General features: G+C 73.0%; 50 protein-coding genes and 1 pseudogene (2 of these 51 only partly in view). 30 read left to right on the forward strand and 21 right to left on the reverse strand.

The annotated features are described in order from the left end of the window. Together ML340_RS09465 and ML340_RS09470 are read left to right on the forward strand one after the other, a co-directional pair. Nucleotides 1-143: the final stretch of a MerC domain-containing protein gene (locus ML340_RS09465; RefSeq protein ID WP_240099013.1), read on the forward strand. It extends 265 nt beyond the left edge of the window; only the last 143 of its 408 coding nucleotides appear in the window; its start codon lies off the left edge, out of view; its stop codon occupies nt 141-143. A 98-nt stretch (nt 144-241) separates the two neighbouring features. Next, nucleotides 242-442, forward strand: coding sequence for a 30S ribosomal protein THX (locus tag ML340_RS09470; protein WP_240099015.1), 201 nt, complete (start codon nt 242-244; stop codon nt 440-442). Between the two features lie 69 nt (nt 443-511). Here ML340_RS09470 and hutI read toward each other — a convergent pair whose 3' ends face one another. Further along, the gene (hutI, locus tag ML340_RS09475; protein ID WP_240099017.1) at nt 512-1747 is read right to left on the reverse strand and encodes an imidazolonepropionase; all 1236 of its coding nucleotides are present in this window, start codon (nt 1745-1747) and stop codon (nt 512-514) included. 106 nt (nt 1748-1853) lie between these two features. Between hutI and hutG the strand changes: the two genes are divergently transcribed. Beyond that, the gene (gene hutG / locus ML340_RS09480; RefSeq protein WP_240099019.1) at nt 1854-2792 is read left to right on the forward strand and encodes a formimidoylglutamase; all 939 of its coding nucleotides are present in this window, start codon (nt 1854-1856) and stop codon (nt 2790-2792) included. 12 nt (nt 2793-2804) lie between these two features. On the opposite strand, the gene ML340_RS09485 is transcribed toward hutG, so the two are convergent. After that, on the reverse strand, nt 2805-4067 hold the full coding sequence (locus ML340_RS09485; protein WP_240099021.1) for an alkaline phosphatase family protein: 1263 nt from the start codon (nt 4065-4067) through the stop codon (nt 2805-2807). 84 nt (nt 4068-4151) lie between these two features. On the opposite strand from ML340_RS09485, the gene hutU reads away from it, so the two are divergent. The 3 genes from hutU to ML340_RS09500 all read left to right on the forward strand — a co-directional run bounded on the left by hutU (nt 4152) and on the right by ML340_RS09500 (nt 7988). Next, entirely contained in the window at nt 4152-5822 is a 1671-nt protein-coding gene (hutU, locus tag ML340_RS09490; protein ID WP_240099023.1) for a urocanate hydratase, read from the forward strand. Beyond that, a complete protein-coding gene (locus ML340_RS11940; RefSeq protein ID WP_275672696.1) occupies nt 5819-6712 on the forward strand; it encodes an ATP-grasp domain-containing protein in 894 nt (297 codons plus the stop codon). Before hutU ends, ML340_RS11940 begins: the two co-directional genes overlap by 4 nt. A 64-nt stretch (nt 6713-6776) precedes the next feature. Beyond that, nucleotides 6777-7988: a hypothetical protein gene (locus tag ML340_RS09500; protein WP_240099025.1), complete on the forward strand. Its 1212-nt coding sequence runs from the start codon at nt 6777-6779 to the stop codon at nt 7986-7988. Between the two features lie 83 nt (nt 7989-8071). Here ML340_RS09500 and ML340_RS09505 read toward each other — a convergent pair whose 3' ends face one another. Genes ML340_RS09505 through ML340_RS09520 form a run of 4 tightly spaced genes read right to left on the reverse strand, consistent with a single transcriptional unit; the run spans nt 8072 to nt 11582 of the window. After that, a complete protein-coding gene (locus ML340_RS09505; RefSeq protein ID WP_240099027.1) occupies nt 8072-8302 on the reverse strand; it encodes an RNA-binding S4 domain-containing protein in 231 nt (76 codons plus the stop codon). Between the two features lie 5 nt (nt 8303-8307). Beyond that, nucleotides 8308-8952: a general secretion pathway protein GspB gene (locus ML340_RS09510; protein WP_240099029.1), complete on the reverse strand. Its 645-nt coding sequence runs from the start codon at nt 8950-8952 to the stop codon at nt 8308-8310. After that, entirely contained in the window at nt 8952-10583 is a 1632-nt protein-coding gene (locus tag ML340_RS09515; RefSeq protein ID WP_240099031.1) for an ExeA family protein, read from the reverse strand. The genes ML340_RS09510 and ML340_RS09515 overlap by 1 nt, the downstream gene beginning before the upstream one ends. 39 nt (nt 10584-10622) lie before the next feature. Beyond that, the gene (locus tag ML340_RS09520) at nt 10623-11582 is read right to left on the reverse strand and encodes a DMT family transporter (protein ID WP_240099033.1); all 960 of its coding nucleotides are present in this window, start codon (nt 11580-11582) and stop codon (nt 10623-10625) included. A gap of 109 nt (nt 11583-11691) precedes the next feature. On the opposite strand from ML340_RS09520, the gene ML340_RS09525 reads away from it, so the two are divergent. Continuing rightward, nucleotides 11692-13377: a serine hydrolase gene (locus ML340_RS09525; RefSeq protein ID WP_240099035.1), complete on the forward strand. Its 1686-nt coding sequence runs from the start codon at nt 11692-11694 to the stop codon at nt 13375-13377. A gap of 9 nt (nt 13378-13386) precedes the next feature. Here the strand turns inward: ML340_RS09525 and ML340_RS09530 are convergent, their stop codons facing one another. The 3 genes from ML340_RS09530 to ML340_RS09540 are packed head-to-tail and all read right to left on the reverse strand — an operon-like array spanning nt 13387 to nt 17129. Further along, nucleotides 13387-14004, reverse strand: coding sequence for a response regulator (locus ML340_RS09530; RefSeq protein ID WP_240099037.1), 618 nt, complete (start codon nt 14002-14004; stop codon nt 13387-13389). Between the two features lie 54 nt (nt 14005-14058). Beyond that, nucleotides 14059-14949, reverse strand: coding sequence for a hypothetical protein (locus ML340_RS09535; RefSeq protein ID WP_240099039.1), 891 nt, complete (start codon nt 14947-14949; stop codon nt 14059-14061). 8 nt (nt 14950-14957) lie between these two features. Then, the gene (locus ML340_RS09540; RefSeq protein WP_240099041.1) at nt 14958-17129 is read right to left on the reverse strand and encodes a M1 family metallopeptidase; all 2172 of its coding nucleotides are present in this window, start codon (nt 17127-17129) and stop codon (nt 14958-14960) included. A 109-nt stretch (nt 17130-17238) separates the two neighbouring features. Between ML340_RS09540 and ML340_RS09545 the strand changes: the two genes are divergently transcribed. Then, nucleotides 17239-19269, forward strand: coding sequence for a tetratricopeptide repeat-containing sulfotransferase family protein (locus tag ML340_RS09545; RefSeq protein WP_240099043.1), 2031 nt, complete (start codon nt 17239-17241; stop codon nt 19267-19269). Between the two features lie 46 nt (nt 19270-19315). Further along, nucleotides 19316-21796 carry a TonB-dependent receptor gene (locus ML340_RS09550; RefSeq protein ID WP_240099045.1) on the forward strand — a complete coding sequence of 827 codons (2481 nt, stop codon included), beginning with the start codon at nt 19316-19318 and terminating at the stop codon, nt 21794-21796. A gap of 113 nt (nt 21797-21909) precedes the next feature. On the opposite strand, the gene ML340_RS09555 is transcribed toward ML340_RS09550, so the two are convergent. From ML340_RS09555 to ML340_RS09565, 3 genes and pseudogenes are all read right to left on the reverse strand, one after another. Next, the gene (locus ML340_RS09555) at nt 21910-22827 is read right to left on the reverse strand and encodes a peptidylprolyl isomerase (protein WP_338064429.1); all 918 of its coding nucleotides are present in this window, start codon (nt 22825-22827) and stop codon (nt 21910-21912) included. Nucleotides 22828-23091: 264 nt separating this feature from the next. Beyond that, nucleotides 23092-24432 (reverse strand): annotated as a pseudogene (locus ML340_RS09560) (polyhydroxyalkanoate depolymerase); the annotation flags it as partial. Nucleotides 24433-24493: 61 nt separating this feature from the next. After that, nucleotides 24494-25087, reverse strand: coding sequence for a class I SAM-dependent DNA methyltransferase (locus ML340_RS09565; RefSeq protein ID WP_240099047.1), 594 nt, complete (start codon nt 25085-25087; stop codon nt 24494-24496). 39 nt (nt 25088-25126) lie between these two features. On the opposite strand from ML340_RS09565, the gene ML340_RS09570 reads away from it, so the two are divergent. Next, nucleotides 25127-25546: a HemJ family protein gene (locus tag ML340_RS09570; RefSeq protein WP_240099049.1), complete on the forward strand. Its 420-nt coding sequence runs from the start codon at nt 25127-25129 to the stop codon at nt 25544-25546. 49 nt (nt 25547-25595) lie between these two features. Here ML340_RS09570 and ML340_RS09575 read toward each other — a convergent pair whose 3' ends face one another. Beyond that, entirely contained in the window at nt 25596-27302 is a 1707-nt protein-coding gene (locus ML340_RS09575; RefSeq protein ID WP_240099051.1) for an alkaline phosphatase, read from the reverse strand. A 116-nt stretch (nt 27303-27418) separates the two neighbouring features. On the opposite strand from ML340_RS09575, the gene ML340_RS09580 reads away from it, so the two are divergent. Together ML340_RS09580 and ML340_RS09585 are read left to right on the forward strand one after the other, a co-directional pair. Then, nucleotides 27419-28741, forward strand: a complete 1323-nt coding sequence (locus ML340_RS09580; protein ID WP_240099053.1) for a dicarboxylate/amino acid:cation symporter — start codon at nt 27419-27421, stop codon at nt 28739-28741. A gap of 27 nt (nt 28742-28768) precedes the next feature. Continuing rightward, nucleotides 28769-29269: an acyl-CoA thioesterase gene (locus ML340_RS09585; RefSeq protein ID WP_240099055.1), complete on the forward strand. Its 501-nt coding sequence runs from the start codon at nt 28769-28771 to the stop codon at nt 29267-29269. A 75-nt stretch (nt 29270-29344) separates the two neighbouring features. On the opposite strand, the gene ML340_RS11975 is transcribed toward ML340_RS09585, so the two are convergent. Next, the gene (locus ML340_RS11975) at nt 29345-30058 is read right to left on the reverse strand and encodes a C40 family peptidase (RefSeq protein WP_338064430.1); all 714 of its coding nucleotides are present in this window, start codon (nt 30056-30058) and stop codon (nt 29345-29347) included. Nucleotides 30059-30214: 156 nt separating this feature from the next. Further along, complete coding sequence (locus ML340_RS09595; protein ID WP_338064431.1) at nt 30215-30757, reverse strand: C40 family peptidase; 543 nt, start codon at nt 30755-30757, stop codon at nt 30215-30217. 63 nt (nt 30758-30820) lie between these two features. Here ML340_RS09595 and ML340_RS09600 point away from each other — a divergent pair, with 63 nt between their 5' ends. Both ML340_RS09600 and ML340_RS09605 read left to right on the forward strand, forming a co-directional pair. Continuing rightward, nucleotides 30821-31303 carry an FKBP-type peptidyl-prolyl cis-trans isomerase gene (locus ML340_RS09600; protein WP_240099057.1) on the forward strand — a complete coding sequence of 161 codons (483 nt, stop codon included), beginning with the start codon at nt 30821-30823 and terminating at the stop codon, nt 31301-31303. 112 nt (nt 31304-31415) lie between these two features. Next, nucleotides 31416-32672 (forward strand): NAD(P)/FAD-dependent oxidoreductase, encoded by a 1257-nt coding sequence (locus tag ML340_RS09605; protein WP_240099154.1) that lies wholly within the window; start codon nt 31416-31418, stop codon nt 32670-32672. Between the two features lie 34 nt (nt 32673-32706). Here ML340_RS09605 and parE read toward each other — a convergent pair whose 3' ends face one another. Continuing rightward, on the reverse strand, nt 32707-34596 hold the full coding sequence (gene parE / locus ML340_RS09610) for a DNA topoisomerase IV subunit B (RefSeq protein ID WP_240099059.1): 1890 nt from the start codon (nt 34594-34596) through the stop codon (nt 32707-32709). 198 nt (nt 34597-34794) lie between these two features. Between parE and ML340_RS09615 the strand changes: the two genes are divergently transcribed. The 6 genes from ML340_RS09615 (at nt 34795) to ispD (ending at nt 40122) form a co-directional block, all read left to right on the forward strand. Further along, on the forward strand, nt 34795-35106 hold the full coding sequence (locus tag ML340_RS09615; RefSeq protein WP_240099061.1) for a hypothetical protein: 312 nt from the start codon (nt 34795-34797) through the stop codon (nt 35104-35106). Between the two features lie 120 nt (nt 35107-35226). Further along, nucleotides 35227-36894 (forward strand): CTP synthase, encoded by a 1668-nt coding sequence (gene pyrG, locus ML340_RS09620; RefSeq protein WP_240099063.1) that lies wholly within the window; start codon nt 35227-35229, stop codon nt 36892-36894. Nucleotides 36895-36928: 34 nt separating this feature from the next. Beyond that, the gene (gene kdsA / locus ML340_RS09625; RefSeq protein WP_240099065.1) at nt 36929-37762 is read left to right on the forward strand and encodes a 3-deoxy-8-phosphooctulonate synthase; all 834 of its coding nucleotides are present in this window, start codon (nt 36929-36931) and stop codon (nt 37760-37762) included. Between the two features lie 22 nt (nt 37763-37784). Beyond that, nucleotides 37785-39080: a phosphopyruvate hydratase gene (gene eno / locus ML340_RS09630; RefSeq protein ID WP_240099067.1), complete on the forward strand. Its 1296-nt coding sequence runs from the start codon at nt 37785-37787 to the stop codon at nt 39078-39080. Nucleotides 39081-39100: 20 nt separating this feature from the next. Further along, on the forward strand, nt 39101-39439 hold the full coding sequence (gene ftsB / locus ML340_RS09635; protein WP_240099069.1) for a cell division protein FtsB: 339 nt from the start codon (nt 39101-39103) through the stop codon (nt 39437-39439). Next, the gene (ispD, locus tag ML340_RS09640) at nt 39427-40122 is read left to right on the forward strand and encodes a 2-C-methyl-D-erythritol 4-phosphate cytidylyltransferase (RefSeq protein WP_240099156.1); all 696 of its coding nucleotides are present in this window, start codon (nt 39427-39429) and stop codon (nt 40120-40122) included. The genes ftsB and ispD overlap by 13 nt, the downstream gene beginning before the upstream one ends. 13 nt (nt 40123-40135) lie before the next feature. On the opposite strand, the gene ML340_RS09645 is transcribed toward ispD, so the two are convergent. After that, nucleotides 40136-41704, reverse strand: coding sequence for an InlB B-repeat-containing protein (locus ML340_RS09645; RefSeq protein WP_240099079.1), 1569 nt, complete (start codon nt 41702-41704; stop codon nt 40136-40138). A 67-nt stretch (nt 41705-41771) separates the two neighbouring features. Next, the gene (locus ML340_RS09650) at nt 41772-44372 is read right to left on the reverse strand and encodes an InlB B-repeat-containing protein (protein WP_240099081.1); all 2601 of its coding nucleotides are present in this window, start codon (nt 44370-44372) and stop codon (nt 41772-41774) included. Nucleotides 44373-44498: 126 nt separating this feature from the next. Here ML340_RS09650 and ispF point away from each other — a divergent pair, with 126 nt between their 5' ends. After that, nucleotides 44499-44981, forward strand: a complete 483-nt coding sequence (ispF, locus tag ML340_RS09655) for a 2-C-methyl-D-erythritol 2,4-cyclodiphosphate synthase (RefSeq protein WP_240099083.1) — start codon at nt 44499-44501, stop codon at nt 44979-44981. Then, nucleotides 44978-46054, forward strand: coding sequence for a tRNA pseudouridine(13) synthase TruD (truD, locus tag ML340_RS09660; RefSeq protein ID WP_338064432.1), 1077 nt, complete (start codon nt 44978-44980; stop codon nt 46052-46054). The genes ispF and truD overlap by 4 nt, the downstream gene beginning before the upstream one ends. Before the next feature lie 84 nt (nt 46055-46138). Here the strand turns inward: truD and ML340_RS09665 are convergent, their stop codons facing one another. Then, on the reverse strand, nt 46139-46705 hold the full coding sequence (locus tag ML340_RS09665) for a Smr/MutS family protein (protein WP_240099085.1): 567 nt from the start codon (nt 46703-46705) through the stop codon (nt 46139-46141). Between the two features lie 67 nt (nt 46706-46772). Between ML340_RS09665 and surE the strand changes: the two genes are divergently transcribed. The 6 genes from surE to ML340_RS09695 all read left to right on the forward strand — a co-directional run bounded on the left by surE (nt 46773) and on the right by ML340_RS09695 (nt 52609). Beyond that, nucleotides 46773-47561, forward strand: a complete 789-nt coding sequence (gene surE / locus ML340_RS09670) for a 5'/3'-nucleotidase SurE (RefSeq protein ID WP_240099087.1) — start codon at nt 46773-46775, stop codon at nt 47559-47561. After that, entirely contained in the window at nt 47558-48238 is a 681-nt protein-coding gene (locus ML340_RS09675; RefSeq protein WP_240099089.1) for a protein-L-isoaspartate(D-aspartate) O-methyltransferase, read from the forward strand. The genes surE and ML340_RS09675 overlap by 4 nt, the downstream gene beginning before the upstream one ends. Next, nucleotides 48235-48849, forward strand: coding sequence for a YqaA family protein (locus tag ML340_RS09680; RefSeq protein ID WP_240099091.1), 615 nt, complete (start codon nt 48235-48237; stop codon nt 48847-48849). The genes ML340_RS09675 and ML340_RS09680 overlap by 4 nt, the downstream gene beginning before the upstream one ends. Further along, nucleotides 48846-49640, forward strand: coding sequence for a peptidoglycan DD-metalloendopeptidase family protein (locus ML340_RS09685; RefSeq protein WP_240099093.1), 795 nt, complete (start codon nt 48846-48848; stop codon nt 49638-49640). The genes ML340_RS09680 and ML340_RS09685 overlap by 4 nt, the downstream gene beginning before the upstream one ends. 94 nt (nt 49641-49734) lie before the next feature. Then, the gene (locus ML340_RS09690; protein ID WP_240099095.1) at nt 49735-50148 is read left to right on the forward strand and encodes a DUF2946 family protein; all 414 of its coding nucleotides are present in this window, start codon (nt 49735-49737) and stop codon (nt 50146-50148) included. Nucleotides 50149-50278: 130 nt separating this feature from the next. Next, nucleotides 50279-52609 carry a TonB-dependent receptor gene (locus tag ML340_RS09695; RefSeq protein ID WP_240099097.1) on the forward strand — a complete coding sequence of 777 codons (2331 nt, stop codon included), beginning with the start codon at nt 50279-50281 and terminating at the stop codon, nt 52607-52609. A gap of 35 nt (nt 52610-52644) precedes the next feature. On the opposite strand, the gene ML340_RS09700 is transcribed toward ML340_RS09695, so the two are convergent. Beyond that, the gene (locus ML340_RS09700) at nt 52645-53019 is read right to left on the reverse strand and encodes an Mth938-like domain-containing protein (protein ID WP_240099099.1); all 375 of its coding nucleotides are present in this window, start codon (nt 53017-53019) and stop codon (nt 52645-52647) included. Nucleotides 53020-53023: 4 nt separating this feature from the next. Next, nucleotides 53024-53329 carry a ribosome assembly RNA-binding protein YhbY gene (gene yhbY / locus ML340_RS09705; RefSeq protein WP_240099101.1) on the reverse strand — a complete coding sequence of 102 codons (306 nt, stop codon included), beginning with the start codon at nt 53327-53329 and terminating at the stop codon, nt 53024-53026. A gap of 87 nt (nt 53330-53416) precedes the next feature. On the opposite strand from yhbY, the gene rlmE reads away from it, so the two are divergent. Both rlmE and ftsH read left to right on the forward strand, forming a co-directional pair. Beyond that, nucleotides 53417-54088 carry a 23S rRNA (uridine(2552)-2'-O)-methyltransferase RlmE gene (gene rlmE, locus ML340_RS09710; protein ID WP_240099103.1) on the forward strand — a complete coding sequence of 224 codons (672 nt, stop codon included), beginning with the start codon at nt 53417-53419 and terminating at the stop codon, nt 54086-54088. Nucleotides 54089-54141: 53 nt separating this feature from the next. After that, nucleotides 54142-55261, forward strand: the 5' portion of a protein-coding gene (gene ftsH, locus ML340_RS09715) for an ATP-dependent zinc metalloprotease FtsH (protein ID WP_338064433.1). 794 nt of this gene lie beyond the right edge of the window; 1120 of the gene's 1914 nt are visible here — the first part of the coding sequence; its start codon is at nt 54142-54144; its stop codon lies beyond the right edge, outside the window.

The following is a 55261-nucleotide window of genomic DNA, read 5'->3' on the forward strand; positions in this document are numbered from 1 at the left end:
GCGTGCTCAACCCGATGCTGCACCAGGCGCCCTGGCTGCATGCGGTGGTGATGACCGTGGGCGGCACCCTGGTGGGCTTGGCGCACCTGGCCAACCTGCGGCTGTCGGCGGCGCACGTGCACGGGCCGGCCTGCCGCCGCTGAGCCCGGCGCATCGCCGCAGCGGGCACCGGCGGTGCTAGAATCCGCGCCCTCGCGCGTGGCGCGATCCACTTCCACTTTGACGATCCAGGAGCAGCACCATGGGCAAGGGCGACCGCAAGACCGCCAAGGGCAAGCGCTACAACGCCAGCTACGGCAATGCGCGGCCCAAGGCCGGCGCCGTGAAGAAGGCGGCCGGCACCGCCGCCGCGCCGGTGGCCAAGAAGGCCACCAAGACCGTGGCCAAGGCCGCGCCCGCGGCCAAGAAGGCGGTCGCCAAGAAGGCCGCCGCCAAGGAGTGAAGCCCGCCGCGGCGTCGTCCGGCGCCGCTGGCCGTGGATCGCGCCCCGCCCGTGCGGGGCGCGCGCGTATCAGGCAGCCACACGGGCGTCTGCATCGACCCGCCGCCCGCCGGCGTAGGCCGCCTGCAGCAGATTCCCGCCGATCCAGTAGCTGAGCTCGGCGGGGTGGCGCACCTGCCAGAGCGCGAGATCCGCCCGCAGGCCGACCCGCAGCAGGCCGCGATCCTCCAGCCCCAGCGCGCGCGCGGCATGCCAGGTGGCGCCGCGCAGGGCTTCCTCCGGGGTCAGGCGGAAATGGGCGCAGGCCAGCTGCATCGCCTGCCGCAGCGACAGCAGCGGCGAGGTGCCGGGGTTGCAGTCGCTGGCCACCGCCATCGGCACGCCGTGCTCGCGCAGGCGCGCGACCGGCGGCAGCCGGGTCTCGCGCAGCACGTGGAAGGCGCCCGGCAGCAGCACGGCGACCGTGCCGGCCGCGGCCATGGCCGCGACCCCGGCGGCGTCGGTGTATTCGAGGTGATCGGCCGACAGGCCGCCGAACGCGGCCGCCAGCGCGGCGCCGCCGAGGTCGCTGAGCTGGTCGGCGTGCAGCTTGACCGGCAGCCCCAGTGCCCGCGCGGCGGCGAACACGCGCCGGGTCTGCGCGGGCGAGAAGCCGATGCCCTCGCAGAACGCATCCACCGCATCCACCAGCCCCTCCGCCTGCAGGCGCGGCAGCCACGCGCAGACCGCGTCGATGTAGCCGTCGGGGTCGCCGGCATGCTCGGGCGGCAGGGCGTGCGCGCCGAGGAAGGTGGTGCGCACGTCGATGCCGAGCGCCGCGCCGATCCGGCGCGCGACGCGCAGCAGCTTGCGCTCGTTGTCGAAGTCCAGGCCGTAGCCGGACTTGATCTCGAGGGTGGTGGCGCCGTCCTGCAGCAGCGCCCGCGCGCGCGGCAGCGATTGCCGCAGCAGGTCGTCCTCGCTGGCGGCGCGCACCGCGCGCACGCTGGCGAGGATGCCGCCGCCGGCGCGCGCGATCGCCTCGTAGCTGGCGCCGTTGAGGCGCAGGTCGAACTCGTGCGCGCGGTCGCCGGCGAACACCAGGTGGGTGTGGCAATCGACCAGGGCCGGCGTGAGCAGGGCGCCGCCGGCCTCGACCAGCGTCTGCGCGCGGCCCGGCGGCAGCGCGGTGCGCGGCCCGAGCCAGGCGATGCGGCCGTCGGCGACCGCCAATGCGCCGTCCTCGACCAGGCCATAGCCCGCGCCGGGCTCCAGCGTGGCGAGGGTGGCCTCCACGAACAGCAGGTCCCAGTCTGCGGCGGGCATCGCGCGTTCCTTGGTAGACGAATGCAGATTATCGCGGTCCTGGTGCGGGCCCGGCGGCGCCGGCGCGCTCGCTAGAATGCACGCGGAGCCAAACGGGAGGCGCAGGATGGAAGGCTGGAGCGGGCGCATCGACCTGCCGGAGGACGCCTCCACCCGCCGCTGGCACCAGTGGGTGCGCGCGCCGGCGCCGGGGGCGCCGCCCGGCACCGCCGTGCTCGGGTTCGCCTGCGACGAGGGCGTGCGCCGCAACCACGGCCGCGTCGGCGCGGCGGAGGGGCCGGCCGCGCTGCGGGCGCTGCTGTCCAACCTGCCGGTGCTGGATGCGGTGCCGCTGTACGACGCCGGCACCATCGCCTGCACCGACGGCGACCTCGAGGCTGCGCAGCGGCGCTATGCCGAGGCACTGGCGGCGCTGTTGGACGCCGGGCACCTGGCCGTGGGCCTCGGCGGCGGCCACGAGATCGCGTATGCCAGCTACCTCGGGCTGGTGCGCCATCTCGGCGCGCGCCGTCCACGGGTGGCGATCGTCAACCTGGACGCCCACTTCGACCTGCGTCGGCAGCCGCAGCCCAGTTCCGGCACGCCGTTCCTGCAGGCGCTCGAGCATGCGCGCGCGCACGCGCTGCCGGTGCAGTACTGGGTGTACGGCGTCAGCGCCTCGGCCAACACGCGCGCGCTGTTCGACACCGCCGATGCGCTCGGCGTGCACTACGTGCGCGACGACGAACTCGGCCTGCTGGCGCTGCCGCAGCGGCTGGTGGAACTTCAGGCCAGGCTGGCCGAGGTCGATCGGGTCTACCTCAGCCTCGACATCGACGCCCTGCCGCAGGCGGTGGCGCCGGGGGTCAGCGCGCCGGCCGCGCGCGGGGTGCCGCTGGAAGTGGCCGAGCCGCTGCTGGAGGCGGTCGCCGCCAGCGGCAAGCTGGCGCTGGTCGACGTGGCCGAGGTGTGCCCGCCGCTGGACCGCGACCACGCCACCGCGCGGGTGGCGGCGCGGCTGCTGCACCGGGTCACCCGCGCCGCCTGGCGCGCGCGCGCGGGCTGAGCCGCGGCGCCCTCAGCGCGCATCGCGCAGCGCCGGCCGCAGCGGGGCGAGGTCGCCGTCGTTCGCCGCCGCCGGGATGCCGAGCAGGTCGGCCAGCAGCGGATACACGTCCACGTTGTCGAACGGCGGCAGCACGGTGCCGGGGCGGAACGCCGGGCCGTGCGCGACGAAGGTGGCATGCATCGACGGCAGCGCCGGATCGAAGCCATGCGAGCCGCGCGTGCCCGGCTCGCGCCGCGCGATCCAGGCCCGCGGCAGGGCATCCCAGCCTTCGTCCATCTGGCACACGATCGGCGGGATGCGCGGATGCGTGCCGTAGTGCCAGCGCGCCGGCAGTTCGCCCTTGCGCCAGCACTGGTAGTGCGCATGGCGGCCGAGCAGGCGCGCCTCGGCCGCCGCCGTGCGCCCCGGCCGCGGCGCGAAGCCCAGCACCTGGCCGGTGGTCACCGCCTCGGCCAGGTCCGGCGGGGCGATGTCCTCGATCGCGAGCACATGGCCGTCCGCCACCTGCGCCATGCCGTGGTCGGACACCACCACGATGTTGGTGGCCTCCAGCACCCCGCGCCGGCGCAGGCCGTCCACCAGGCGCGCCAGCGCGGCGTCGACCTCGGCGATCGCGGCGCGCACCGCCGGCGCGTCCGGGCCGTCGTCGTGCCCGGCATGGTCGACCTGGTCGAAGTACAGCGTCATCAGCGCCGGTCGCTGCGCGGGCGGCCGATCGAACCAGCCCAGCACCCGGTCCACCCGCTGGGTCGGCGTGATGGTGGCATCGAAGGCGTGCCATTCGTCCGGGCGCACCCCGGCGATCTCGGCCTCGCTGCCGGGCCAGAACATGGTCGCGGTGCGCAGCCCGGCCTTGTGCGCGCCGACCCAGATCGGCTCGCCGCCCCACCAGCGCCCGTCCGCCACCGCGGCGCGGTTGGTCAGCGAGAAGCCGCCGAGCGCCGGGTCGCGCATGGTATTGTTGACGATGCCGTGGTGGTCCGGGCGCAGCCCGGTGACGATGGTGTAGTGGTTGGGGAAGGTCAGGGACGGATAGGAGGGGTTCATCCACTGCGCGCGCACGCCGGTGTCGGCCAGCCAGCGCAGGGTCGGGGCATGGGCGAGGTCGGCCGGGCGCAGGCCGTCGATCGAGATCAGCAGCAGCGGCGGACGCGCGGCCGGCGCAGCGGTGGCTGCGACCGGTGCCGGAACCGGAGGGGGCGCGGGGGCGGTGGCGCAGCCGCTCAGGGCGGCCAGCGCGGCGAGCAGCAGCGGGCGGAGGAAGGCGGGCATCCTGCCATCTTAGCGGGCGCGGATGACCGGTCGGTGTAGCCCGCGATGCGATAATCCGCCAGTCGCATCCTCCGGAAGCCCGCCATGTCCCTGCGCCACGACCCCACGCGCCGGATCCGCGCCCCGCGCGGCAGCGCCCTCACCTGCCGTTCCTGGCTGACCGAGGCGCCGTTCCGGATGCTGCAGAACAACCTCGACCCGGACGTGGCCGAGCGCCCGGAGGACCTGGTGGTGTACGGCGGCATCGGCCGCGCCGCGCGCGACTGGGCGTGCTTCGACAAGATCCTCGAGACGCTGAAGACCTTGGGCGACGACGAGACCCTGCTGGTGCAGTCGGGCAAGCCGGTCGGCGTGTTCCCCACCCATCCCGACGCGCCGCGGGTGCTGATCGCCAATTCCAACCTGGTGCCGCACTGGGCCACCTGGGAGCACTTCAACGAGTTGGACAGGAAGGGGCTGATGATGTACGGCCAGATGACGGCCGGCTCGTGGATCTACATCGGCAGCCAGGGCATCGTGCAGGGCACCTACGAGACCTTCGTGGAGATGGGCCGCCAGCACTACGGCGGCTCGCTCAAGGGCAAGTGGATCCTCACCGCCGGCCTGGGCGGCATGGGCGGCGCGCAGCCGCTGGCGGCCTCGTTGGCCGGCGCGTGCAGCCTCACCATCGAATGCCGGCAGTCGAGCATCGACTTCCGCCTGCGCACCCGCTACGTGGACGAGCAGGCCCGCGACCTCGACGACGCGCTGGCCCGCATCGAGAACTACACCCGGGCGGGCGAGGCCAAGTCCATCGCGCTGCTCGGCAACGCGGCGGAGATCCTGCCGGAGCTGGTGCGCCGCGGCGTACGTCCCGATTGCGTCACCGACCAGACCTCCGCGCACGATCCGGTGCACGGCTACCTGCCGATCGGCTGGAGCGTGGAGCAGTGGCTGGACGAACAGAAGTCCAACCCGGACAAGGTGCGCGACGCGGCCAAGCAGTCGATGCGCGTGCACGTCGAGGCCATGCTGGCCTTCCACGCGCAGGGCATCCCCACCGTCGATTACGGCAACAACCTCCGCCAGATGGCGTTCGACGAAGGCTGCAAGAACGCCTTCGACTTCCCCGGTTTCGTGCCGGCCTACGTGCGCCCGCTGTTCTGCCGCGGCATCGGCCCGTTCCGCTGGGTGGCGCTCTCCGGCGATCCGGAGGACATCTACAAGACCGACGCCAAGGTGAAGGAGCTGATCCCCGACGATCCGCACCTGCACCGCTGGCTGGACATGGCGCGCGAGCGCATCAGTTTCCAGGGCCTGCCGGCGCGCATCTGCTGGGTGGGCCTAGGTCAGCGCCACAGGCTGGGCTTGGCGTTCAACGAAATGGTGCGCAACGGCGAGTTGAAGGCGCCCATCGTGATCGGCCGCGACCATCTGGATTCCGGCAGCGTGGCCTCGCCGAACCGCGAGACCGAAGCCATGCAGGACGGCAGCGATGCGGTGTCCGACTGGCCGCTGCTCAACGCCATGCTCAACGTCGCCGGCGGCGCGACCTGGGTGTCGCTGCACCACGGCGGCGGCGTCGGCATGGGCTATTCGCAGCATGCCGGCGTGGTGATCGTCTGCGACGGGTCCGAGGCCGCCGACAAGCGCATCGCCCGCGTGCTGTGGAACGACCCCGGCACCGGCGTGATGCGCCATGCCGACGCGGGCTACGCGATCGCGCAGGCGTGCGCGCGGGAGCAGGGCCTCAAGCTGCCGATGCTGGGCGGATGAGGCCGGTCGCCCTCCTCACCCCGGATCCGGCATACGCCGGGGACGATCCGCTGTGGCAGACCGTGCTGGCACGGCTGCAGCGCGCGCTGGAGGCAGTCGGCATCGGCAGCGCGCCGATGCCGTGGACCGCGCACGCGGACGATGCCGCGGCGTTGCGGGACTATGCCTGCGTGCTGCCGCTGCTGGCCTGGGGCTACCACCGCGACGGCGCGCGCTGGCAGCGGGCGTGTGCGACCTGGCAGCGCGCCGGGCTGCCGGTGGCCAATCCTGCGCCGGTGCTGGCCTGGAACAGCGACAAGCGCTACCTGCGTGAACTGGCGGAACGCGGGGTGGCGATCCCGCCGACCGTGTTCGCGGAAGCGCTGACGCCGGCGGCGGTCGCGCAGGCCTTCGCCGCCACCGGCGCGAGCGAACTGATCGTCAAGCCCGCGGTGTCCGGCGGCGCATGGAACACCCGGCGCCTGCGGCGCGGCGATCCGCTGCCGCCGGACGACGGCGGTGCGGTGCTGCTGCAGGCGTACCTGCCGAGCATCGAAACCGACGGCGAAACCTCGCTGCTGTTCTTCGGCGGGCATTTCAGCCATGCGGTCTGCAAGCGCCCGGCGCCCGGCGACTTCCGGGTCCAGGAGGAATTCGGCGGCCGCTACCGGCCGCTGGCACGGCCCGCGCCCGAGGCGCTGGCACTGGCCGGGCAGGTGCTGGAGGCGGTCGCGGCGCCCCTGCTGTATGCCCGCATCGACCTGGTGCCGGATGCGGATGGCCGCTGGCGGCTGATGGAGGCCGAGCTGATCGAGCCGGACTTCTACCTCGACCAGGATCCGGCGCAGGGTGCGGGCTTTGCGCGCGCGCTGCGGGCGTACCTGGCGGCCGCCGATGCAGCGCAGGCGTGAGCGGCGCGGATTCATCGCCGGTTGTAGGCGCGGCCGCGGGCGCCGCCTAGACTGGGTCATCCCGTTGCCGAAGCCCGCGATGCGCCTGCGCTGGTCGTCCATCCTGCTCTGCCTGCTGGCCGCGGCCTGCAGCCGCCCGGCGCCGGTCGAGACCAGCTCCGGCCTGCAGCAGCCGGCGAGCGCGGCGCCGACGGTGCAGCGCATGCCGCAGCCGGAGATCGACTGGTCGCCGGTGCAGCTGGAGGCCGGCAATGCCTGGGTCTCGTGCAGCCCCGACTACCACCAGGGCGAGGGCGCGCCGATCCTGTCGCTGGCTTACCTCGACCTGCGCCGCGTGCTGCAGGATTGCCGCGCCAGCGGCCTGCTGCGCCTGCGCTATGTCGGCAAGGTCACCCCCAGCTTCGCCGCGCTGGCCGAGCGAATGGGCAAAGTCGCCTCCGACCTGCGGATCGGCAAGCGCATCCTCGACATCGACTCCACCGGCGGCACGGTCGAGGCGGCGCTGCGCGCCGGCGATGCGATCGGCGAGAACGACTGGACGATCTGGGTGCGCAACGACTCGCACTGCTACAGCGCCTGCGTGCTGCTGCTGCCGGCCGGCGACATGCGGGTGCTGGCCGGCCCGGTCGGCATCCACCGCATGATCCGGGTGCAGTCCACCGCCAGCTCGCGGCGCGAGTTGGGCGAGGAGCTGCGCAAGGTCAGCGAGGACCTGCGCAACTACCTCGAGCGCAACGGCGCTTCGCTCGAGCTGTACGACATGATGAGCACCGTCCCCAACCGCAGCCTGCGCATCCTCACCGACGCCGAGTTGGAGCGGCTCGGGCTGACCGGCGAGAACGCGGTCGAGGACGACCTCAACCGGATCCGGCTGGCGCGCCGCTGCGGCAGCGACTTCCTGCGCCGCAAGGACGCCTTCCGCCAGGCCTACGAGGCGCAGTGCCTGCGCCCGGCGCAGGCCGGGGATGCCGACGTGGATGCGATCAACGCCTGCGGCCTGGCCCTGCGCGCGCGCTTCGGCTTCCCGGACCCGCGCTGTCCCGACGTCGGCCCGATGTCCGAGCTGGACGGTGCCCTGCTGGCGATCCCGGAGGCACCGCCGCCGCCGGAGATCCACGACGCCCCGGCCCCGGTCGAAGTGCGCGCGCCCGCCGCGCGGCACGTTCCGGCGCCCTCCGTGGCCCCGGCCGCGCAGGCGGCACCGCCGGCGCATGCGGGCGCGGTCGCGGAGGGTGCGTCCACTCCCGGCGGCGAGGAGGCGGCCTCGGCGAACTAGGCAGCCGGCACCGCCTCCGTCGCGCTCGAAACGCGCCACGTCCTCATACAGCCGCAGGCTGCGGCGTGGATCGGCCTGTGCGCCTATCCGACGCCGTCCGCGCCCAGCACCCGGATCTCCACCGCGCCCACCCGCACCCGCTGGCCGGCCCGGATCTTGGCGGTTTTGCGCAGTTCCAGCGCGCCGTCCACCTGCACCGCGCCGCTGGCCACCAGCTGCTTGCCGGCGCCGCCGGAAGCGCACAGGCCGGCCAGCTTCAGCAGCTGGTTGAGTTCGATGAACTCGCGGTCGAGGGTGAAGTCGAGGGCGGGCATGGCGGTCACGGCAGCGGGAGGCGGGCGCGCACGCCCTCGCGTTCGACGATCACCCCGTCGCGGCGGATCTCGATCACCTGCACGCCGTTGCGGCGGTCGCCTTCGGCCATGCGCTGGCCGTCGAGGATCACGAACCTCCGCGCCGGATCGGCATCCCACACATGCATGCTCAGGCGCATCGGCGGCAGCCCGGCGGCATCCGCCTCGGGCAGGTCGGCGGCCGCCGTGGCAGCGTTGCCGGCAGGCGCGGGGGGCGAGCTCGCGGGCGCTGGCGGAGGCGTGGGCGTGGCGACGGGGGGAGGCGGCGGAGCTGCGGGCGAGGGCACCGCGCGCGCCTGCGCTGGCGTGGGGGCGGGCGGCGGTGCGAGGGCGGGAGCGACCATCCGCGGCGCGGCGGCCAGGGCCGGTGTCGCGGCCGCTGCCGCGGGCGCGTCCGTGGGCATGGCCGGTGCGGCCGGCGGCATGCGCCAGCGCCAGAGCGCCAGGCCGGCGACGATCGCCAGCAGCAGCGCCGCCGCCAGCCAGGCGCCGCGGCGGGCCAGGAGCGGTGGTTGCGCCGGCGCCGGCGGCAGCTCCTGCGCCAGATCCGGCGCCTGGCCGCGGCGACGCTCGGCCTCGGACTTGCGCAGGGCTTCCAGGATCAGCGACATCAGCGGTTCTCCAGGGTGCGCAGCAGGCGCGGGCCGTGGTCGGGATCGGCCAGCGCCATCAGGGTCAGCGGGCCGGCCACGCCGTCCGCGGGCAGCCCGCGCGCGGTCTGCAGGGTGCGGATCGCCTGCCGCAGCGCGGCATCGTAGGTATCGCCGGCAGGCAGGCCGGGCAGCCGTGCGCGCAGCCAGGCCACGGCCGGGCCGCCATCGCCCGGGCGCGGCGGGGTGGCCAGCAGCGCCGGGCCGCGCCACAGCCCGGCATAGCGGCCGTCCCAGTGCGCCTGCAGCAGCAGGCGGTCGAGATCGAAGGTGTGCGTGCCCAGCTGCAGCCGCACCCGGCGCGCGTCGGCGCCGCGCAGCAGCGCCCAGGCGGTCTGCCCGTCGCGGCCGCGCAGCGCCAGCAGCAGCGGGCGGTCGAGGGCGAGCAGCGGGTCCAGGCGCGGGCTGCGGCCCTGCACGCAATGCACGTCGTCGGGTTGGCCGGTCGGCTGGCACGGCCCGTCCGCGGCCACCGTGATCGCGTCCGCCGGCAGCGCCCACAGGCCGAGCAGGGCTTGCCAGGCCGGCACCGGGTTGGCGTCGGCGCGGGCGAGCAGGGCGTCCAGCTGCGCGCCATCGAGCGTGGGTACCGGCGCCGCCGGCGTGGAGGCGGGCAAGGCGTGCGCTGCGGATGCGTTTGCCGGCGCCGGCATGCGTGCCGCGGTGGCCGGTGTGGGGCCAGCGGAGGGCGGCGACAGCCGCCATAGCGCCAGCCCGGCGGCGATGGCCGCCACCACGGCAGCGAGCGCGAGCCAGCGCAGGTGCGGCTGCCGGTGGCGCGGCGGCAGCACTTCGGCGGCGGCGGCGTCCACCAGGCGCGCGTCGATGCGGTCGGCGTCGCGCGCATAGCCGGCCAGCAGCGCGCGCTCGGCGATCACGTTCAGCAGCCGCGGGATGCCCCCGGCATGCCGGTGCAGGCGGCGCACCGCGCGCGCGGTGAACGGGAACTGGGTGCCGCCGGCGACCCGCCAGCGGTGGCGCAGGTAGGCCGCGGTCTCCGCCGGGTCGAGCGGGGTCAGGTGGTAGCGCGCGGTGATCCGCTGCGACAGCTGGCGCAGCTCCGGGCGGGCCAGCAGGTCGCGCAGCTCGGGCTGGCCGAGCAGCAGCACCTGCAGCAGCTTCTGGGTGGCGGTCTCGAGGTTGGTCAGCAGCCGCACCTGCTCCAGCGCGTCGGCCGGCAGGTTCTGCGCCTCGTCGATCAGCAGCACCACCCGGAGGCCCTGCGCATAGGCCTCCAGCAGGTAGGCGTTGAGCGCGTCCACCAGCGCCTTGGCGCTGCCACGGCGGCCGCCGATGTCGATCTTGAGTTCCTCGCAGATGCTCTCCAGCAGCTCCATCGCGTTCTGCCGCGGGTTGAGCACCAGCGCCACCCGCGCGTGCGCCGGCAGCCGCTCCAGCAGCAGCCGGCTCAGAGTGGTCTTGCCGGTGCCGACCTCGCCGGTGAGCAGCACGAAGCCGCCGCCGCCGCCCTGGTCGATTCCGTAGAGCAAGTGCGCCAGCGCGTCGCGGTGGCGCTCGCTCAGGTGCACGAAGCGCGGGTCCGGGGTGATCGAGAACGGCGGCTCGCGCAGGCCGTAGTAGCCGAGGTCCATCCGGCTAGCCTGCCACGCGCCGGCGCCCGCCGTCACCGCTCACTCCTCGGCGACCTGCTTGGCCTCGCTCACGCCCAGCAGCTCGGCGTGCTCCGGCGGCTGCGGCCCGCGCCGGCCGAGCAGCAGCGCATGCGCGAACACCGCCCCGAGGATGATCGCCACCCCGGCGTAGAAGCGCGCGCTCAGCTCTTGCTGCTCGCCCAGCAGCAGCGCCGCCAGCACGATCGCGTACACCGGCTCGAGGTTGACCGCCAGCTGCGCGGTGAACGCCGACAGGTGGCGCAGCGCGACCAGGCACAGCGCGAACGGCAGCAGGGTGCAGCCCAGCGCGAGCAGCAGCAGCCAGAGCACGTCCATCCCGGCCGGCAGCGCCAGCACCGGCCCGGCGAACGCCGGCATCAGCCGCGGCATCAGCGGCGCCAGCAGGCTCAGGGTCAGCACCCCGGCGCCCAGCTCCAGCGCGGTCACCGCCAGCGGCTCGCCGGCTTCGACCATGCGCTTGTTGAGGCTGCCGAACACGGCGACCAGCGCGGCCGAGAGCACCCCGATCGCGATCCCGGCGTGCATCCCGGCCGGCACCCCGCCGACCACCAGCCAAATCCCCGGCAGCGCCGCCAGCCCGAGCAGCAGTTCGCGCGGCTGGAAGCGGCGCCCGGTCAGCAGCGGTTCCACCAGCGCGGTGATCGGGGTGGCGAACGCGATGCAGGTAGCCGCGACCGAGGCGTTCGACAGCTTGATCGCGCCGTAGAAGGTCAGCCAGTGCAGCGCCACCAGCGCGCCGATCCCGGCGTAGGCCCAGCGCGCGCGCACCGGGATCGCGCGCAGCCCGCGCCAGACCGCCGGCAGCAGCGCGAGCGCGGCGACCACGATCAGCATCCGCCACCACACCAGCGGCAGCGCCGGCAGGGTGATCAGTTTCCCGAGGATGGCGGTGAAGCCCCACAGCAGCACGCACAGGTGGATCTGCCAGAGGGCGCGGGTGGTGGCCGGGTCGCGCATCCGGCGATTATCGCCGAGCGCCGCCCGCCGCCCGCGGCGGCATGACCATCGGCGCGTGCGCGCGGCATCGGCCGCGGCATACTCGCGGCAGCCCGAAGGAGCCCTTGCGATGCCCCCGATCCCGACGCTGCGTCCGCGCCTGCCGGCGTTGCTGCTTGCCCTCGCCGTGGCCGGCAGCGCCGCCGCCCAGTCCACGCCCGCCGCCCCCGCGCCGCCGCCGATCCGGATCGACGACACCCAGGCGCCGCTGCCGGCCCCGGCGCTGGATGCGGCGGCGCAGGCCCGGTTCGACGCGGTGGTCGAGCAGGTCCGGCGCCAGTTCGAGGTGCCGGGCGTGGCGGTGGCGCTGGTCCGGGACGGGCAGGTGGTGCTCGAGCGCGGCTACGGCGTGCGCGAGCTGGGCAAGCCGGCGAAGGTGGATGCGCACACCCTGTTCGCGATCGCCTCCAACACCAAGGCGTTCACCGCCACCGCGCTGAACATGCTGCAGGAGGACGGCCGCCTGAAGCTGACCGACCGGGTGATCGATCACCTGCCGTGGTTCCGCATGAGCGATCCCTACGTCACCTTCCACATGCGCGTGCGCGACCTGCTCGCGCACCGTTCCGGGCTGGGGCTGGGTGCCGGCGACCTGCTGTACTGGCCGACCACCACCTACACCACCCGCGAGGTGGCCGAGCGCCTGAAGGACGTGCCGCTGGCCGGCGGCTTCCGCGAGCAGTACGCCTACGACAACATCCTGTTCGGGGTCGCCCAGCTGGTGGTCGAGCAGGCCTCCGGGCAGAGCTTCAAGCAGTTCCTGCAGCAGCGCATCTGGCAGCCGCTGGGCATGGCCGAGACCCGCTACAACAGCGACGACCTCGCCGCCGGCGACGACGTGGCGATCGGGCACGCCAAGTACGACTTCAAGGACCTGCGCCCGATCCCGACCCCGACCAGCTGGCGCAACGTGTCCGGCGCCGGCGGCATCTATTCCAGCGCGCACGACATGGCGCGCTGGATGCGCCTGCAGCTGGCCGCCGGCGAGATCCCGGACGGCGGCGGCAAGCGCCTGTTCAGCGCCGCCACCCAGCGCCAGATGTGGACCATGCTGACCCCGATCCCGGTGCCGGCACCCGCGGTGCCGGCACTGGCGCCGGCGGTGCCCAACTTCCTCGGCTACGCGCAGGGCTGGCAGCTGTCGGACTACGCCGGGCACAAGCTGGTCTGGCACACCGGCGGCTGGCCGGGGCAGGTCTCGCGCCTGACCCTGGTGCCGGAGCGCGGGATCGGCATCGTGGTCCTGACCAATGCCGAATCCGGGGCGGCGTTCAATGCCATCACCTACGCCGCGCTCGACCTGCTGCTCGGGCGCGCGCCGCACGACTGGGTGTCCGCCTACGCCGCCGCGCAGGCCAAGGCGCAGGGCAATGCCGAGGCCGACTGGAACAAGCACCTGGCCGCGCGCGACGCCGCGAGCACGCCATCGCTGCCGCTGGCGAAGTACGCCGGTACCTACCGCGATCCCTGGTACGGCGACGTGCAGATCCGGCTGGTCGGCAAACAGCTGCAGATGCAGTTCGCGCACACCCCGGATCTCGCCGGCACGCTCAGCCACTGGCAGCACGACACCTTCCTGGTGCGCTGGCGCGACCGCAGCCTGAACGCGGACGCCTTCGTTAGCTTCGCGCTCGATCCCGACGGCCGCATCCGCGAGGTGCGCATGCAGCCGGTGTCGCCGCTGACCGACTTCAGCTTCGACTTCCAGGACCTGCGCCTGGTGCCGGTCGCGGCCGAGGCCCCCGCCGCGCGCTGAGCGGGCGCCTCAGGCGGGCGGGGTGGCGGCGGCGTCCTGCGCACGCGTGCGCGGGCGCGCCTGGTGGCGCGGCACGTCGTCCGCGTCCAGCAGCGCCTCGATCCGGCTGAACACCTCCGCGCGCGAGAACGGCTTCTTCATGAAGTCGTCGGCGCCGATCCGCTGCACGTAGAACTGCTCGGTGGCGGCGGCATTGCCGCTGATCATGATGATCGGGATGTGGCGGGTGCGCTCGTCGCGGCGCAGCGCGCGCAGCGCGTTGAAGCCGTCCATGCCCGGCAGCACGATGTCCAGGAAGATCAGGTCCGGCACCTCGCGGCGGGCGAGTTCGATCCCGCTCTCGGCGTCGCCGGCTTCCAGCACCGCGTACTGGTTCTGCTGCAGCATGCGCTTGAGCAGGGCGACGATGGTCGGGGAGTCGTCGATCACCAGCATGCGCGTGCCGGGGCGCGCGTTGCGGCGTGGCTTCTGCCTGCGCTCGGGGCCGTCGTGGCCGTCGCCCGGATCCGGCGCGGCCGCGACCGGATCGGTGGTGGGATCGGCCGGCAGCGGTGCCTGCGGCGCAGGGCCGGGCGTCGCGGCGGGCGCCGGAGCGCGGCGGCGGCGGAACAGGTCGAACAGGGACACGCGGATTCCCCCCGGTGTGGTGCGCCCCGATGGTAGCGCGCCGGGCGGCCGCGTTCAGCGACGCGCGTGGCAGTCCGCGGCCAGCGCCGCAAGCGCGTACAGGCGGGCGATCCGCGACCAGGCCAGCACCGCCACGATCAGGCTGGCCAGCAGCAGCGCGGCCAGCACCGCCGCGAGGCCGCCGCCGTCCACCTGCTGGCGCAGCCAGAGCAGGGCCAGCGCCGGCAGCAGCCCGGCCAGCCAGGTCCCGACCCAGACCCCGAGCACCGCCAGCGGACGCCGCAGCAGCAGCTTCAGCCCCCGCCACCAGGCCGCGAGTGCGGAACGCCGGCGGCCGTCCGCCGCCAGCCAGCCGCGGCCGGCGTCGGTGCTGGCCAGGGCCAGCACCGCCAGCACCAGCCCGACCCCCTGCGCCAGGCGGTTGCCGGGGACCAACTCGCTGGCCAGCACCGCGTGCGGGTGCGCGGCGGCGTTGGCGGCCAGCAGCCCGGCCGCCACTGCCGCCGCCAGCGCCAGCAGCAGCAGCGACCACAGCAGCATCCGCAGCAGCGGGCCGTATTCGCCGATCGCGCCGCGCAGCAGGGCGCCGAACCCAAGCGGGGTGCGCGCGCGGATCGCGGCCAGCACCGCGCCGGCCAGCAGCGGCGCCAGCAGCAGCATCAGCAGCGCGTGCGCGGCGATGTTGGTGCCCAGCAGCACGAGCGGTGCCTCGCGCGCCAGCAGCGCGTCCAGCGCCAGCGCGGGGGCGCGCCCGGCCGCGATCGCCGCGGCGTGCACGGAATGGTCGAAGCGGTCGCCCAGCCAGCCCCAGGCCGGCAGCGCGGCGAGCACGGCGGCGGCGAGGCTGGCCAGCACCCACAGCAGCCACAGCCGCCACTGCAGGGCGGCGCGCAGGGCGGGGACGAGGGCGGAGCGCAGGGACAGGGGCGCGGCGGTCGCGGACATGGCGGGCCTCAGGCGAAGGTCAGCAGGGCGAAGGCGGACTGCAGCAGCGCGATGAGGTCGCCGAACCAGCGCCGGCTGGCGCGGGCATCGGCCTCCAGGGTGCGCGAATCGTCCAGCTTGTCGCGGTCCATCCACAGCCGGTGGTCTGGATCCAGCTCGGCGGACACCGCGCGCGCCGGGGTCACGAAGGTGAAGCGCTGCCAGCGCCCGGGCGCGTCCACCACGATGTCGCGCCGGCTGCCGTCGGCGAAGCGCACCCGCAGCAGCTGCGGCGCGGCGATGCCGTCGCGCCGCACCAGCACGGTGGTCTGGTAGGGGAATGCGCCCTGCCAGGCCGGCGCCTGCGGATGCGCGGCCCGCCACTGCGCGCGCCGGCGCGCGATCGCGGCGTCGATCTGGGCCTGGTCGACCGCGACCATGCGCCCGCGGTAGGGCAGGTAGCCCGGGCGCGGCAGCAGCTCGCGGCTGCTGAGTGCGGCGATGCGGTCGTCGACCGCGCCGGTGCCGTAGACGAAGGACTCGAACACCCCGTCCACCAGGTCCGCGCGCCCGGTGCCCTCGGCCAGCGCCGCGCGCAGGTCGGCGATCGAGGGGTGGCGGAACTTCCAGCGCTGGTAGTACAGCCGCATCGCGCGTTCCATCGCCGGGCTGCCGACCAGCGCCTCGAGCTGGCGCATGGCGGTCGCGGTGCGCGAGTACACGGTGCCGTAGCTGGCGCTGGACATCCGGTTCCAAGAATTGGCGCCGAGCGGGTCGGCCGGATCCCGCAGCGCGGCGCCCAGGCGCTCCATCTGGAACGGGGTCAGCCGCATCCCGATCCCGAACAGCCGCGACCATGGGCGTTCCAGCACCAGGTCCTGGCCGCGCGCGGTCATCATGCGCTGGTCCCAGTACTCGTTCATGCCCTCGTCGAGCATCGGCTCCTCGAACTCGTTGGAGGCGAGGATCCCGTAGAAATAGCCGTGCCCGAACTCGTGGATGGTGACGAAATCCAGCATCCAGCGCTGCAGGCTGCCGGGGGTCACGGTGTCGGTGTTGTCGGCGGTGAAGAAGGTCGGGTACTCCATGCCGCCGGCTTCCTGGGCGCCGTAGGGCGGGATCACCGCGGTCACCGTGCGGTAGGGGTACGGCCCGAGCGTGCGCGAGAAATACTCCAGCGCGTCGATCGTGGCCTGCAGCACCGGCCCGGCGTTGCTGGCGTATTCCGGCGGGTAGAGCACCTTGACCGCGACCGGCCCGAGCGGCCCGGCCCAGGTCTTCTCCAGCGGTGGCGCATAGCGCTTGTCGGCGGTCCAGGCGAAGTCGTGCACGTCGCCCTGGCGGTAGTGCCAGGTGGTCTTGCCGCCCTGCCGCCGCGGCGGCGCGACCAGCTCGCCGGTCGCGCCGACGGTGTAGCCGTCGGGCACGGTCAGGCGCACGTCGTACAGCCCGAAGTCGGCGTAGAATTCGCTGTGCAGGTGGAACTCGTGCGCGTTCCAGCGCGGTGCGGTGGCGCCGCGCTCGCCCGGCAGCTCGAGCACCGCGATCTTGGGGAACCACTGCGCGATCAGGTGGAAGCTGCCGTAGTAGCCGGTGCGCGCGACCACCCGCGGCAGCTGGTCGAAGAAGGCGATGTCCAGGGTGGTGCTGGCGCCGGGTGAGACTGCCTGCGGCAGGTCGATGCGCACCACCGTGCGGTCGGTCTTCGGGCCGTGGTCCGGCTGCACGAAGGTCCAGCGCGCCGGCTGCCCGCCCTGGGTCACGCGCTCGAGGCGGATGTAGCCGTATTCGCCGTCGCCGGTGGCCACGTTGCTGCGGAAGCCACGCTCGCTGGCGCGCTGCTCGGTCATGAAGGTGCTGCCCGGCCCCTCGAAGGCATTGAGGTACAGGTGCAGGTACACGCTGCACACCGGCTGCGCGCTGCGGTTGCGCCAGGTCAGCTGCTGGCGGCCGCGGACGGTGTGCTTGTCCGGGTCCAGCTCGGCCTGGATCGCATAGGTCACCACCCGGTCGGACAGGGTGGCCTCGCGGCCGCTGCGCGGCCCGCCCCAGGCGTCGGGCGCGCTCGGGGTACGCACCGCACCGGCATCGGGCGCGGCCAGCGCGATCGGCGGGCAGGCGGGGGCGGCATCGCGAGCCTGGGCCGGCAGCGCGCAGGCGGCCAGCAGCAGGGTGAGGCAGAGGGCGGGCAGTCGGGACATGGCGGCCGGGGCGGACGGGACCGGCGCAGCCTGCGGCAGCCGCGCGCGGCTGGCAACCGCCAAGGGTCATGCCCAGCGCACCTGGCGGGCGCGGCCGTATGATCCGGGCATGACCACCGCGCCGCCGCTGGCCACTGCCGATGCTGCGCTCGCGCACGGCTTCTCGCTGCTGGCGGAGGCGCCGGCGCTGGCGGCCGCGCAGGCCGAGGCCCTGCTGGAGGCGCTGCCCGGGCATCCGCCGGCCCGCCTGCTGCTGGGCATGGCTCGGCTCGCCCAGCAGCAGCCGCAGGCGGCGCTGGCGGTCTTGCAGCCGCTGGCCGCCGAGCAGCCGGCGGCGCCGCAGGTGCACATGGCCCTGGCCGACGCCTGGGCGGCGATGCATTACTGGGAGGAGGCGGTCGCCGCGGGCGAACATGCGCTGGCGCTGCAGCCGGCGCTGCCCGGCGGCTGGCTGCGGCTGGGGAACTGGTGCGACCACCTCGGTCGGCGCGCGCAGGCGGAGGTGGCCTTCCTGCGGCACGTGCAGGAGGCCGTCGCCGATCCGGCCCTGCTGGCCGCCGGGCGCGCCCTCGCCGAAAACGACTTGGCGCAGGCCGAACAGCGCCTGCGCGCGCGCCTGCGGCAGTGGCCGCAGGACGTGGCGGCGCTGCGCATGCTGGCCGAGCTGGGCCTGCGCCTGGGCCGCAACGAGCAGGCGATCGCGCTGCTGGAGGAATGCCTGCGGCTGGCCCCGGGCTTTGCGGAAGCGCGCCGCCAGTACGCACTGGCGCTGGACCGCGGCAACCGCCAGGCGGAGGCGTTGGCGCAGGTGGACGCGCTGCTGGCGCAGGCCCCGCGCGATCCCGCGTTGCGCAACCAGCGCGCGGTGCTGCTCGGCAAGCTCGGCGACTACGCCGGCGCGATCGCCCTGTACGAGGGCCTGCTCGCCGAGCACCCGCGCGATCCGCGGCTGTGGACCAGCCTCGGGCATGCGCTCAAGACCGAAGGCGAGAGTGGCCGCGCGGTCGCGGCGTACCGCCATGCAATCCGGCTCGACCCCGGCTTCGGGGTCGCGTGGTGGAGCCTGGCCAACCTCAAGACCGAGCGTTTGACCGCCGAGGACATCGCGCAGATGCGGCACCAGCGCCAACGCGCGGATCTCGACCAGGACGCCCAACTGCACCTGGACTTCGCGCTCGGCAAGGCGCTCGAGGATGCCGGCGAGCATGCCGCCAGCTTCGCCCACTACGCCGCCGGCAATGCCGCGCGCCGACGCCAGCTGCCCTACGACGCCGCGCTCAACCACCGCCGCGTCCGGCATGCGTGCGCGGTCTACACCCGCGAGTTCTTCGCCGCGCGCGCTGGCTGGGGTTGCCCCGCGCGCGGGCCGATCTTCGTGGTCGGGCTGCCGCGCGCCGGGTCCACCCTGATCGAGCAGATCCTCGCCAGCCACCCGCAGGTGGAGGCGACCATGGAGCTGCCGGAGCTGATCGCGATCGTGCGCGAGCTGCGCGCGCGCGCCGGCGACCCGGAGCGCACGTCCTACCACGATCTGGTCGCGGGGCTGTCCGCCGCGGAGGCGCGCGCGCTGGGCGAGCGCTACCTGGCGCGCACCGCGGTCCACCGCCGCCTCGGGCGCCCGTTGTTCATCGACAAGATGCCCAACAACTTCGCGCATCTGGGGCTGCTGCGGCTGATCCTGCCGCAGGCGATCGTGATCGACGCACGCCGGCATCCGCTCGACTGCGGCTTCTCCAATTTCAAGCAGCACTTCGCGCGCGGGCAGGCCTTCAGCTACGACCTGGCCGACATCGGCCGCTACTACGCCGACTATGTCGCGCTGATGGCGCACTTCGACGCGGTGCTGCCCGGCTGGGTGCATCGGGTGGTGCACGAGCGCCTGGTCGCCGACACCGAGACCGAGGTGCGCGCCCTGCTGGCGCACTGCGGATTGCCGTTCGACCCGCGCTGCCTGCGCCCGCACGAGACCCGGCGCGCGGTGCGCACCGCCAGCGCCGAACAGGTGCGGCGCCCGATCAGCAGCGCCGCGATCGGCCGCTGGCGCCACTATGGGCCCTGGCTCGGGCCGTTGGAGCAGGCCCTGGGGCCGGTGCTGGCGCATTACCCGGATCCGCCCCCGGGGCTTGCCGGAAGCGCGTAAAAAAAGCGTAATAGGCCCACGGGGAGTCGCTTTCGGGGAGCCTGCCATGCGCGCCAGCCGTCCGTCGTGTCCGTCCGTCCGCCGCCGAAGCCCGGCGCCCCTGCCACTGGCCGCTGCGGTCGCCCTCGCGATCGCCGGGCCGGCCTGGGCGCAGTCGGCGCCGGCCGCCGCCACTGCGCAGGAGCGCGAGCCGCGCACCCTCGGCACGGTCACCGTGACCGCGCAGAAGCGCGAGGAGAACCTGCAGAAGGTGCCGATCAGCCTGCAGGTGCTGGGCAGCACCCAGCTCGAACAGCAGGACGTGCAGGACTTCAAGGACTACGCCAAGCTGATCCCGAGCCTGTCCTACGGCACCGCCGGCGGCGGGGTGTTCTCCGGCCCGGGCTTCGTGCAGGTGTACATGCGCGGGGTCGCCAGCGGCGGCGACGGCAACCACTCCGGCTCGCAGCCGAGCGTGGGCATGTACCTCGACGAGCAGCCGATCACCACCATCCAGGGCGCGCTCGACATCCACATGTACGACATGGAGCGGGTCGAGGCGCTGGCCGGCCCGCAGGGCACCCTGTACGGCGCCAGCTCGCAGTCGGGCACGGTGCGCATCATCACCAAGAAGCCCGATCCGAGTGCGTTCGCGGCCGGCTTCGCGATCGAGGGCAGCAAAGTCGAGCACGGCGGCTACGGCCACGTGCTGGAGGGCTTCGTCAACCTGCCGCTCCAGGGCAACACCGCGGCGGTGCGCCTGGTCGGCTGGCAGAAGCACGACGCCGGCTACGTGGACAACATCCGCGGCACCCGCACGTACCCGACCTCCGGGATCACCGCCAGCAACGCCGCGGTCGCCAAGGACAACTACAACACCGCCGACACCGCCGGCGTGCGCGGCGCGCTGCGCTTCGACCTCGACGAGCACTGGACCGTCACCCCGCAGCTGATCGCGCAGAAGCAGAAGGCCTACGGCAGCGCCGGCATCGACCCCAACGTGGGCAACCCGGCCGCCGGCTACGACACCAGCAGCGCGCCGCTGGCGGTCAAGCACTTCTATCCGGAGTTCTCCGACGACCGCTGGTACCAGGCGGCGCTGACGGTGGCCGGCAAGGTCGGCAACTTCGACCTCACCTACGTGTTCTCGCACCTCAGGCGCGACGTGGACTCGGCCTCCGACTACAGCGACTACGGCTTCTGGTACGACACCCTGGCCGGCTACGGCGCGTACTTCTACGACGATGCCGGCCACCTCATCAACCCGGCGCAGTACATCCAGGCCAAGGACGGCTACCGCCGCAGCAGCCACGAGCTGCGCCTGGTCTCGCCGCAGGACCGCCGCCTGCGCGTCACCGCCGGCCTGTTCTGGCAGCGCCAGACCCACGACATCCTGCAGCGCTACCGGATCGACGGGCTGGCGAACGTGCTGTCGGTGCCGGGCTGGCCGCAGACCATCTGGCTGACCGCGCAGCAGCGCCGCGACGGCGACGAGGCGGTGTTCGGCGAGATCTCCTACGACCTCACCGAGCGCGTCACCGTCACCGCCGGCAAGCGCTGGTTCCGCACCGACAACGCGCTCAAGGGCTTCTTCGGCTATGGCGCCGGCTTCAGCAGCAGCACCGGGGTGTCGCAGTGCTTCTCGTCCGAGCAGTTCCACGGCGCACCCTGCGTGAACCTCGACAAGTCGGTGCGCGAGAGCAACTCGATCGGCCGCCTCAACCTGACCTGGCAGGTGGACGCGCGCCGCATGCTGTACGCGACCTGGTCGCAGGGCTACCGTCCCGGCGGCATCAACCGGCGCGGCACCCTGCCGCCGTACAAGGCGGACTTCCTGACCAACTACGAGATCGGCTGGAAGACCAGCTGGGGCAACAATGCCCTGGTGTTCAACGGCGCGCTGTTCCGCGAGGACTGGAAGGACTTCCAGTTCTCATACCTCGGGCAGAACGGCCTGACCGAGATCCGCAACGCCAACCAGGCGCGGATCAACGGGCTGGAGCTGGATCTCACCTGGGCGGCGACCTACAACCTGCAGGTCAGCGGCGGCTTCGCCTGGTACGACCCGCGCCTGACCGCCAACTACTGCGGCTGGCTGCGCAGCGACGGGCGCCCGGAGACGGTCTGTCCGCCGGGGACGCTGGACCCGAACGGCAACCCGGTCAGCGGGCCGCAGGCGCCGCGCGGGACTCAGCTGCCGATCACGCCGCGCTTCAAGGGCAACCTCAACGCGCGCTACACCTTCGACCTCGGCGAGGGCGAGGCCTACTGGCAGGCGACGCTGGCGCACGCCGGCAAGCGCCGGGTGGACCTGCGCGAGGCGGAGACCGCATTGCTCGGCTACCTCGACGCCTATACCCTGCTCGATCTGGCCGCCGGCTGGCGCAAGGGCAACTGGACGATCGACGTGTTCCTGAAGAACACGTTCGACAAGCGTGCCCCGCTCACCCGCTTCGCCCAGTGCGCCGCGTTGACCTGCGGCCATCAGCCGTACACGGTGGTCGCCCCGCCGCGGACGCTGGCGGTGCGCTTCAGCCGCGAGTTCTGACCCGCGGCGGCGGGGCGCCCGGGGTGATCCCGGGCCATGCGGGAGGCGACTGTCCGGCCGGCTTGGGCATCACGGTCTCCGCACTTGAAGGCGGTGCAGGCATGCCGCCCGGATCAGCGCGCGGCGGGGGCCTCGCGCACCGGCAGCGGCACGTTGCACAGGTCGATGTGCCCGGCCGGCTGGGTGTAGAAGGCATCGACCCGGTTGCGCCGGGCCTCGGTGGCTTCGCGGAAGGCCTGGCTGTCGGTGCGCAGGGCCTGCAGCGGCAGGCGCTGGGCGGGCGGCAGGTCGCTGCCGATCGCCGCGGCCAGGATCGGGGTGCGCTGCGCCGGGTCCGCATACACCCCGATCGGGGCGGGCCCGCGCGGCAGGCTGCTGAGCAGCTCGATCCCGCGCACCACCCGCCCGACCACGCTGAGCTGGTGGTCGAGCGCGCGCGGGGACTGGCCGATCACGGCATACAGCTCCGCGCCGGTGCTGCTGTCGGGCGGGTTGTTGCGGCCGGCGCCGACCACCCCGTAGCAGTGCGCGATCCAGACCTTGCCGGTCTTGGGGTCGCGCGCGGCCGGGAAGCCGTCCACGAAGCCGACCTGCGGCGCCCAGCCGTCCGCGTCCGGCAGGCGGTCGAAGCGCAGGCCCTTGGCGCTGCGGGTGAATTCCGCCGGCAGGTGGGCGGCCACCCCGGCCGGCAGCGGGCGCGCCTTGGCCGGATCGTCGCTGTCGGCATCGCCCCACTGCGCCACGAAATTGTCCTGCACCCGGTACACGCTGGTCCCGTTCCAGAACCCGCCGCGGGCGAGGGCGCGGATGTTGGCCACGTGCGCCGGGGCGAAGCCGGGCGCCAGTTCGATCACCACCTGCCCGCGCGGCAGGGTCAGGTAGAGCAGGTTGGCCTGGTCGAGGTCGCGCCAGGCGCTGGCCGGCGCGGCATCGACGATCTCCTGCGCGGATTTGCGCTTGGCGCCCTCGGCGGCCTGTGCCGCCGGCAGCAGGGCGAGGGTGAGGGCAAAGGCGAGGGCGTGGCGGGTCATGCGGCGGCGCTCCGGGACGAGCCGGCAGCATAGCCGCGCCCGCGCGCGGCGTCAGGCGCTGCCGGAGGCGCCGTCCTTGCGCGGCTTGCGCTTGCCGCCGCCGTCGCGCTTGTTGACCGTGGCCCAGGCGATGCGCTCGGCCTCCTCGCGGCTGTGGCCGCGGGCCAGTTCGCTCTCGGCGATGGCGCGGGCCTCGCGCTGCTGCTTGTCGGTGTAGGCGGATTTGTCGCCGCGGGGCATGGCAGGGGTCCTCCGGGTGCCTCTGCGGGAGCGTGCGGCGGTTCCCGTGAGCCCGGGGTGAGCGCCCGCGGCGGCGGCCGGGGCGCGGTCGTGCGCGGCGATGAAGTCGCGCACCTGCGGGTAGACCTGGGTGCGCCAGCGGCGGCCGCTGAAGATGCCGTAGTGGCCGGCGCCGGCGACGGTCAGGTGCTGGTGGTCGGCGGCCGGGATGCCGCGGCACAGCGCGTGCGCGGCGCGGGTCTGGCCCTGGCCGGAGATGTCGTCCAGCTCGCCCTCGATGGTCAGCAGGGCGCTGGCGGTGATCGCCTGCGGGCGCACGCGCTCGCCGCGCACGTCCCATAGCCCGCGCGGCAGCAGGTGCTGCTGGAACACAATGCGCACGGTGTCCAAGTAGTACTCCGCCGGCAGGTCGAGCACGGCGTTGTATTCGTCGTAGAAGCGGCGGTGCGCGTCCGCGGACTCGAGGTCGCCCTTGACCAGGTCCTGGTAGAAGTCCCAGTGCGAGAGCGAATGCCGCTCCGGGTTCATCGCCACGAAGCCCAGGTGCTGCAGGAAGCCGGGGTAGACCCGGCGCCCGGCGCCGGGGTAGTTGGCCGGCACGGTGTGGATCAGGTTGGTCTCGAACCACCACAGCGGATGGCGGGTGGCGAGGTTGTTGACCGCGGTCGGCGACTGCCGGGTGTCGATCGGGCCGCCCATCATGGTCAGCGAGCGCGGCACCGGCTCGCCGCGCGCGGCCATCAGCGACACCGCGGCCAGCACCGGGACGGTGGGCTGGCACACGCTGATCACGTGCACGCGGTCGGCGCCGAGGTGGCGCAGGAACGCCTGCACGTAGTCGATGTAGTCCTCGAGGGTGAACGGGCCGACCTCGGCCGGGACCATGCGCGCGTCGGTCCAGTCGGTGATGTAGACCTTGTGGTCGGCCAGCAGGGTGCGCACGGTGTCGCGCAGCAGGGTGGCGTGGTGGCCGGACAGCGGCGCCACCACCAACACGGTCGGGTCGTCCTTCATCCGCGCCAGGCCGTCGGCCTGGTCGTGGTAGCGCTTGAACCGCAGCAGTCGGCAGAACGGCTTCTCCAGTTCGACCCGCTCGACCACCGGCACCGGCAGCCCTTCGACCTCGATCTGGTGGATGCCGAACGCGGGCTTCTCGTAGTCCTTGCCCAGCCGGTACAGCAGCTCGAAGCCGGCCGCGGTGCGCGCGGCGCCGGGCAGGGCCGACAGCCAGCTGTCGGGGGCGGAGTACATCTGCGCGCCGGCCTGTGCCCAATAGGCGTAGGGGGCAAGGCTGGCGCGCCAGAGTTCGTGCAGCGGATACAGCAGCATGGCAGGACATCCACCCGGTTTGCGGCGGCGCAGCATAGCGCGATGCGCGCAGCGCCGCCTTGACCGCCCGGACTGGCGGCTGAACGCCGGGCCGGGATCAGTCCGGACGTTCCAGCGCGGTCGTGCCGCTTGCCAATCGCGGCGACAGCCAGCAGTGCGAGCCGAGCGGCTGCAGCCCGAGCGCGCGCAGCCGGCGCCGGTACCAGGCTGCCGGGCGCGGCTGGAATCCGACCCGGTCGCCCTCGATCGCATCCTCGGCGGTGAACACCTCGAGGAAGGCGACTCCGCCGCACAGCGCCGCCAGCCCCGGCAGCCCGCGCCGCAGCTCGTCGGTGTCCAGGTAGTGCAGCACGTCGCTGCAGACCAGCAGGTCGACCGGCGGGCAGGGGCGCAGCTGCGCGAAATCGGAAAAGCGCGCCGGATGCAGGTTGCGCGTGCGGCCGTAGCGGGCGATCGCGTAGGCGCTGGGGTCGAAGCCGAGGTAGCGCAGCCGCGGCCGTAGCGCCAGCAGCGGGGCGCGCCAGGCGCCCTCGCCGCAGCCGATGTCGAGCACAGTGCGGACCGGGCGCTCGAGGTGGTACTCGGCGGTCGCCAGCGCCAGCTGCACCTTGCGCCGCAGGCGCGCGGCCCCGCCCAGGCCCCGGCGGCGGTACCAGTGGTCGAAGTAGGCGCGGTCGTAGGTCTTGGCCATCGTGGCATCCTACCGGCCGGATCCCCGCGCGAGCCGGCCATGGCCTACCTCTTGACCAAGACCTTCCACCTGCTGTTCGTGATCGCCTGGATGGCGGCGGTGTTCTACCTGCCGCGGATCCTGGTCAACCTGGCCGAGGCCGGCGACGACCCGCCGGTGCGCGCGCGGCTGGTGCTGATGGGGCGGCGCCTGTACCGCTTCGGCCACATCGTGTTCGGGATCGCGTTCGTGCTCGGGCTGGTGTTGTGGCTGCACTTCCACATCGGCGGCGGCTGGCTGCATGCCAAGCTGCTGCTGGTGGCGCTGCTGCTGGTGCATTTCGTGCTCGCCGGGCGCTGGGTGAAGCGCGCCGGCAGCGGCGGCGCGCTGCCCTCGGCCACCGCCCTGCGCTGGTTCAACGAGATCCCGGTGGTGCTGCTGTTGATGGTGATCTGGCTGGTGCTGGCCAAGCCGTTCTGAGCGGCGGCGGGCGGCGCGGGCAGGCCCCGCGCCGCCCCCGTGCGGGCGTTCAGTGGCCGGCGAACGCCTGCGGCGGCGGCAGTTGCACCGGCACCCCGTCCGCGTCGCACAGGCCCTTGGCGCACAGCGCCTGGCGCAGGCGCGGGTTGGCCTGCAGCAGGAAGTGGAAGATCGCGTTCTGCTCCACGCTGCCGCGCACCGCGGCGCTGCCCGGGCCGCGCGCCCAGATGCCGACGTCGTCGCCGCCGTGGGTCTCCGCGCGGGTCGGCACCAGCGCTTCCTGCAGGTAGTCCGGGGCCTCGGTGTCCACCTGGGTGAGGTCCGGGCGGCCGTTGCGCGCCGGCTGCACGCCCTTGGCGTCGTGCTCGAAGTGCTTGGGCCCTTCCGGCTGGCTGTTGCTGGCGCCGACGTAGCCCGGGCCGTTGGCATAGCTCAGGGTGGTGTAGGGGCGCCCGGTCGCGTCCAGCGCCAGCTTCTCGGGGTCGGAGTCCTCGCCGCTGCCGCCCTTGACCTTGCCCAGGATCGGGTTGCCGCGCGCGGGATAGCCGACGAAGCTCAGGGTGTGCGAGTGGTCGGCGGTGACCACGATCAGGGTGTCCTCCGGGGAGGTCATCTGCGCGGCCACGCGCACCGCGTCGGACAGGGCGATGGTGTCGGTCAGCGCGCGGAAGGCGTTGCCAGCGTGGTGGGCGTGGTCGATGCGGCCGCCCTCGACCAGCAGCACGAAGCCGTTCGGATTGCGCGCCAGGCGGGTGATGGCCGCGCGCGTCATCTCCGCCAGCGAGGGCTCGCCGGCCTTGTCCTGCGGGCGGTCGTGCTCGAAGTGCATGTGGTCCGGCTCGAACAGGCCGAGCAGCGGCTTGTCGTCCGGGGCCTGCCGCAGCTGCGCCTCGTTCCAGACGTAGACCCCGCCCGGGTGGCGCTTCAGCCACTCGGCGATCAGGTCGCGGCCGTCGCCGCGGGCGCCGGACAGCTGCGGGTATTCCGGATCGCGCTGGCTGGCCGGCATCAGGTTGATGCGGCCGCCGCCCATCAGCACGTCCGGGCCGCTGCCGTACGGGCTTTCCACCATCTGGCGGGCGATGTCGAGGCAGCCGGCGGCGCGCGCCTTGGCCGGCAGCTGGGTGTCGTTCTCCCAGTCGCGCTCGGCGCTGTGGCTGAAGGTGGCGGCGGGGGTGGCGTGGGTGACGCGGGTGGTGGTGACCACGCCGGTCGCCATCCCGGTGCTGGCGGCCAGCTCCCACAGGGTCAGCAGCGGGGCCTCGAGGGCGGCGTCGCAGTCGTCGCGCGGCGCGGTCTGGGCGATGCTGAGCACGCCCATGCGGGTCTTCACCCCGGTCGCCATCGCGCTCATGGTGCCGGCCGAGTCCGGGGTCTGTGAATTGGTGTTGTAGGTGCGGCTCAGCGCGGTCGCCGGGAACTGCTCCCAGGACAGGCGGTTCTCCTCGCCCGGCTGGCCCTTGCGCTGGCCTTCGAGGATGCGCGCGGCGGCCACGGTCGGCAGGCTCATGCCGTCGCCGACGAACAGGATCAGGTTCTTGGCGCGCCCGGCCATGGCGCCGCGCTCGGCGGCCTGGGCGGCGCCGGCGCGGAACCACCAGGCGGCGGTCTCGCCCTGCGGATGGGCGATCGCGGGGACGTCCACGCGCGCGACGGCCGGGGCGGCGGACAGGGCGGAAGGAGGGGCGCTGGCGCAGGCGCTCAGGGCGAACGCGGCCAGCCACGGCAGCAGGCGGGGGAGGGGGTGTCGGTCCATCCGGCGATTATGGCCGCAAAAGTTTGACCGTCATGCGGCAGCATGCCGATCCCGGCACTGCCGCCGCGGGCGGGCCTCGGGTATGGTCGGCGCTTTCTTGGGCGCAAGGTGGCGGCATGCTGCAGTGGTGGTTCCGGATCCGGTTCTGGCAGCGGGTGCTGCTCGGCTTCGTGCTCGGGATCGCCGCCGGCTGGGCGCTGGGACCGCAGGCCGAGCGCTGGCTCGCGCCGGTCGGGCAGGTGTACGTCAACCTGATCCAGATGATCGCGATCCCGCTGGTGCTGTTCGCGGTGATCAACGCGGTCGGCTCCCTGCACGGCAAGCGCTCGGTGGCCGCGCTCGGCGGGCGCACCCTGCTGTGGTTCGCGATCACCGCGGTGCTCGCGGTCGCGGTCGGGCTGGCCACCGGCTGGCTGCTGCGCCCGGGCGCCGGGGTCGATCTGGCCGACCTCAAGCTGGCCGCCGACTACCGCCCGCGCGAGGTGCCGGGGCCGCTGGACGTGCTGCTGAACCTGGTGCCGGCCAACCCGTTCCGCGCGCTGTCGGCCAGCGCCACCGGCAAGACCGCCGACGGGCTGGCGGTGCTGGTGCCGAGCAACTACACCATCCTGCAGGTGATCTTCTTCGCCGCGCTGCTCGGCGCCGCGCTGGTGCGGATCGGCGAGCAGGGGCGCCAGCTGCGCGCGCTGGCGGCGGAGGCCAACGCGCTGATGATCCAGGTGACCCGCTTCGTGCTGGAGTTCACCCCGCTGGGCACGTTCGCGCTGATCGCCGCGCTGGTCGGCGGCTACGGCTTCGCCAAGCTGCTGCCGCTGGGGCAGTTCGTGGTCGCGCTGTACGTGGCCTGCGCGGTGCAGATCGTGGTGGTGTACGGCGGCCTGCTGCTGGCGCACGGGCTGAACCCGCTCAAGTTCCTGCGCGGGGCGCTGCCGGCGATGCAGGTCGGGTTCGTGGCATCCTCCAGCTTCGCCGCGCTGCCGCTGTCGCTGCGCAGCGTGGTCCACAACCACGGGGTCGACCGCGACTACGCCGCGTTCGCGGTGCCGCTCGGGGCCAGCATCAAGATGGACGGCTGCGGCGCGATCTACCCGGCGCTGGCGGCGGTGTTCATTGCCCAGTACGCCGGGCTCGACCTGAGCCCGGCGCAGTACCTGGTGATCGCGCTGGCCTCGGTGCTCGGCAGCTTCGGCACCGCCGGGGTGCCGGGCACCGCGGTGATCATGGCCACCGTGGTGCTCAGCGCGGCCGGGCTGCCGCTGGCGGCGATCGGCTACCTGTACGCGATCGACCGCATCCTGGACATGATGCGGACCATGACCAACGTCACCGGGCAGATGCTGGTGCCGGTGCTGGTCGCGCGCGAGACCGGCCTGCTCGACCGCCGCATCTACGACGCCGCGCCCAGCAACCTCGGGCTGGAGCACGCCGGCGGCGACTGATCCTTCCCTGCGGCGTAGGATGGCGGCATGAGCGGACAGCAGCGGCAACTGACGATGCGGTTCCTGGCCGAGCCGACCGACGTCAACTACGGCGGCAAGGTGCACGGCGGCCAGGTGATGAAGTGGATCGACCAGGCCGGCTACGCCGCCGCGGTCGGCTGGAGCGGGCGCTACAGCGTGACGGTGGCGGTCGGCGGGATCCGCTTCGTCGCCCCGATCCGGATCAGCGACCTGGTGACGGTCAAGGCCACCCTGGTGCATACCGGCACCACCTCCATGCACTTCGCGGTCGACGTGCATGCGCGCGACCCGATGCAGATCGACGGCGACCGCCTGTGCACCCACTGCGTGATCGTGTTCGTCGCCCTCGACGGGGTGGAGGGCCATCCGGTGCCGGTGCCGAGCTGGACCCCGACCACCGACGAGGACCGCCGCCTGGCCGACTACGCGCTGCAGGTGATGGCCCTGAGCAAGGGCATCGAGGAGACGGTAGCGCGCTACCGCGAGGCCAGCCACGCCCCGGATTGAGGGCCCGGACGCGCCGACGCCGCCCGCAGGCGGCGTCGTGGGGATGCAGGAGCGCCTGTCGCAGCGCGCGCGGCGTCAATTGCCGGCCAGCACCCGGCGCGCCTGCATGAACTTGTCCGCCCAGTAGCCGGTGGTCAGGCTGGACACTGTCACGTCGCGCCCGGTGCGCGGCGCGTGCAGGAAATTGCCGTTGCCCAGGTAGATGCCGACGTGGTCGATCCGGCCGCGGCGGCCGAAGAACACCAGGTCGCCCTCGGCCAGCGCGGCCGGGTCGGTCACCGCGATGCCCTCGTTGGCCATCGCCCGCGAGACCCGCGGCAGGTCGATGCCGATGCTGCTGAACACATAGCCGACCAGGCCGCTGCAGTCGAAGCCGCGGTCGGGGTTGCTGCCGCCCCAGCGATAGGGGGTGCCGAGCAGGGCCAGCGCGCGCTGCAGCACGGTCTTGATGGTGCTGGAGGTGCCGGCCTGGGCGCTGCTGGCGGCCTGCAGGGCCTGCAGCTGCTGCGCCAGCGGGGCGGTGTCCGGGGTCGCCAGCGCGGCGGGGGCCGGCAGCAGGGGGCTCGCCGCCGCGGCGGTGACGGGCGCGGCAACGCCGCTGGGCGTGCCGGCATCGGTGGCCGGGGCCGCCGGGATGGCCGGGGCCGCGGCCGGCGCCGCGGTTGCGGCGACCGGATTGGCCGGGCTGGCGGCGAAGGCCGGGGCGGCACAGGCCGCCAGCAGCAGGGTCAGGACGAGTCGGGAGCGGTTGCGCCGGGTATGGCCGTGGGGCAGGGTCACTGTCGTCACGCGGTCATCACGAAATCGAACCAGCGGCGACTATGCCGGCCTTGGCCGGCCGAAGGGTTCAAAAAACGTTACGCGGGAAAACATGAATGCGGGGCGCGGTCACATTTTTGTCCCATGGCCGCGTTCATTTTCGTGATGGCGGCCGCCCCGGCCCATTCAGAACAGCAGGCGCCGGGCGCCGCTGTAGCGCCGCTGCCACCACGGTGCGTCCAGATGGTCCAGGCGCACGGTACCGCCGCTGCTCGGGGCATGCACGAAGCGGCCCTCGCCGACGTAGATGCCGACGTGGGTGACGTTGCCACCCTCGGAAAAGAACACCAGGTCGCCGCCGGCTAGCTGCGCCGGGGCGATCGTGGGGCCGGCCAGCGCCGCCAGTTCGCGGGTGGTGCGCGGCAGGCGCATGTCCAGCATGTCGCGGTAGACGTAGTTGACCAGCCCGCTGCAGTCGAAGCCGCCCTCCGGGGTATTGCCGCCCCAGCGGTAGGGGGTGCCGACCAGGCTCAGCGCCCGCATCAGCACCGCGTTGGCGCGCGCCGGGTCGGCCGGCGGCAGCACCGGCCAGGCGCGCGCGGCCGGCGCGGCCGGCGTGCGCACGCGCTCGGGGCCGGCGCAGGCGGCCAGCGCCAGCAGGCATGGCAGGCACCAGGCGATGCGCCGATAATGCGCGCCCGGTCGCCGCAGGTGGGCGGCAGGGTCCATGGCGGCACAGTCTTGCCGCATCCCGCAATCCCGGCAAGCGCCGCCAGCAGCGAGTCCACGCCCATGAAGATCGAGAAAGACCGCATCGTCCGTTTCCACTATGCCGTCGCCGAGGCCGGCCAGGCCCCGCTGGAGAGTTCCCGCGACGGCGGCGAGCCGCTGGCGATCCTGTTCGGGCACGGCCAGATCATCCCGGGCCTGGAGAAGGCGATGGAAGGGCACGAGGCGGGCGACAGCTTCAAGGCCCAGGTGCCGGCGGCGGAGGCCTATGGCGAGCGCCGCGAGGGCCTGACCCAGCGCATCCCGAAGAAGCACTTCGGCGCGCAGAAGCTCGAGCCGGGCATGCAGGTCGTGCTGCAGACCCACTTCGGGCCGCGCGCGGTCACCATCGAGAAGGTCGGCCTGAGCGTGGTCGATGTCGACCTCAACCACCCGATGGCCGGCAAGGACCTCGACTTCGACATCGAGATCGTGGAGGTGCGCGAGGCCAGCGCCGAGGAACTGGCGCACGGCCACGTCCACGGCGAGGGCGGCCACGCCCACTGAGCCGCAGCCCGCGACCGCGGCGGCGGTTCCCGGCTAGGATGGGGCTCTGCCGCGCGGTGCGGCGAGGGAGGCGAGCGTGCAGGGGCAGGCGGCATCCGCCGCGCCGGGCGGGATGCCGGCGCAGACCGACGTGCTGGTGATCGGGGCCGGCGTCTCCGGGCTGGCCGCGGCGCTCGCCCTGCTGGCCGACGGCCGCGGCGTGACCGTGATCGACGCCGGGCGCATCGGCGGCGGCGCCTCGCACGGCAACTGCGGCACCCTGACCCCCAGCCATGCCCCGCCGCTGGCGGCGCCGGGGACGGTGCTGCGCGCGCTGCGCTGGATGTTCACCCCGGATGCGCCGCTGTACGTGCCGGCCCGCTTCGACCCGGCGCTGTGGCGCTGGCTCGCCGGCTTCGCCCGCCGCTGCAACCGCCGCGACTGGCTGGCCAGCGCACGCGCCAAGGCCGCCCTGCTGCTGGATTCGCGGGCGCGGATCGCGGACTGGATCGCGCGCTACGGATTGCAGTGCGAATTCGTCGAGAGCGGCGAGGACTACGTGTTCGCCGACCCGCGCGCGTTCGAGCACGACCAGCGCGAGCTGCCGCTGCTGCGCGAGCTGGGCATCCGCGCCGAGGTGTTCGACGGGACGGCCTATGCCGCGCAGGAGCCGGCGCTCAGGCCCGGCCTGGCCGGTGCGATCCGCTTCGCCGGGGACGCCGCGCTGCGCCCGGACCGCTACGTGGCGGAGCTGGCGCGCTGCGTGCGCGAACGCGGCGGGCAGGTAGTCGAGCACTGCGCGCTGCACGCGCTCGAGGCCGGCACGGACGGCGTGCAGGCCGAGACCGCCGCCGGCCCGGTGCGCGCACGCGAGGCGGTGCTGGCGGCCGGGGCGTGGTCGCCCCTGCTGGCGCGCGCGGTCGGCCAGCGCTGGCTGCGGCGCGCGATCCAGCCGGGCAAGGGCTATTCGATCACCTACGATCCGCCGGCGCTGGTGCCGCGCCGCCCGCTCACCCTGCGCGACGTGTCGGTGTGCGTGACCGCGTGGCCGAGCGGGTTCCGCCTCGGCAGCACGATGGAGTTCTCCGGCTACGACAGCAGCCTCAACGAGCGCCGCCTGGGCGCGCTCGAGCGCGGCGCGCGGCGGTTCCTGCGCGAACCGGTCGGGCCGCGCGTGCGCGAGCGCTGGTTCGGCTGGCGGCCGATGAGCCGCGACGACATCCCGCTGATCGGGCGCGCGCCGGGCCAGCCGCGCCTGTGGCTGTCCACCGGGCACGGGATGATGGGGGTGGGGATGAGCGCCGGCGGCGCGCAACTGCTGGCCGACCGGATGGCCGGGCGCACCCCGGCGCTGGATCCGTCCCCGTTCGACCCGGCGCGGTTCGGCTAGGCGCGCCGCGCGCCGGCCAGGCGCGAGGCGGGGGTCAGACCTCCAGCGTCGCCAGGTCGCCCTTCTGCTCCAGCCAGCTCTTGCGGTCGGCGGCGCGCTTCTTGGCCAGCAGCATGTCCATCAGGCCGGCGGTGGCGGCGTCGTCATCCACGGTCAGCTGGACCAGGCGGCGGGTGTCCACGTGCATGGTGGATTCACGCAGCTGCTGCGGGTTCATCTCGCCCAGGCCCTTGAAGCGGGTGACGTTGACCTGGCCCTTGAGCTTCTCGCGTTGGATCTTCTCCAGCAGCAGGCGCTTTTCCTCCTCGTCCAGCGCGTAGAACACCTGCTTGCCCACGTCCACCCGGAACAGCGGCGGCATCGCCACGAACACGTGGCCGGCGCGCACCAGCGCGGGGAAGTGCCTGAGGAACAGCGCGCTGAGCAGGGTGGCGATGTGCAGGCCGTCGGAGTCGGCGTCGGCGAGGATGATGATCTTGCCGTAGCGCAGCCCGGACACGTCGTCCTTGCCGGGATCGCAGCCGATCGCCACCGCCAGGTCGTGCACTTCCTGCGAGGCCAGCACCTGGCCCGAGGCGACCTCCCAGGTGTTCAGGATCTTGCCGCGCAGCGGCAGGATGGCCTGGAAGTCCTTGTCGCGCGCTTGCTTGGCGCTGCCGCCGGCGGAGTCGCCCTCGACCAGGAACAGCTCGGTGCGCGACAGGTCCTGGCTGATGCAGTCGGCCAGCTTGCCGGGCAGGGCCGGGCCCTGGGTGACCTTCTTGCGGACGACCTGCTTTTCGGTCTTGAGCCGCGCCGCGGCGCGCTCGATCGCGAGCTGGGCGATCTTCTCGCCGAGCTCGACGTGCTGGTTCAGCCACAGCGAGAACGCGTCGTGCGCGGCGCCCTCCACGAACCCGGCGGCCTGCCGCGAGGACAGGCGCTCCTTGGTCTGGCCGGAGAACTGCGGGTCGGTCATCTTCAGCGACAGCACGAAGCTGGCGCGGTCCCACACGTCCTCGGGCGCCAGCTTGACGCCGCGCGGCAGCAGGTTGCGGAAGTCGCAGAACTCGCGCAGGGCCTCGGTCAGGCCGGTGCGCAGGCCGTTGACGTGGGTGCCGTGCTGGGCGGTGGGGATCAGGTTGACGTAGCTCTCCTGCACCAGCTCGCCCTCGGGCACCCAGGCCACCGCCCAGTCCGCGACCTCGGTGTCCTTCTTCAGCGACCCGACGAACAGCGCCGGCGGCAGCAGCTCGCGGCCCTCGAGTTCGCCGCGCAGGTAGTCGCGCAGGCCGTCCTCGTACTGCCACTGCACGCGCTCGCCGCTGGCCTCGTCGAACAGCGCGACGGCCAGCCCCGGGCACAGCACGGCCTTGGCGCGCAGCAGGTGCTTGAGCGCGCGCAGGTTGAACTTCGGCGTGTCGAAGTACTTCGGGTCCGGCCAGAAGCGCACGCGGGTGCCGGTGTTCTTCCTGCCCACCGAGCCCACCACCTGCAGCGGCGAGGCGCGCTCGCCGTCGGCGAAGGCCATGTGGTACTCGCTGCCGTCGCGCTTGATGAACACATCGACCTTCTTCGACAGCGCGTTGACCACGCTCACGCCGACGCCGTGCAGGCCGCCGCTGAAGGTGTAGTTCTTGTTGCTGAACTTGCCGCCCGCGTGTAGGCGGGTGAGGATCAGCTCGACCCCGGGGATCTTCTCCTCCGGGTGGAGGTCCACCGGCATGCCGCGGCCGTCGTCGGCGACCTCGCAGCTGCCGTCGGCGTGCAGGGTCACCTCGATGCGCCTGGCGTGCCCGGCCAGCGCTTCGTCCACCGCGTTGTCGATCACCTCCTGCGCCAGGTGGTTGGGGCGGCTGGTGTCGGTGTACATGCCGGGCCGGCGCTTGACCGGGTCCAGGCCGGAGAGGACTTCGATGTCGGCGGCGTTGTAGCGGGAACTCATGCAGGGCGGGGATCCGCGAGACTGGAAGGCGCAGGCCGCCCGAGGCGGTGCGTTGGAGGGCGGCAGCATGGCGGCTCGTCCCGGAACAGGCAAGCGCGGCTGGTTGAATGCGGGGCCGGGGCAGGTGGTTATTCAGCAGCGATTGGCTGCGGTTCGCTTATTTCGCAAAGACCGAGTGTTCCACGAGGAGGTGCTCCGATGGCACGCAAGACGAGCGTGATCGTTTTCCTGGCGATGGCCGGGATAGGCTTTACTGCGGTGGCCCTCGCCGCCGGCCCGGCAACGCAAGAGGCTGCCAGCAAGCCGCAGGAGGTGACACCGAAGGCCGGAGGCTCCAACCGTGGCTATGTGGTGGGCGATGGCGGTGTCGCACGCCTGAAGGGCAGCAAGGCTTCTGGGCAGAGTGCCCAGATCGGCATCAACGAACCCGGGGTCAACCGCAAGGCCGGGCGCGAGGCTCCGCCACGCGAGACTGCTGCGCCCAAGCCGCAGCCGCCCCGCGGCGACTGAGCCTCGCCCTCCGAGGCGATCTCCGGGTCGTTGCCGGTGGCCGGAGGCCAGCCTTCCGGCCACCACATTCACACCCTGCCGGGGCAGTCGGTAGAATACGGCTTTCACGCGGTTGCCCCCATGACTCCCCTGATCTTCGTGACCGGCGGCGTGGTGTCCTCGCTCGGCAAGGGCATCGCCGCCGCCTCGCTGGCGGCCATCCTCGAGGCCCGCGGCCTGCGGGTCACGATGATGAAGCTCGACCCCTACCTCAACGTCGATCCGGGCACCATGAGCCCGTTCCAGCACGGCGAGGTGTACGTCACCGACGACGGCGCCGAGACCGACCTCGACCTCGGCCACTACGAGCGCTTCGTCAACACCCGCCTGTCCGGCCTCAACTCGATCACCACCGGCAAGATCTACGAGGCGGTGATCCGCAAGGAACGCCGCGGCGACTACCTCGGCGGCACGGTGCAGGTGATCCCGCACGTGACCGACGAGATCAAGCGCTGCATCGAGGCGGCGACCGCCGGCTTCGACGTCGCCCTGGTGGAGATCGGCGGCACCGTCGGCGACATCGAGTCGCTGCCGTTCCTGGAGGCCATCCGCCAGCTGCGCATCGAGCGTGGCCCGGACCGCGCGATGTTCCTGCACCTGACCCTGGTGCCCTACATCGCCGCCGCCGGCGAGCTCAAGACCAAGCCCACCCAGCACTCGGTCAAGGAGCTGCGCGGCATCGGCATCCAGCCGGACGTGCTGATGTGCCGCAGCGAGCTGCCGCTGCCGGAGGGCGAGCGGCGCAAGATCGCGCTGTTCACCAACGTGCCGGAGAAGGCGGTCATTTCCGCGATCGACCTCGACAACATCCACAAGATCCCGCGCTGGCTGCACGGCCAGGGCCTGGACCAGCTGGTGGTGGAGCAGCTGCGCCTGCAGGACAAGGCGCGGCCCGCCGACCTGGCCGAATGGGACGCGGTGGTGGACGCCGCCGAGCACCCGGTGGACGCGGTCACGATCGCGGTGGTCGGCAAGTACGTGGACCACAAGGACGCCTACAAGTCGGTGGCCGAGGCGCTCAGGCACGGCGGCCTGCGCCAGCGCACGCGGGTGGACCTGAAGTGGCTGGAGGCCGAGGACGTGGAGCGCCAGGGCGCGGCCGCGCTGCTGGCCGACGTGGACGGGGTGCTGGTGCCAGGCGGCTTCGGCGACCGCGGTTTCGAGGGCAAGGTGCTGACCTCGCAGTACGCGCGCGCGACCGGGCTGCCGTACTTCGGCATCTGCTATGGGATGCAGGCGGCGGTGGTGGACATCGCCCGCCACGAGGCCGGGCTGGCCGGCGCCAACAGCACCGAGAACGACCGCGGCACGCCGCACCCGGTGATCGCCCTGATCACCGAGTGGCGCACCGCCAGCGGCGAGGTCGAGCGCCGCAGCGAGGGTTCCGACCTCGGCGGCACCATGCGCCTCGGGCTGCAGGAGCAGCGGGTGAAGCCGGGGACCCTGGCGCATGCGCTGTACGGCCGCGACGTGGTCGCCGAGCGCCACCGCCACCGCTACGAATTCAACAACCGCTACCGCACCCGGCTGGAGGACGCCGGGCTGGTGATCTCGGCCAAGTCGATGGACGACACCCTGGTCGAGATGATCGAGCTGCCGCAGGCGGTGCATCCGTGGTTCCTCGCCTGCCAGGCGCACCCGGAGTTCCTGTCCACCCCGCGCCACGGGCATCCGCTGTTCGTCGGCTTCATCCGCGCCGCGCGCGAGCGCCGCGCCGGCGGCGCGCTGCTGCGCGAGGCGCGCGCATGAGCGCCCGCGTGCGCGCCCCGTCCCGGAGGCATCCATGAACCTGTGCGGCTTCGAGGTCGGCCTGGACCGGCCGCTGTTCCTGATCGCCGGCCCCTGCGTGGTCGAATCCGAGCAGCTGCAGCTGGACACCGCCGGCCGCCTCAAGGAGATCACCGCGGCGCTCGGCATCCCCTTCATCTTCAAGTCCAGCTTCGACAAGGCCAACCGCACCTCCGGCGCCAGCTTCCGCGGGCCCGGGATGGAGGAGGGGCTGCGCGTGCTGGCCGAGGTCAAGCGCCAGCTCGGGGTGCCGGTGCTCACCGACGTGCACGAGTACACCCCGGTCGAGGAAGTCGCCAGCGTGGTCGACGTGCTGCAGACCCCGGCCTTCCTGGTCCGCCAGACCGACTTCATCCGCCGCGTGTGCAGCGCCGGGCGCCCGGTCAACATCAAGAAGGGCCAGTTCCTCGCGCCGTGGGACATGAAGCCGGTGGTGGAGAAGGCCAAGGCCACCGGCAACGCCCAGATCCTGGTGTGCGAGCGCGGCGTGAGCTTCGGCTACAACAACCTGGTCAGCGACATGCGCAGCCTCGCGGTGATGCGCGAGACGGGCTGCCCGGTGGTGTTCGACGCCACCCACTCGGTGCAGCTGCCGGGTGGGCAGGGCAGCCGCTCCGGTGGCCAGCGCGAATTCGTGCCGGTGCTGGCGCGCGCGGCGGTGGCCGCCGGCGTGTCCGGGCTGTTCATGGAGACCCATCCCGACCCCAGCAAGGCGCTGTCCGACGGCCCCAACGCGGTGCCGCTGGACAAGATGCAGCCGCTGCTGGAGACCCTGCTCGAGCTGGATGCGGTGACCAAGCGCCGCGGCTTCCTCGAGACTTCCTTCTGATCCACCACCCAGCCCAGACCCGATGAGCACGATCACCCACGTCCACGCCCGCGAGATCCTCGACAGCCGCGGCAACCCCACGCTCGAAGCGGAGGTGACCCTGGCCGACGGTAGCATCGGCCGCGCGGCGGTCCCGTCCGGCGCCTCCACCGGCAGCCGCGAGGCGGTCGAGCTGCGCGACGGCGACAAGACCCGCTACGGCGGCAAGGGCGTGCGCAAGGCCGTGGCCAACGTCAATGGCCCGATCGCGGCCATGCTCAAGGACTTCGACGCCGCCGACCAGCAGGCGCTGGACCGCCGCCTGATCGACCTGGACGGCACCGACAACAAGGGCCGGCTGGGGGCCAACGCGCTGCTGGCGGTGTCGCTGGCGGCCGCGCACGCGATGGCCGCCTCGCGCCGGCAGCCGCTGTGGCAGTACCTGGCCGCGATCAGCGAGCATCCGGCCGGCTGGCAGCCGCGGCTGCCGCTGCCGATGATGAACATCGTCAACGGCGGCGCGCATGCCGACAACAACATCGACCTGCAGGAGTTCATGATCCTGCCGGTCGGCTTCGACCGCTTCTCCGAGGCGCTGCGCGCCGGCGCCGAGGTGTTCCACGCGCTCAAGGCGGTGCTGAAGGGCCGCGGGCTGTCCACCGCGGTCGGCGACGAGGGCGGCTTCGCGCCCGACCTGCGCAGCAACGGCGAGGCGCTGGAGACCATCCTCGAGGCGATCGGCAAGGCCGGCTACAAGGCCGGCGAGGACATCGCGCTCGGCATCGACGCGGCCGCCAGCGAGTTCTACGAGAACGGCAAGTACCACCTGACCGGCGAGGGCAAGCGCCTGACGGCCGAGCAGATGACCGAGTTCCTCGCCGACTGGGTGCGCCAGTACCCGATCGTCAGCCTCGAGGACGGCATGGCCGAGCAGGACGCGGCCGGCTGGAAGCTGCTGACCGAGCGCCTGGGCACGCAGGTGCAACTGGTCGGCGACGACAACTTCGTCACCAACCCGCGCATCTTCCACCAGGGCATCGAGGACGGCATCGCCAACGCGATCCTGGTCAAGGTGAACCAGATCGGCACCCTCAGCGAGACCCTGGAGACCCTGGCCATGGCCGAGGCCGCCGGCTACGCGGCGGTGATCTCGCACCGCTCCGGCGAGACCGAGGACACCACCATCGCCGACCTGGCGGTCGGCACCACCGCCAGCCAGATCAAGACCGGCTCGCTGTGCCGCAGCGACCGCGTGGCCAAGTACAACCGCCTGCTGCGGATCGAGCAGGAGCTCGGCGCGCACGCGCCCTACGCCGGCCGCGCCGCGCTGCGGCGCTGATCCTGCAGGTGGGCGCGGGCGTGCGCTGGCTGCTGCTGGCCCTGCTGCTGCTGCTGGCCTGGCTGCAGTACCAGTTCTGGTTCGGCAGCGGTGGCCAGCGCGAGCTGGCCGCGCTGCGCGCACAGGTCGCGCGCCAGGCCGAGGAGAACCGGCGCCTGCAGCAGCGCAACGCCGCGCTCGCCGCCGAGGTGGAAGACCTCAAGTCCGGCGAGGCTGCGGTCGAGGAGCGCGCGCGCGCCGAGCTGGGCATGGTCAAGCCAGGCGAGGTGTTCTACCGGGTCATCGCACCCACGCCGCCGCCTGCCAACGGCGACGCGCCGGCGCCGAATCCGGCCAGCCCAGACGGATCCCCGCCGTGAACTGGGCCCTGCTGCCGGCCGCCGGGCGCGGCCTGCGCTTCGGCGGCGCGCGGCCCAAGCAGTACCTCGAGGTCGCCGGCAAGCCGGTGCTCGCGCACGCGCTGGATGCGCTGCTGGCGCATCCGCGGGTAGAGGGCGCGGTGGTCGCGCTAGCCGCGGACGATCGGTACTGGCCGGGCTGGACCACGCGCCAGGGCAAGCCGGTGATCGCCTGCACCGGCGGCAGCGAGCGTGCCGACTCGGTGCTGGCCGCGCTCGCGGCGCTGCCGCCCGGGGTCGCCGCGGATGCCTTGCTACTGGTGCACGATGCCGCGCGCCCCAACCTGCGCGCGGACGACCTCGACAGGCTGATCGCCGCCGCCGAGGCCTGCGCGGACGGGGCCATCCTCGCCGCCCCAGTGCGCGACACCCTCAAGCGCGCGGACGGCGACGGCCGGATCGCCGCCACCGAGCCGCGCGAGCGCCTGTGGCGCGCGCTGACCCCGCAGGCGTTCCGCCGCGACCTGCTCCTGCGCGCGCTGCTGGCGGCGCGCGCGGATGGCGTGCTGCCGACCGACGAGGCGATGGCGGTCGAACGCCTGGGCCTGCACCCGCGGCTGGTGGAAGGCAGCGAGGACAACATCAAGGTCACGACCCGCGCCGATCTTGACTACGTCACGTACTGCCTTTCCCGGCGGCCCTGACGCCTGCGACCGGTCATGGCTTGCCATAGTCCTTGGGCATGAACTGGGTGCGGTCCCAGGGGAATCCATCGAGGACCTGCCATGACGCTTTCTGCTCGAACAGCGCCGGATACGGATCCGGCTGGCCGGCGACGATGTAGGTGTAGGGATTCTTGACGCGCAGGCTGACCGAGCCGGCCTTGTCCCAGACCACGAAGCCATAGATCTGCGCGGCACGCGCGATGATCTTGCCCGCACGCGACATCGGCAGTGCTTCCACGTTGATGCTCGGATCGAGACGGAAGCGCGTGCCCTCGCGGATCCGGTCGGGCTCGTTGTTCGGGTTCCAACCGTCCGAGCGCGTGGCCGGCCAGGAGAAATCGTCCCAACTGGCCACATCCACCAGCGAGATGCCCATGACGTGCCGGATTTCGCCGCGCGCGAGTTCCTCGGCGGTGATCTCGCCACCGATGAACGGCAGGCCCGTGGCCGTGGCGCCATACGGGAAAGGAAAGCGGCCATCGCTCTGGGCGACGTTCTGCAGGCGCCCGCCCCAGCACGCTTTCCAGCCGCCGCCTTCCGCGCGCATGATCCAGAACTCCCAGTAGGTCTGGGTGCTGAGGTCGTAGATCGCCATTTCCTGGTCCGTCCCGTCCGCGGCCCTCGCACCGGTGGGCACCGGTACGTCCTTGAACTGATCCACGAGGCCTGCGTCCACCCAACCGCGGTTCTGGCAGTCCCAGGCGGTCACGTTGATGCGCGTCCCGGTGAGCATCACCGGGGTCGTGCCTGCGGGATTGCCCGGGTTCACGGGTGAACCCGCCGTCTGTACCACGTAGATCGGCGCGGCGTACTGGTACGTGTTGAGATTGACGTTGTTGTAGTAGGCCTTGATCTGTTGCACCAGTTTCTGTGCATAGACCGAGGATTTCGGGTCGAGCGTGGCATTGGCCGGGATGGGCGCATACCAGAAACTGCTCGGGGCGAACACGCGCTCGACCACGAAGGGGGCGCTGCCCGCGAAGCTGGCGCCGACGCTGCGCGCCTGGCCCATGGCGACGGTGCAGGCGGTGGCGCTGCCGCTGCAGTCGCCGCTCCAGCCGGTGAAGGTCTGGCCGCTGGCCGGGGTGGCGGTGAGGGTGACCGCGGTGCCGTTGTCGAAGCTAGCCGAGCAGGTGCTGCCGCAGTCGATCCCGGCGGGGCTGGAGGTGACCTTGCCGCTGCCGGAGAGGCTCACGCTGAGGGTGTAGCGGACCGGCGCGAACGCGGCGCCGACGCTGCGCGCCTGGGTCATGGCGACGGTGCAGGGGCTGGCGCTGCCGCTGCAGTCGCCGCTCCAGCCGGTGAAGGTCTGGCCGCTGGCCGGGCTGGCGGTGAGGGTGACCGCGGTGCCGTTGTCGAAGCTGGCCGAGCAGGTGCTGCCGCAGTCGATCCCGGCGGGGCTGGAGGTGACCTTGCCGCTGCCGCTCAAGGTGACGTTGAGGGCGTGGCGGGTCGGCGTCGGCGGCGGAGGGGCAGGCGGCGTGCTGCCACCGGATCCGCCGCCCCCGCCGCCGCAGGCGGACAGCAGCAGGAGCAGGGCGCCGACCAGCGATGTGCGCAATCGGCGGCTTATCGCGCATTCTACTGTGGGCATCCGAATGGCTCCGGTTGCAGGCAGCGCGCGGGCATTACAGCGCTCCGATCGACCAGCTTGCCCCGCGCGGCTGGCCGGCAAGGTTGGTCGAGAACGCCATTCCCGGGATCGCATTGAATCCGGAGAGGTTCATGCCGCGGCCGAGCACGGCCGACCCGGTGGCTGGGATGGCATTGCGGTAGTCGAATGGCGCCGGCAGCGGGCCGTTGGGATAGTTCGGGTTGACCAGCGCGCCGAGGTTGGCCAGGCCCGGGTCGGCGAACAGCCCGGCGGCATCGTTGCCGGTGGCCTGTTGCCATTGCGCGAAGGTCAGCTTGCTGACGGTGTTGAAGCCCAGGTTGAAGGCGTTGGCGAAGCCCGGGTTCCAGTAGGCGTTGTTGTTGACCGTCACACCGGGATCGGCGCCGCTGCCCTGATACCAGATCACCGGTTCGGTGTTGTCCCAGCCCACGATCAGGTTGTTCTGCACGAAGCTGTTGGTATTGGGGTTGCCGCCGCCAGGCGTCGCGTTGTTCCAGAGATAAAGGCCGATGACGTAGGTCCCTGGTGGCGTGGTCCGGGGCAGGATGATGGTGTTGTTGGCGATCAGGACGTTCTTCAGGCCGTGCTGCTGGGCGGTCGGGTTCTGCGTCATCGCATTGCCTTCCCAGTACTCCTGGATGCCGATTCGGAAGCCCACGATCAGGTTGTTGACCAGTTGCGTGTTGGCCAGGTTGGCCGAGCAGGGGTTGGCCCCGGAGGAGCCGCATTCGTCGCCGATCGCCAGTCCGGTGTTGAACTTGTAGAGGGTGTTCCAGGGGTAGCTGCCCGAATAGGGCTGGAACCAGGTGGCAGGGTCGTAGCCGGAGAAGTACAGGATGTTCTGGCGCGCGCTGCCGCCGGGCTGGTTGTCGAAGTACATCGCGGCCGACCAGTTGTCCATCGACAGGTTCTGCTCGAACACCACGCTGCCGGCCTGCAGCCCCGGGGCGCTGCCGTAGCTGATGATGCCCTCGCCCCCGTTGCCGATCACGACGTTGCCGCGCGCCAGCCCCTGGTAGGCGCTGGTGAACACCAGCCCGCCGCTCCAGCCGCCGCCGGCCGCGGCGAAGCCGTTGTTGCCGCGCGGCCAGTTGTGCAGCGCGTTCATCCGCACCAGGTTGTACAGCGCCTGGTTGCCGGTGTTGGGGATGCCACTGGCGCCGAAGAAATTGATGCCGCCCTTGATGTTGTAGTGCGACACGCAGTTGCTCACGGTGATGTTGCTGCCGTAGCCCCAGATGCCGCCGGCGCCCGAACCGCGCGCGGTCAGGCCGTTGAACACCAGATTGGACTGCGCGTACCAGTAGATCGGGCTGGGGTTGGACTGCGAAGCGATGACCAGATCGGCCGCGGCCGGGCTGCTGCTGCCGAAGTCCACCGTGAGCACTCCGGCGACGTAGGCCCATAGCCCGCTGCCCGGGGTCACCGCACTGGCGCTGTTGTTCGGCGCCGGGCGCAGCGCGCGATCGTTGACCACGATGGCCATGGGCTGGCAGTTGCCGGAGTTGGTCACGTTGCCGCTGACCGGGTCGGTGACGCAGGTCGGAGCCATCGCGTTGCCGTCCAGGGTCTTGCTCAGCGGCGCGCGCCAGACGCTGCCGCCCACCTGCGTCCAGCTGCCGGCCGGAATCACCGGCGAGGCATCGATGACCACCGGGCCGTCGCCGTAGGCGCCGAAGGTGATGGGTTTGCCCGGCTGGCCGCCGGCGATGTTGAGCACGTTGAGCACCTGGTGGTAGGTGCCGGCCTTGATCAGCACGGTGTCGCCGGCCTGCACCACCGAGACGGCCTTGGCGAAAGTGGCAAACGGCGTGCTCGGCGAGGTGCCGTTGTTGCCGTCGTTGCCATCCACCGCGACGTAATAGGTCTTGCCCGTGGTCGAGGCCGGCGTGGTCACGTTACCCGGCTGCCAGACCTTCCACGGCACCCGCACGCCGAACACCACGTAGTCGCTGCCGCCCGGCGCGGCGGCGAAGCTGGCGCCGACGCTGCGCGCCTGGGCCATATTCACGGCGCAGCTTGGGGCGCTGCCGCTGCAGTCGCCGCTCCAGCCGGTGAACACCTGGCCGCTGGCCGGGGTGGCGGTGAGGGTGACACTGGTGCCGGCATCGAAGCTCGCCGAGCAGGCGCTGCCGCAGTCGATGCCGGCGGGGCTGGAGGTGACCTTGCCGCTGCCGGAGAGGCTGACGTTGAGGGCGTAGCGGGCCGGCGCGAACGCGGCGCCGACGCTGCGCGCCTGGGTCATGGCGACGGTGCAGGCGGTGGCGCTGCCGCTGCAGTCGCCGCTCCAGCCGGTGAAGGTCTGGCCGCTGGCCGGGCTGGCGGTGAGGGTGACCTGGGTGCCGGCATCGAAAGTGGCGCTGCAGGTGCTGCCGCAGTCGATCCCGGCGGGGCTGGAAGTGACCTTGCCGCTGCCGGAGAGGCTGACGTTGAGGGCGTGGCGGGTGGGTGTCGGCGGCGGTGGCGTGGGCTGGCTGCCGCTGCCGGATCCGCCGCCCCCGCCGCCGCAGGCGGACAACAGCAGGAGCAGGAGCGCCGGCAGCAGGCGCGGCAGCGCCTGCGCGATGGACGGATCGGCAGGTAGAACAGCGAGTACAGGAAGGCGAAGCCGCATGGCGTCTACTCCGGCGGCGGATCCCCCTTGTCGAGGTTCATATCACGCCGGGATGGCACTTCATACTGTTCGCCCGCGTATGGTGGGCGCGGCCGCTACACTGCGCGCGACTTGGAGAGAATCGCCATGACGGATTTCCGCATCGGCCAGGGCTTCGACGTGCATGCCTTCGGCGCGGGCGACCACGTGATGCTGGGCGGCGTGCGCATCCCGCACGATCGCGGCGTGCTCGCGCATTCCGATGGCGATGTCGCGCTGCATGCGTTGTGCGATGCGATGCTCGGCGCGCTGGCGCTGGGCGACATCGGCCGCCATTTTCCGCCGTCGGACGCGCGCTGGAAGGACGCCGACAGCCGCGCGTTCGTGCGCCACTGCGATGCGCTGCTGCGCGCGCGCGGCTGGCGGGTGGGCAACTGCGACATCATCGTGGTGTGCGAGGCGCCCAAGGTCGGCCCGCATGCGCAGGCGATGCGCGAGGCGATCGCCGCCGACCTCGGCATCGAACTGGATGCGGTGAGCGTCAAGGCCACGACCAGCGAACGGCTCGGCTTCACCGGCCGCGGCGAGGGCATCGCCGCGCAGGCGGTGTGCCTGCTGGTGCGCGCGTGAGCGAGGCTGGCCTGGCGGCGGAGGCCGCGCGCGATCCGCTGCCGCGCGCGCACGGCGCGCCGGTGCTGGCCGCGCGCATGCGCAGCACGCCCGCGGACTTCTTCGTGGAGGAGCTGCCCGGGTTCGCGCCCAGCGGGGCGGGCGAGCACCTGCTGCTGACAGTCGAGAAGCGCGGCATGAACACCGCGTTCGCCGCGCGCCGGATCGCGCAGTGGGCGGGCGTGGCGGAGTCCGCGGTGGGCTATGCCGGGATGAAGGACCGCCACGCCGTCACCCGCCAGCGCTTCAGCGTGTGGCTGCCGAAGAAGCAGGCGCCCGACCTGGCCGCGCTCGAGGCCGACGACCTGCGCGTGCTGGCGCATGCCTGGCATGCGCGCAAGCTGCCGCGCGGCGCGCTGGCCGGCAACCGCTTCGTGCTGGTGCTGCGGCAGGTCGCGGGCGAGCGTGCGGCGATCGCGGCGCGGCTGCGGGCGCTGGCGGCGCGCGGGCTGCCCAACTACGTCGGCGAGCAGCGCTTCGGGCGCGGCGGCGGCAACGTGGCGCAGGCGCTGGCGATGTTCGCCGGGCGCCGGGTCTGGCGCGAAGAGCGCGCGCTGCTGCTGTCGGCGGCGCGCTCGGAACTGTTCAACCGGGTGCTGGCGGCGCGGGTCGCGCAGGACTGCTGGGACCGCCCGCTGGAGGGCGAGGTGTGGCTGCTGGACGGCCGCCGCAGCGTGTTCGGGCCGGAGCCGTTCACGCCCGCGCTGCAGGCGCGGCTGGAGGCGTTCGACATCCATCCCAGCGGCCCGCTGTGGGGCGCGGGCGAACTGCGCAGCACCGGCGCCGCACGCGCGCTGGAGCTGGCCGCGCTGGAGGGCGATACCGCCGCCCGCCTGCGGCGCGGGCTGGAGGGCGCGGGCCTGGCGCAGGAGCGTCGCGCCCTGCGCCTGCGCCCGCAGGACCTGGCCTGGGACTGGCGGGCGGAGGATGTCCTGGAGCTGCGCTTCGCGCTGCCGCCCGGCGGCTATGCGACGACCGTGCTGCGCGAGCTGGGCGATATCGTGGACGCGGCGGCGCCCTCGGTATCGGCCTAGTCGCCGGCACGCCGCGTCGTCACCGTCATTGCGCAGAAGCGGATCGGCCGCGCCGGTGCCGCGCGCCGGGCGAGCCGTGGGCCTTCAGCGCTTCTCCAGCAGCACCAGCACTGCGCCGGTGCCGCCCTGCGCGGCCGGCGGGGAATGGAAGGCGAGCACGTCGCCGCGCTGGCGCAGCAGGCGATCCACCAGGTTCTTCAGCACCGGCAGGCGCTCCTCCGAATTGCGGCCCTTGCCGTGCACGATCCGCACGCAGGCCACGCCGTGCGCGCGGCAGTCGCGCAGGAAGGCGCGCAGCAGGTCCTCCGCGGTGCGCGCGGGCAGGCCGTGCAGGTCCAGTTCCTCCTGCGCCGCATAGCCGCCGCGCGCCAGCGTCTTCAGCACCCGGGGTGGCACGTCCTCGCGCCGGTAGGCCAGCGGGTCGCCGGCTTCCAGCGCCGACCCCGGCAGCTGGCGGAACTCCTGCCGCGCGGCCTCCTCGTCGCGGCGGGCCATGCGGGCCGCGGGCTTCGGCTTCGGCGGCGCGGGCGGCGGCGGCGCGGACGGCAGCGGGCGCACCTGGCCGGCATCGGCGCCGATCGCGGCGCGGAACAGCGCGGCATCGTCGGCATCCGCGGGCGGAACGGCGGCAGGAGCGGGGCGGCGGCGCACGCCGGCAGGGTAGCGCAGCGGGCTTCCGTTATCATGGCCGCATGCAGAGGGACGCCGGGTCGGTGGCATGCGGGTACTGGTGAGCAACGACGACGGCGTCGACGCGCCGGGCATCCGCGCGCTCGCGGACGGGCTGCGCGCGGCCGGGCACGAGGTGCTGGTGGTGGCGCCCGACCGCGACCGCAGCGGCGCCAGCAACTCGCTCACGCTGGACGCGCCGATCCGGGTGGTGCGGATGGACGAGACCACCTGGAAGGTCTATGGCACGCCCACCGACTGCGTGCACGTGGCGATCACCGGGATGCTGGAGGCCATGGGCCTGGAGCCGGACATCGTGGTGTCGGGCATCAACAACACCGCCAACCTCGGCGACGATGTGATCTATTCGGGGACGGTGGCGGCGGCGATGGAAGGGCGCTTCCTCGGCCTGCCCGCGGTCGCGGTGTCGCTGGTGACCGAGGACCACCGCGGCCGCCATTACGCCACCGCCGCGCGCGCGGCGGTGGAGATCGTCGAGCGCCTGCGCCGCGATCCGCTGCCGGCCAGCACCATCCTCAACGTCAACGTGCCGGACTTGCCGTGGGAGCGCATCCGCGGCTTCGAGACCAGCCGCCTCGGCCATCGCCACCGCGCCGAACCGTGCATTCCGCAGCAGGACCCGCGCGGGCGCCAGTGGTGGTGGATCGGGGCCGCCGGCGACGAGCAGGACGCCGGCCCCGGCACCGACTTCCACGCGGTGCGCAGCGGCCACATCGCGATCACCCCGATCCACGTCGATCTCACCCGCTATCAGGCGCTGGAGCAGGTCGCCGGCTGGGTGGGCGGGCTGGCCGCCGCGCTCGGGGCGCGCGCATGATCGCGCGCCTGCGCCTGCAGCCGGCGGACGTGGGGCTGGGCATGACCGGCCAGCGTGCGCGCGACCGCCTGATCGAGGACCTGCGCGCGGCCGGGATCGCCGACGAGCGCGTGCTCAACGCGATCCGCACCGTCCCCCGCCACCGCTTCGTGGACGAGGCCCTGGCCAGCCGCGCCTACGAGAACAACGCGCTGCCGATCGGCCATGGGCAGACCATCTCGCAGCCGTACGTGGTGGCGAAGATGACCGAGGCGCTGCTGGCCGCGGCACCGACCCGGGTGCTGGAGGTCGGCACCGGCTCCGGCTACCAGGCCGCGGTGCTGGCCGCGCTGGGGCTCGAGGTCTATACCGTCGAGCGCATCGGCGCGCTGCTGCGCACCGCGCGCAAGCGCCTGCGCGCGCTCGGCCTGCAGGTGCGCAGCCGCCACGACGACGGCCGCATCGGCTGGCCGGAGGAAGCCCCGTTCGACGCCATCCTGGTGACCGCCGCGGCGCCGGCGCTGGTGGAGGCGCTGCTGGAGCAGCTCGCCCCCGGCGGGATGCTGGTGGCGCCGGTCGGGCCGAGCGCCGGGCAGTCGCTGCTGCGCGTGCAGCGGCAGGCCGACGGCAGCTGCGTGCAGTCCGACCTCGGGCCGGTGATCTTCGTGCCGCTGCTGGCCGGCCTGGTGGACCGATGAGGCTGTTCCGGCCGCTGTACGAGCGCGCCCTGCGCTGGTCGCGCCACCCGCACGCGCCGCGCCTGCTGGGCGGGCTGAGCTTCGCCGAGGCGATCGTGTTCCCGGTGATGCCGGAGGTGATGCTGGCGCCGATGTGCCTGGCACAGCCGCGGCGCGGGATGTGGTTCGCCAGCATCAGCCTGGCGTTCTCGCTGCTGGGCGCGGTGGTCGGCTACCTACTCGGCCACTACGCCTACGAATGGGTGCGCCCGCTGCTGGACAGCATCGGCTGGCTGGAGAAGATCGACGCGCAGGTGGTCGAACTGCGGCGGATCACCGCGCAGTCGCCGTGGCAGGCGTTCTGGCTGCTGGTGCTGGCCGGCTTCACCCCGATCCCGCTGAAGATCTTCACCTGGGCCAGCGGCGTGGTCGGGGTGCCGATGCTGCCGTTCCTGGCCAGCATGCTGATCGGCCGCGGCAAGCGGGTATACCTGGTGGCGCTGGCGATCCGGCTCGGCGGCGAGCGCGCCGAGCGCGCGCTGCACCGCTGGATCGAACACCTCGGCTGGGCCGCGCTGGTGCTGCTGGCAGCGGTCGGCGGCTGGCTCTATTGGCACGGGCACGCGGCATGAGGCGGCGGGCGGCGGCCGTGGGGCGGTGGCTGGTGCTGGCCGTGGCGCTGCTGGCGCTGGCGGCCTGCGGGCGCAGCCACGTGGTGCGCGCGCCGTCCGCCGAGGCGCGCCCGGCGCCGCGGGTCTCGCAGCCCAAGCCCGGGGCGACGGTGGTGGTGCAGCGCGGGCAGACCGTGTACCGGATCGCCACCGAGCACGGCATCACCCCGCTCGACCTGGCGCTGTGGAACGACATCCCGCCGCCGTACACGATCTACCCCGGCCAGCGCCTGCGCCTGTATCCGCGGGATTCGCGCGAGCCGCGCGTCGCCTCCGGCGCCCCGGCGCGACCGCCGTCGCCCGCGGCCGGTACGCCTGCGCCGGGGCGGGCGCCCGTCGCCACGCCGCCTGCCGCAGCTGCGCCCGCGCCGCCCGCCAGCCCGATCGCCTGGGCCTGGCCGACCGAAGGCCAGGTGATCGCGACCTTCCTCGCCGGCGACCCCACCCGCCAGGGCATCGACATCGCCGGCAAGGCCGGCCAGCCGGTGCGCGCGGCGGCCGACGGGGTGGTGGTGTATTCCGGCTCCGGGCTGGTCGGCTACGGCGAGCTGGTGATCGTCAAGCACAACGACCAGTGGCTGTCGGCCTACGGCCACAACCGCGCGCGCCTGGTCAACGAGGGCGCGCTGGTCAAGGCCGGCCAGCCGATCGCGGAGATGGGGCGCAGCGGCGCCAGCCGCGACATGCTGCACTTCGAGATCCGCTACAACGGCAAGCCGGTCGATCCGCAGCAGTACCTGCCGCGACGCTGAGGGCGCGCGTTGCGGGGCCGAGGGAGGCGCCGCGGGCCGCGTCCTGCCGTCGGTGCTTGCCGGCCGCCGCCGGCTTCGGGCGATAATCGCGCCGATGCACGCTCTGCGCCGTCCCCGCCATCCGCTGCTGCCGCTGGCCCTGCTGGCGGCGCTGCTGCTGGCGCTGGTGCCGAGCCTGGGGCGGCTGTGGCAGGCCGCGCACGAAGATCCGCTGCTGGCGCAGTTGGACCAATTGTGCACCGCCGACGGCCTCGCCTCCTCGCATGGGCTGGCGCGCTGGCTGGCCGGCAGCGCGGAGCCTCCGCAGGATCCGTCGGGGCACGGCCACGGCGGCGATGACTGCGACTACTGCCCGCTGCTGGCACATGCCGCGACGCCGCCGCCGCCGCTGGGCGTGGTGCCGCCGGCCGCGCCTGCGCCGACCCCGTTCGTGCGCCCGGCGACCCTGCGCCTGCGGGCGCGCCATCTGCTCGGCTGGGCGCCGCGCGGACCGCCGGCGGCGGCCTGATCCCGCCTGATCCCTGACGGCGGGCGCGCTGCGCCCGCCGGTCCCCGACCGACGACCGCTCCGCGGCTGCACCGCGCGGCGGTGCACGCGCTGCGCGCAGCGCATCCCCGAATACCTTGGAGATTCCCGCATGTCCCGTTTCCCGTTCCCGCGGGCGCCGCTGGCGACCGCGCTGCTGCTGGCGCTCGCCGGCGCCGCCGTGCCTTTCCATGCCAGTGCTGCAAAGCCCGACGATCCCGACGCGCAGGCCACCGAACTGCCGCGCGTGCTGGTCGAAGGCACCCGGTCCTCGATCGCTCCGGCGCGCGCGCTCGAGGGCGCGGCGCTGCAAGCCCAGGCGGCGGCCCAGAGCGACAGCGCGCGCCTGCTGGACGCGCTGCCCGGCTACTGGTTGAACCCGGCCGGCGGCGTGTCCGGCCTGCCGTCTCTGCGCGGGCTGGCCGACGAGCGCCTGCGCATCCGCGTCGATGGCGCCGACATCACCGCCTCCTGCCCGAACCATATGAACCCGCCGCTGTCGTACGTCGCCCCCAGCGACGTGGCGAAGATCACCGTGTATCCGGGCGTCACCCCGGTCTCGCAGGGCGGCGATTCGATCGGCGGCAGCATCGTGGTCGAACGCACCCCGCCGACCTTCGCCGCGCCGGGCGCCGGCCTGCAACTGGACGGCGAGGCCGGGGCCTACCTGCGCACCAACGGCGGGGCGCAGGGCGGCAACCTCGGCCTGCACCTGGCCACCGAGCGCTTCAGCCTGCGCTACAGCGGCAGCACCGCGCGCGCCGGCAACTACAGTGCCGGCCGGGACTTCAAGGACTACGACTTCACCGGCCGCAGCGGGCACCTGCTTGCGCGCGACGAGGTCGGCTCGACCGGCTTCGTGGCCCACAACCAGAATCTGGATCTGGCCTACACGCTCGGCGACCACCTGCTGGAGGCGCGCCTGGGCTGGCAGCAGATCCCGCGCCAGGACTACCCCAACCAGCGCATGGACCTGACCGACAACCGCCAGCGCAGCGCCAACCTGCGCTACCTCGGCCAGTTCGGCTGGGGCCGGCTGCAGGCGCGCGCCTACCGCGAGCGCCTCGACCACGCGATGGACTTCGGCCCGGACAAGCGCTTCTGGTACGGCATGGCCTCCGGCGGCAACAACCCGCCCGGCGGCGCGGCCGTGCCCTGCGCGCCGATCTCGATGATGTGCGCAGCCGGGATGCCGATGCTGACCAAGAGCGAGACCACCGCCTTCAACCTGGATGCCGAGATCGCCATGGCCGGCCAGGACCGTCTGCGCCTGGGCGCGGAGTGGCGGCACTACCGGCTCGACGACTGGTGGCCCCCGTCCGGGGCGATGATGTGGCCGGGGACGTTCTGGAACATCTATGGCGGTATCCGCGACCGCCGCGCCGTGTATGCCGAGTGGGAGCATGCGCTGGCGCCGGGCTGGACCGCCGAGGCCGGGGTGCGCTACGAGCAGGTGCGGATGGATGCCGACCCGGTGCGCGGCTACGACCCCACCACCAATGCGATGGGCTCCTGGCAGCAGCGCGACGCCGCGCTGTTCAACGCCGCCGACCGCCGCCGCCGCGACGGCAACTGGGATGCCAGCGCGATCCTGCGCCAGCAGGTCGGCCCGCGCCTGCAGATCGCCTACGGGCTGGCGCGCAAGGTGCGCTCGCCGGGGCTGTACGAGGTCTACCCGTGGTCGACCTGGTCGATGGCGGCGATCATGAACAACTTCGTCGGCGACGGGAACGGCTACATCGGCAACCTCGCGCTGCGCCCGGAGACGGCGCTGACCGCCTCGGTCACCTTCGACCTGCACGACGCCGCGGCCGGCTGGCAGCTGCGCGCCACCCCGTACGTGACCCGGATCGCTGACTACATCGACGCGATCCAGTGGGATGCGACCAGCAACGCCCCGCGCAGCACGCCGGTGGTGGGGGCGTTCACCACCCTGCGCTACGTCAACCAGACCGCGCGCCTGTACGGGCTGGACGTGGACGGCCGCCTGCCGCTGGGCGAGTCCGGGTGGGGCCGGTTCGGGCTGGAGGGCAGCCTGGCCTGGCAGCACGCGGAGAACACCGACACCGGCGATGGCCTGTACAACCGCATGCCGGCCAACGCGCGCCTGCGCCTGACCCAGCGCATCGGCGGCTGGGACAATGTGCTGGAGGTGGTCGGCGTGGCGCGCAAGGACGATGTGTCCAGGGTCCGCAACGAGCTGGTGACCGCCGGCTACGGCCTGGTCAACCTGCGCTTCGCGCGGCAGTGGGCGGCGTGGCGGCTGGAACTGGGGGTGGAGAACCTGTTCGACCGCTTCTATGCGCTGCCGACCGGCGGGGCCTACCTCGGCCAGGGCACGACCATGTCGATCAACCCGCCGGCGCCGAACCAGCCGCGCTGGGGCACGCAGGTGCCGGGGCCGGGGCGCTCGCTGACTGCGGCGCTGTCGGTCAAGTTCTGACCGGCAGCCGGGGCGGCGGCCCGCGCGCCGCCGCCTCAGCCGGGCAGCAGGAAGCCGGCGACCACGCGCCGGCCTTCCGCCGCCAGCACGGTGTAGGTGCGCGCCGCAGCGGCGTTGTCCATCACTTCCAGCCCGATCCCGCGCGAGAGGCAGGCCGCGCGCCACGCGGCCGGCGGGAACACCTGGCGTGCGCCGGTGCCCAGCAGCAGCACGTCCGGGCGCAGCGCCAGCAGGGCCTGAAGGTCGGCCTCGGTGAGCGCGCCGGGGTCGCGGGCCGGCCAGTCCTCGACCAGCCGATCCGGCGCCAGCAGGCAGCTGCGGGTCAGCACGCGGTCGTTGACCCGCACTTCGGTCGCGCTGGCCCCGCGCAGGAACCAGGCGTAGTCGGGCTGTTCCAGCACCAGCGGCATGGCGTCACGCGCGCGGCAGCACGATCTGGCGCCTCTCGGCCGAGGGCCGGTAGAGCACCGCGGTGTGCCCGATCCGCTGCACCAGGGCGGCATCCGCCTGCGCGGCGAGGGCGGCGATCAGCGCATCGCGCTCCTCGCGGTCGGCCGCGGCCACCTTCACCTTGATCAGCTCGTGGTGCTCCAGCGCCTGCGCGACCTCGGCCACCAGCGCCGGGCTGACGCCCTTGCCGCCGACCTGGAGCATGGCCTTCAGGCCGTGGGCCTGGCCGCGCAGGAAGCGGAGCTGGGCAGGAGTGAGGACGGGCGGCATGCAGGCACGGCGGTGGGGGCGGGGGCGGCAGGGTATCATGACCGCCCGGCCGCCCCGGCCGCCAGCACCCGCCGCCGCGGGTGGACCATGGCCTCCCGCAGCAAGTCCAGCCAGCGCTGGTTGAAGGAGCACTTCTCCGATCCCTACGTCAAGAAGGCGCAGGCGGAGGGGATGCGCTCGCGCGCGGCCTACAAGCTGGAGGAGCTGGTCGCGCGCGACCGCCTGCTCAAGCCCGGGATGGTGGTGGTGGACCTCGGCGCCGCCCCGGGCGGCTGGTCGCAGTGGGTGCGCCAGGAACTGGACCGGCTGGAGCAGCCGCTGCCGCCCGCGGCTCCGCGCGGGCGGGTGATCGCCAGCGACATTTTGTCCATGCCGCCGCTGGCCGGGGTCGAGTTCCTTCATGGAGACTTCAGGGACGCTGCCGTCCTATCGGCCCTGCAGGCCATGCTCGGGGGGCAGCCGGTCGACCTTGTGTTGTCCGACATGGCCCCCAATAAGAGTGGCGTGGACGCGGTCGACCAGCCGCGCGCGATGCATCTGGCGGAGTTGGCGATGGACTTCGCCGACCGCCAGTTGCGGACCGGCGGGACGTTCCTGATCAAGCTGTTCCAGGGCGTCGGGTTCGACGAGTACCTGCGGCAGCTGCGCGGCCGCTACGACCGGGTGGCGATCCGCAAGCCGGCGGCGTCGCGCAGGCGCTCGCCGGAGGTGTATGCCCTGGCCCAGGGCAAGCGCGCAGGGCAGGCGATGGCCGGGTAGAGTGGCAAGGGCGAGCGGCAGGGCGGCCGGAACGAGGACGAAGGCGAGGCGATATGAACGATCTGGCGAAGAATCTGCTGCTGTGGGTGGTGGTGGCGGTGGTGCTGATGGTGGTGTTCCAGAGCTTCTCGCCGAAGCTCGCGGGGTCGCCGCAGCAGGTGCTCTACTCGCAGTTCGTCGCCGACGTCGAGAACGACCGCATCCGCAAGGTCGACATCTCCAGCGACGAGCGCACCATCCGTTTCGAGCGCACCGACAACACCATGGGCACCACCATCGCCCCGGCGCGCGACAAGGACCTGATCAACGACCTGATCCAGCACAAGGTCGAGATCAAGCAGGAGCCGCCGGACACCGGCATCTCGTTCTGGTCGCTGGTGCTCAATTTCCTGCCGGTGCTGCTGATCATCGGCTTCTGGCTGTTCATGATGCGGCAGATGCAGCAGGGCGGCGGCAAGGGTGCGATGAGCTTCGGCCGCTCGCGCGCCAAACTGATGTCCGAGGACCAGGTGAAGGTCACCTTCGCGGACGTCGCCGGCTGCGACGAGGCCAAGGAGGAGGTCGGCGAGCTGGTCGAATTCCTGCGCGACCCGACCCGCTTCACCAAGCTCGGCGGCAAGATCCCGCGCGGCGTGCTGATGGTCGGCCCGCCCGGCACCGGCAAGACCCTGCTGGCCAAGGCGATCGCCGGCGAGGCCAAGGTGCCGTTCTTCAGCATCTCCGGCTCCGACTTCGTGGAGATGTTCGTCGGCGTCGGCGCCAGCCGCGTGCGCGACATGTTCGAGCAGGCCAAGAAGCACGCGCCCTGCATCATCTTCATCGACGAGATCGACGCGGTCGGCCGCCACCGCGGCTCCGGCATGGGCGGCGGCCACGACGAGCGCGAGCAGACCCTCAACCAGATGCTGGTGGAGATGGACGGCTTCGAGGGCAGCGAGGGCGTGATCGTGATCGCCGCCACCAACCGGCCGGACGTGCTGGACAAGGCCCTGCTGCGCCCCGGCCGGTTCGACCGCCAGGTCATGGTCGGGCTGCCCGACATCAAGGGCCGCGAGCAGATCCTCAAGGTGCACATGCGCAAGGTGCCGCTGGCCGACGACGTGCGCGTCGACGTGCTGGCGCGCGGCACTCCGGGCTTCTCCGGCGCCGACCTCGCCAACCTGGTGAACGAGG

The sequence above is a fragment of the Thermomonas flagellata genome, from assembly GCF_022419185.1.
Taxonomy (GTDB): Bacteria; Pseudomonadota; Gammaproteobacteria; order Xanthomonadales; family Xanthomonadaceae; genus Thermomonas; species Thermomonas flagellata.

What these genes read in the sequence shown, in the direction of transcription:
- pyrG (WP_240099063.1), top strand. Translation starts at nt 35,227, where the DNA reads ATGACTCCCCTGATCTTCGTGACCGGCGGCGTGGTGTCCTCGCTCGGC.
- ML340_RS09615 (WP_240099061.1), top strand. Translation starts at nt 34,795, where the DNA reads ATGGCACGCAAGACGAGCGTGATCGTTTTCCTGGCGATGGCCGGGATA.
- ML340_RS09575 (WP_240099051.1), bottom strand. Translation starts at nt 27,302, where the DNA reads ATGGACCGACACCCCCTCCCCCGCCTGCTGCCGTGGCTGGCCGCGTTC.
- ML340_RS09550 (WP_240099045.1), top strand. Translation starts at nt 19,316, where the DNA reads ATGCGCGCCAGCCGTCCGTCGTGTCCGTCCGTCCGCCGCCGAAGCCCG.
- ML340_RS09675 (WP_240099089.1), top strand. Translation starts at nt 47,558, where the DNA reads ATGATCGCGCGCCTGCGCCTGCAGCCGGCGGACGTGGGGCTGGGCATG.
- hutG (WP_240099019.1), top strand. Translation starts at nt 1,854, where the DNA reads ATGGAAGGCTGGAGCGGGCGCATCGACCTGCCGGAGGACGCCTCCACC.
- yhbY (WP_240099101.1), bottom strand. Translation starts at nt 53,329, where the DNA reads ATGCCGCCCGTCCTCACTCCTGCCCAGCTCCGCTTCCTGCGCGGCCAG.
- ML340_RS09505 (WP_240099027.1), bottom strand. Translation starts at nt 8,302, where the DNA reads ATGCCCGCCCTCGACTTCACCCTCGACCGCGAGTTCATCGAACTCAAC.
- hutI (WP_240099017.1), bottom strand. Translation starts at nt 1,747, where the DNA reads ATGCCCGCCGCAGACTGGGACCTGCTGTTCGTGGAGGCCACCCTCGCC.
- ML340_RS11940 (WP_275672696.1), top strand. Translation starts at nt 5,819, where the DNA reads ATGAGGCCGGTCGCCCTCCTCACCCCGGATCCGGCATACGCCGGGGAC.
- ispF (WP_240099083.1), top strand. Translation starts at nt 44,499, where the DNA reads ATGACGGATTTCCGCATCGGCCAGGGCTTCGACGTGCATGCCTTCGGC.
- ML340_RS09515 (WP_240099031.1), bottom strand. Translation starts at nt 10,583, where the DNA reads ATGGACCTCGGCTACTACGGCCTGCGCGAGCCGCCGTTCTCGATCACC.
- ML340_RS09680 (WP_240099091.1), top strand. Translation starts at nt 48,235, where the DNA reads ATGAGGCTGTTCCGGCCGCTGTACGAGCGCGCCCTGCGCTGGTCGCGC.
- ML340_RS09685 (WP_240099093.1), top strand. Translation starts at nt 48,846, where the DNA reads ATGAGGCGGCGGGCGGCGGCCGTGGGGCGGTGGCTGGTGCTGGCCGTG.
- ML340_RS09600 (WP_240099057.1), top strand. Translation starts at nt 30,821, where the DNA reads ATGAAGATCGAGAAAGACCGCATCGTCCGTTTCCACTATGCCGTCGCC.
- ML340_RS09485 (WP_240099021.1), bottom strand. Translation starts at nt 4,067, where the DNA reads ATGCCCGCCTTCCTCCGCCCGCTGCTGCTCGCCGCGCTGGCCGCCCTG.
- ML340_RS09545 (WP_240099043.1), top strand. Translation starts at nt 17,239, where the DNA reads ATGACCACCGCGCCGCCGCTGGCCACTGCCGATGCTGCGCTCGCGCAC.
- ML340_RS09510 (WP_240099029.1), bottom strand. Translation starts at nt 8,952, where the DNA reads ATGTCGCTGATCCTGGAAGCCCTGCGCAAGTCCGAGGCCGAGCGTCGC.
- surE (WP_240099087.1), top strand. Translation starts at nt 46,773, where the DNA reads ATGCGGGTACTGGTGAGCAACGACGACGGCGTCGACGCGCCGGGCATC.
- ML340_RS09565 (WP_240099047.1), bottom strand. Translation starts at nt 25,087, where the DNA reads ATGGCCAAGACCTACGACCGCGCCTACTTCGACCACTGGTACCGCCGC.
- rlmE (WP_240099103.1), top strand. Translation starts at nt 53,417, where the DNA reads ATGGCCTCCCGCAGCAAGTCCAGCCAGCGCTGGTTGAAGGAGCACTTC.
- ML340_RS09650 (WP_240099081.1), bottom strand. Translation starts at nt 44,372, where the DNA reads ATGCGGCTTCGCCTTCCTGTACTCGCTGTTCTACCTGCCGATCCGTCC.
- ML340_RS09585 (WP_240099055.1), top strand. Translation starts at nt 28,769, where the DNA reads ATGAGCGGACAGCAGCGGCAACTGACGATGCGGTTCCTGGCCGAGCCG.
- ML340_RS09535 (WP_240099039.1), bottom strand. Translation starts at nt 14,949, where the DNA reads ATGTCCGCGACCGCCGCGCCCCTGTCCCTGCGCTCCGCCCTCGTCCCC.
- ML340_RS09470 (WP_240099015.1), top strand. Translation starts at nt 242, where the DNA reads ATGGGCAAGGGCGACCGCAAGACCGCCAAGGGCAAGCGCTACAACGCC.
- ML340_RS09555 (WP_338064429.1), bottom strand. Translation starts at nt 22,827, where the DNA reads ATGACCCGCCACGCCCTCGCCTTTGCCCTCACCCTCGCCCTGCTGCCG.
- ML340_RS09695 (WP_240099097.1), top strand. Translation starts at nt 50,279, where the DNA reads ATGTCCCGTTTCCCGTTCCCGCGGGCGCCGCTGGCGACCGCGCTGCTG.
- ML340_RS09570 (WP_240099049.1), top strand. Translation starts at nt 25,127, where the DNA reads ATGGCCTACCTCTTGACCAAGACCTTCCACCTGCTGTTCGTGATCGCC.
- hutU (WP_240099023.1), top strand. Translation starts at nt 4,152, where the DNA reads ATGTCCCTGCGCCACGACCCCACGCGCCGGATCCGCGCCCCGCGCGGC.
- kdsA (WP_240099065.1), top strand. Translation starts at nt 36,929, where the DNA reads ATGAACCTGTGCGGCTTCGAGGTCGGCCTGGACCGGCCGCTGTTCCTG.
- ML340_RS09700 (WP_240099099.1), bottom strand. Translation starts at nt 53,019, where the DNA reads ATGCCGCTGGTGCTGGAACAGCCCGACTACGCCTGGTTCCTGCGCGGG.
- ML340_RS09690 (WP_240099095.1), top strand. Translation starts at nt 49,735, where the DNA reads ATGCACGCTCTGCGCCGTCCCCGCCATCCGCTGCTGCCGCTGGCCCTG.
- ML340_RS09520 (WP_240099033.1), bottom strand. Translation starts at nt 11,582, where the DNA reads ATGCGCGACCCGGCCACCACCCGCGCCCTCTGGCAGATCCACCTGTGC.
- ML340_RS09605 (WP_240099154.1), top strand. Translation starts at nt 31,416, where the DNA reads ATGCCGGCGCAGACCGACGTGCTGGTGATCGGGGCCGGCGTCTCCGGG.
- ML340_RS09580 (WP_240099053.1), top strand. Translation starts at nt 27,419, where the DNA reads ATGCTGCAGTGGTGGTTCCGGATCCGGTTCTGGCAGCGGGTGCTGCTC.
- ML340_RS09595 (WP_338064431.1), bottom strand. Translation starts at nt 30,757, where the DNA reads ATGGACCCTGCCGCCCACCTGCGGCGACCGGGCGCGCATTATCGGCGC.
- ML340_RS09540 (WP_240099041.1), bottom strand. Translation starts at nt 17,129, where the DNA reads ATGTCCCGACTGCCCGCCCTCTGCCTCACCCTGCTGCTGGCCGCCTGC.
- ML340_RS09525 (WP_240099035.1), top strand. Translation starts at nt 11,692, where the DNA reads ATGCCCCCGATCCCGACGCTGCGTCCGCGCCTGCCGGCGTTGCTGCTT.
- eno (WP_240099067.1), top strand. Translation starts at nt 37,785, where the DNA reads ATGAGCACGATCACCCACGTCCACGCCCGCGAGATCCTCGACAGCCGC.
- parE (WP_240099059.1), bottom strand. Translation starts at nt 34,596, where the DNA reads ATGAGTTCCCGCTACAACGCCGCCGACATCGAAGTCCTCTCCGGCCTG.